Source organism: Photorhabdus australis DSM 17609 (genome assembly GCF_000711895.1).
Classification (GTDB): domain Bacteria; phylum Pseudomonadota; class Gammaproteobacteria; order Enterobacterales; family Enterobacteriaceae; genus Photorhabdus; species Photorhabdus australis.
The window spans coordinates 1-57671 of the sequence record NZ_JONO01000027.1 but is presented as its reverse complement, the minus strand read 5'-3'; the positions used below and the strand labels follow the sequence as shown (position 1 = coordinate 57671).

The window sequence follows — 57671 nt, the reverse complement described above, 5'->3', positions numbered from 1 at the left end:
CCTTTCATATAAGCAAAAGTAGTTTCATCTGGTGCAACTAAACCTGCTTTAGCACCCATTTCAATTGCCATATTACATAAGGTCATCCGGCCTTCCATGCTAAGTGCTTCAATTGCTTTGCCACAGAATTCAACAACATAACCTGTGCCACCTGCACTGCCTGTTTTGCCGATGATTGCCAAAACGATATCTTTGGCGGTAATAGCATTACCAACGTCACCAATAACTTCGATTTTCATGGTCTTAGCACGAGCTTGTTTCAGGGTTTGAGTTGCCAGTACATGCTCAACCTCAGAAGTTCCAATACCGAATGCTAATGAACCGAATGCTCCATGGGTTGCAGTATGTGAATCACCACATACGATAGTCATTCCGGGCAAGGTCATACCTTGTTCAGGTCCGATCACATGAACAATTCCCTGATAGGGGTGGTTTAGGTCATATAATGTGATACCGAATTCGGCGCAGTTTTTCATCAATTCCTGCATCTGAATACGTGCCATGTCACCACAGGCGTTAATATCTTTTGTTTGTGTGGAGACGTTATGATCCATTGTGGCGAACGTTTTACTTGGCTGATGCACCGGGCGACCTTTGGTGCGTAAGCCATCAAAAGCTTGTGGGGAAGTTACTTCATGAACCAGATGACGATCAATATAGAGTAATGGGGTTTCATCCGATACTTCCCGGACGATATGAGCATCGTATAATTTTTGATATAAAGTCTTAGCCATATTAAACCCCCTCGGCTATATAACGGGCAATAACGTTACCCATTTCAGCGGTACTGATTGCTTGACCATTTCCAGCTAAATCTGCGGTGCGATAACCTTGTTCCAGAGCATGGTTAACCGCTTGTTCAATCGCATTAGCTGCATCATTCTGGCCTAAGCTGTAACGCAACAGTAAAGCGACAGATAGAATTTGGGCTATCGGGTTAGCAATACCTTTCCCGGCAATATCTGGGGCAGAACCACCGGCTGGTTCATACAGACCAAAGCTTTTTTCGTTCAAGCTGGCAGAAGGTAACATGCCCATTGAACCGGTAATCATGGCGCACTCATCAGATAATATGTCACCGAAGATATTGGAGCACAACATGACATCAAACTGAGATGGATCTTTGATTAATTGCATGGTGGCATTGTCAATATACATGTGACCAATTTCTACATCGGGGTACTCTCTAGCTATTTCAGTGACAACTTCCCGCCATAACACGGAACTCTGCAACACGTTTGCTTTGTCAATAGAAGTAACTTTGTTACGGCGTTTGCGCGCAGATTCAAAAGCAATGCGGGCGATACGTTCAATCTCAAAGCGGTGATAAATCTCAGTATCAAATGCACGCTCAAATTTACCTTGGCCTTCACGCCCTTTTGGCTGACCAAAATAAATACCGCCTGTTAATTCACGAACACATAAAATATCAAAGCCTTTGGCGGTGATATCGCTGCGTAAAGGGCAAAATATTTCTAATCCGGCATATAAGCGAGCTGGGCGCAAGTTGCTGAATAGTTTGAAATGTTTGCGTAATGGTAACAGCGCACCACGCTCAGGTTGTTCTGCTGGTGGTAAATGTTCCCATTTAGGTCCCCCTACGGAGCCGAACAATATGGCATCAGCCTGTTCACAGCCTGCTATGGTTTCTGCCGGCAATGGACGGCCGTGACGATCGATAGCAACTCCACCTACATCATATTCGCTGGTAGTGATGCGGATATTGAAGCGCTTACGAACTGCGTCCAGTACCTTATGGGCCTGCGCCATAACTTCAGGGCCAATACCATCACCGGGTAAAACTGCAATATGATAATTGTTCGACATGTTGTTCACACCATTTCCTTTGTATTTTGCTGTATGCGTTGTTTCTCTTTCTTAACTTGCTCTGTGCGCCAAATGCAATTCAGAGCATGAATCATTGCCTTGGCAGAAGATTCAACAATATCTGTTTCCAGTCCCATGCCATGGAAACGGCGTCCAAAGCATTCGACAACAATACTGACCTGACCCAACGCATTTTTCCCTTGTCCTTTACCTGATAATTGATAAGAAACAAGTTCAATTGGGTATTCAGTTATTCGGCTGATTGCCTGGTAAATAGCATCTATCGGGCCATTACCTGTGGCAGCTTCTGATTTTATCTCTTTGCCACATACTAAACGTACCGCTGCCGTTGCTATCACACTTGAGCCGGATTGGATATTAAAATTGTCTAAATGAAAAAACTCTGGCTCTTGTTGTTGCAGGTTGATGAAAGCTAATGCTTCCAGGTCATAGTCAAATACTTGGCCTTTTTTATCCGCCAGCCGTAAAAAGGCTTCGTATAAATTATCCATATCGTAATCTTTGTCTTGATATCCCATTTCTTCCATTCGATGTTTCACCGCTGCGCGGCCAGAGCGGGAAGTCAGATTCAGTTGAATTTCTTTCAAGCCGATGGACTCTGGTGTCATGATCTCGTAAGTTTCACGATTTTTCAGTACTCCATCCTGATGAATACCAGATGAGTGGGAAAATGCATTGCTACCAACAATTGCTTTGTTAGCAGGGATCGGCATGTTACATAACTGGCTGACCAGCTGACTGGTACGGTAAATTTCCTGATGATTGATATTAGTATAGACGCCTAACATCTGATGACGTACTTTAATTGCCATGATGACTTCTTCCAGTGAACAGTTGCCAGCCCGTTCACCAAGACCATTCATCGTCCCTTCTACCTGACGGGCACCAGCTTGTACCGCTGTGATAGAGTTAGCAACAGACATCCCCAAATCGTCGTGACAATGGACGGATAATACAGCTTTATCAATATTAGGAACCCGTCCAATCAAATTGGTGATAATTCCACCGAATTGGTAGGGGGTCGTGTAACCGACGGTATCTGGAATATTGATGGTGGTTGCACCTGCTTTAATGGCATTTTCAACAATGCGGCACAGATTATCAATCGGCGTGCGGCCAGCATCTTCACAGGAGAATTCGACATCATCGGTATAACGACGTGCCCGTTTGATTGATTGAGCTGCCATTTCCATGACGCCTTCGAATGTTTTTTTCAGTTTGGATTCAATGTGTAAGTTGGAGGTAGCCAGGAAAACATGGATACGAAAGGCTTCCGCAACTTTTAAGGCTTCAGCGGCGACATCAATATCTTTTTCTACACAACGAGCTAAAGCGCACACACGGCTGTTTTTTATCTGTTGAGCAATTGTTTGTACAGATTCAAAGTCACCAGGAGATGAAACGGGGAAACCCACTTCCATGATATCAACTCCCATTCTTTCCAAAGCTAGTGCAATTTGGAGCTTTTCTTTCACACACAAACTCGCCTGTAATGCTTGTTCTCCATCCCGCAAAGTGGTATCGAAGATAATAACTTGCTGGTTCATATTGTATTCCTCTTGTGGTTGTTTTTTGCGCCCAGCAGGTAAAAAAAACCCGCGCATGGCGCGGGTTATTGTTAATGTCTGGTTTGGACCAACTCTGTTTTGAATCAACTCCGTTTTTTGTCCACCAGCATACCGCGCACATTAGATACGATTAGTAGTAGGTTTAATAGACAAATTGAGTGAATCATATTGATCCAACCTTTCAGTAGTATTAATGAGTGTTTATGATTCCGATACTTTTATTGATACGTTATCTTAAAAGTGATGTCAAGAATTCATTTAGGCATATGATTCTTGATTTTACTTTTTCAATGGTGATGATTTGAAGTGTTAACCTGTATTTATTTGAAAAGATTTTATTTTATTCTTTTGGGGCTGGCTTTGGCTTTAGTGATAAACTCATAATTATATAAAAAATAGCGTATTATACTTATTAATTAAAATTAAGTATTTTCATTGGGAGAGGTGGAAGTTGTTTTGTATTTTTCTAAAAAATACCATCTGTTATTGACAAAATAGATGTAAATAGGAAGTTATGTTATATATCTTTGAAAAAATAATTTTATAGTATAATAACTCTGATAAAATTGTTTAATAATAATAAATCAGTAATTTTATTATGAATTATGTCATTCTTTGATTTATTATCTTATCTAACAAACCGGAGTGAATGGGTTGTTAACATGATTGGACTTTTTTGTGAATAAATAATGAACGTCTACATTTTCTACTAATTGAGATTATATATTTTTAACACTAATAAGGGGATGCGCTGGTTAGCTATGCGTATTCAGATTTGTACAAGGACGAGTCTTAATTATTTACCATCAAAATGATTGAGATAATTGATCTCGTTAATAGTAAAAGTCATCGTAATATCTGAGTAATGAATGAAGGTATTTCCGATGTTTTGTTATTAGTTGGGGTCATCTGAATGAGTTTAGTGGAGTTAAACAATGGCTGAATACACCTCAGTAACGACAACCCAAAAAGGTCCAGGTGAAATTCATTTACGTAATGTAGATCTAAATCTGTTGACGGTTTTTGATGCAGTTATGCAAATGCAGAATGTAACACGTGCCGCGCAGATATTAGGGATGTCACAACCTGCTGTCAGTAATGCGGTTTCTCGTTTGAAGTTAATGTTCAATGACGAATTATTTGTACGTTATGGACGTGGAATACAACCGACAGCAAGAGCTCATCAATTATTTGGGCCTGTCCGCCAGGCATTACAATTGGTATATAATGAGTTACCTGGGGTTGGTTTTGAGCCTGAGGATAGTGATAGGGTTTTTAATCTTTCAATTTGTAGCCCTTTAGATATTAGATTGGCAGCAAAAATAGTTGAACAGGTAAAACAAAATACGCCGAATTTGGGTGTCACGATTAGATCATATCTGCATGATAATATTGAGCATCAACTCAGGTATCAGGAAACTGAGTTTGTCATTAGTTATACGCAGTTAGAGCGTATGGACTTTCATCATTATCCGTTATTCAACGATGAATTGGTTTTAGCTGTTTCCAGCAACCACCCAAGAATTGGAAATAGTATTAATCAGCAGCAGTTGTATAAGGAGCATCATGCAGTTGTATCTTTGGATAACGTAGGTTCATTCAGTATCCCTTATTATGATGATAGTGAATGTTTACGTTCCGTCGTTTATCAAGGAACTGACTTGAATAGCGTGTTGCATATTGTATCTCAAACTTACTTAGTTGCGATTGCTCCGAGATGGTTGGTTGAACACTACAGCGAACAATTAGCAATAAAGGCTGTTTCATTGCCGTGGGATAAAGTAAGCCGTCCGTGTTATTTGATTTGGCACGAATCTACAACAAAAGATAAAGGGCATCAGTGGATGAAATCGTTGCTGAGCCAACTTGGTGGAAACTAATTAGCCCGGAACTCACTATTAGATAACTGGTAGTGAGTTTTTTTTACCTTATCACAAATTCCTCAACTTTTGATAAATATTCTTTTCCTATTGTTCAGGAATAGGTAGACTGCGAGGAAATAGCTAACACCTGTAAGCTGAATAGCGAATAAGCCATGCAAACAGGTATTATTAGAGAATAAAACAGCTGTTTTTTCTCTGATAAGAAAATAGTTTTTCGAACAGGAAAAGAATTGTGATAGCTGAAAATTTACATCCTTATCACTTGATAAACCGGTTGCAACAGCAGATCAAACAACATCCAGAGAAAATAGCGTTTCGTCAATGGTCTCCGGATGGACAACTCGAATTGAGTTGGAGTGATATTGATAACAAGGTAAAAGCCATTAGCCGAGCATTGTTGGAGATTGGTGTTGATGTGCAGGAAAAAATTGGCCTTTTTGCAAATAATAGTATGGTGTGGTCACTGGCGGATATAGCGATATTACAGCTCAGGGCGGTCACTGTCCCTTTGTATGCAACTAGCAGTCAGGAGCAGGCTGGTTTTATTCTCAATGATGCTGGCGTACATATTCTATTTGTTGGTGGGCAGGCGCAGTACGATGTTGCTATCACATTGATAGAATGTTGTCCTCAGCTCAGTCACATCATTGTATTGGATGAATCAGTCGATTTGCACGATTGTTCATTAGCACAGTATTTATCTGACTTTATGACTGATAACAAATTACAGCATCAGTCTGAGTTGGAAACCCGTATTGTTAACCGCAATCTGGATGATCTTTTTACGCTTATATATACATCTGGTACAACCGGTGATCCTAAAGGTGTCATGCTTGATTACCGTAGTTTAGCATATCAGTTACATTCACATGACCATATACTGACATTAACTGATCAGGATGTTTCTTTGAGTTTCCTGCCGTTATCCCACGTATTTGAGCGCGCATGGAGCTTTTATGTCATGCATACTGGCGCGCAAAACGTTTATTTGACGGATACTAATTTTGTTCGTCAAGCTATGGCAGCTATTCGTCCAACAGTGATGTGTGCAGTGCCAAGATTTTATGAAAAAATTTATAGTGCGGTTTTTGAAAAGGTTTCTCAGGCGCCTTGGCATCGGAGGAAACTTTTTAATTGGGCGATTAAATGTGGAGAACGTCAGTTTTTACGTAAGCTGCAAGGTAAAAAAAATTGTCCCTGGTCAACGGCAATGCACCGACTAGCCGATAAATTGGTATTGAGCAAATTGCGTAATATATTGGGTGGTAGAGTCCGTTTTTTACCTGCTGCCGGAGCGCGTTTAGACGAAACCATTATCCTATTTTTCCTTGCTGTTGGTATAAATATCAAATATGGCTATGGCATGACAGAGACTTGTGCCACGGTTTCCTGTTGGGATGAGCAAGGTTACGTGCTTGGTTCTATTGGTACTCCACTGCCTGGTATTGACGTCCGTATCGGTGAAGAAAATGAGATACAGGTGCGCGGTCCAATTGTGATGAAAGGTTATTTCAATAATCAGGAAGAAACCGACAGGACATTTACTCAAGATGGTTGGTTGCGTACGGGTGATGCTGGTAAATTGGATGAGAATGGTTATTTGTTTATTACCGAGCGCTTAAAAGATTTGATGAAAACATCAAATGGTAAATATATTGCACCACAAATGATTGAAAGCATTTTGGGGCAAGATCGTTTTATTGAGCATGTTGCTGTTATTGCTGATGCCCGTAAATTTGTATCTGCCCTTATTGTGCCTTGTTATGATGCATTGGAAGAGTATGCGAAATCAGTTAATCTCAAATATTATGATCGAGTCGAATTGCTGCGTCATAGTCAAATTATCAATATGTTTGAGCAACGCTTGAAAGAGATGCAGAAAAACTTCGCTCACTTCGATCAGGTAAAGCGTTTCACATTATTGCCAAATCCATTTTCAATGGAAACAGGGGAATTAACGCCAACGCTAAAATTACGGAGGAAAATTATTATGCAGCGTTACCATAACGAAATTGAATCCATGTATCGAGATTAATTTCTGGAGCTTTATATAGCGCGCCCGGCTATTCAAGGGAAATTTAAGGTAGTATTGCATAATATTCTACTTTAAATTTATCTCAGGAGTATCCGGTTTTAAAAATTCAATATTAGATGAATAAGCTGTGGTTTAATTTTAAAAATTATAAATAAATTATATTCACGGGTATCATTCTATGCCTGGAATAGGGCACTTGTTATTTAATAGGTTAGGGCAAGGTATAATTATCTGACTTTAAACGGCATGATAAAAGAGATGGTTATAAAAATGGAATGATAGTATTTTATATTTGTGCGGTGCGTATGCATAGTAAATAAGACACATTATTGTATAATGAGGTGAATTGATGAATTTTGATAATATAGTTATTGTACATGGCCTTATGGCGACTCCTGATCATCATTGGTTTCCTTGGCTTAAAAGTCAATATGAAAGGTCAAATGTTCGGGTAATAGTGCCGGAAATGCCTGAATCTCACGCTCCTTCACCTCATTTATGGCAAGAAAAGTTGCAGGAGAATGTACCTCATCCTAATGAAAAAACGCTTTTTATTGGGCATAGCTTGGGTTGTATTGCCACACTCCGTTACATTTCATCTTTACCTGATAATGTAAATATTGGCGGGATTGTATTAATTGCAGGCTTTTATGAAAAATTACCGACTTTACCCGAATTAAGTATATTTACTGCGGAAAACTTGGATTTTCATCCCCTTATACACCGAATAAACCAACGAATAGTAATATTATCGCTTAATGATGAGATTGTATCTCCACAGTTTACATTAAATTTAAGTCAGCAGCTCCGAGCTGAATTATATGGTTTCCCTGATGGTGGGCATTTTTTAGATTGCGACGGTTTTACTGTTTTTCCTAGCCTAGAGAAGGTATTAAAAGACAATTCAATGTTGTAAATAAATGTCTTTGTTGTTCTGTAAATATGCCAAGTTTATTTATATTCATGACTTGGCTATTTTAATTAATATGGGTTTTAACTAATGATAAATAAATGCAGGATAGTGGGAATTAAAATTTAATTTAAATAAATGAAGTGGAATGGTTAGTGCGAAAATATATATTCTTCACTATGGATAATGAATTTATATTGAGGCTTTTTTGGTGTGATTTTATATTCTGAAAGAGTTAGTGATTTATTTGTTAAATTAATTTACTCTTAAGGGATTAATTTTCAATAATGTATTATATAGAGTTTTATTGAATATGGGAATATGCTTTTATGAGCTATTAAGATTGTTTCATGAGCCGTGTAAATAATTTTTTCTATTTTAAAATATCATTTGGTTGATTATTGTTTTTGGTTATTTAGTTATGAAAATGAATATTTATATATCCAAGTGAGTATTGAATGTATGGAATTACTATTCCAGGAATAAACGCTAGCTTCTATATATTCTCTAATTAAAATGGAGTAAAAAGATTTTACTCGAATGCATTATTTGCAATAGCTATCCAAAGATGAGGAAATGACGGTCAAATTATCTGAGGCGTTTGTCGGCATTTCCTTTATCAGCTTCACATTTCGATGACTTAAACGATTTTGAAAGCTACTTTTTAGTTTTTTATCGTATATATACCGGATAATACCTATATGTTGTTATTCTTTTCAGGTATAGCCACTCATATTCTACTTACTTTTGGCTTATTGATAGTAAGATAACGCTTGCAAGAGACATATTGAATTGTCAGAAAGTGGCTATTCTTCCTTGTACTTACATTGCTAACACCCGTTTCTAGCGTTATGTTAATTAACTCAGCATGAATATCCCGCTGAGGAGCTATTCGTCTTACTAAAATAAAAGTGGAAGTAACTTCCGATTTATTAACTTGCAAACAGAGCCTGGAGGAGAACCTATGGAGATGTTATCAGGAGCTGAAATGGTCGTCCGATCGTTAATTGATCAGGGCGTTAAACATGTATTCGGTTATCCGGGTGGGGCAGTACTGGATATTTACGATGCCTTGCATACGGTTGGGGGAATTGAGCATATCCTGGTACGTCATGAGCAAGGGGCAGTTCATATGGCTGATGGTTATGCCCGTGCTACAGGGAAAGTTGGTGTGGTATTGGTCACTTCTGGGCCAGGTGCGACTAACGCAATTACAGGTATTGCGACAGCTTATATGGACTCAATTCCAATGGTTGTATTGTCCGGTCAGGTAGCCAGCTCCTTGATTGGTAATGATGCATTCCAGGAATGTGACATGGTGGGGATCTCCCGTCCAATCGTAAAACACAGTTTTTTAGTGAAGAAAACGGAAGATATTCCAAAGGTACTGAAAAAAGCCTTCTATTTGGCTTCTAGTGGTCGTCCGGGGCCAGTCGTCATTGACTTACCGAAAGACACGGTAAATCCAGCAATAAAATTGCCATATATTTATCCTGAACAGATAAGCATGCGTTCTTATAGCCCGACGGTTCAAGGGCACAGAGGGCAGGTTAAACGAGCACTGAGAAAACTTCTGAATGCGAAAAAACCGATCATATATGTAGGTGGTGGGGCAATTAATGCAGATTGTTCGGCAGAATTATTGGTATTGGCAGAAAAATTTAATATTCCTGTTGTCAGCTCTATGATGGGATTAGGCAGTTTCCCGGCCACTCATCAGCAAAATCTAGGTATGCTTGGTATGCATGGCACATTTGAAGCTAACAAAGCAATGCATAATTCGGATGTGATTTTTGCTGTTGGTGTACGTTTTGATGATCGTACTACTAATAATCTGGAAAAATACTGTCCGGATGCAACTGTCTTACATATTGATATTGATCCAACATCAATTTCGAAAACTGTTTCTGCAGATGTACCTATTGTTGGTGATGCTAAGCAGGTTTTGGGGCAAATGCTGGGATTATTGGAAACAATGGAAGATACACAGGACCCGGATGCATTAAAAGATTGGTGGTTATCTATTCAGCAATGGCGTAGTCGTAAATGTCTCAATTTTGATCGCGGTGGCGAGAAAATTAAACCACAAGCTGCTATCGAAGTTCTCTATCGTCTGACGCAAGGTGAAGCTTATATCACTTCGGATGTTGGGCAGCACCAGATGTTTGTTGCACTACATTACCCATTTGATCAGCCAAGGCGCTGGATCAGTTCAGGAGGTTTGGGAACGATGGGGTTTGGCCTACCTGCTGCTTTAGGTGTCAAATTGGTGAAACCGGAAGCGATGGTAGTCTGTGTTACAGGGGATGGCAGTATTCAGATGAATATTCAGGAACTATCCACAGCATTGCAATATGGGTTACCAGTGCTGGTTCTGAACTTAAATAATCGTTTCCTGGGGATGATAAGACAGTGGCAAGACATGATTTATGCAGGCCGTCACTCTCAGTCCTATATGGAATCACTACCTGATTTTGTCAAACTGGCTGAAGCTTATGGTCATGTCGGTATTTCTATCCAACGTTATGATGAATTGGAAAGTAAATTGGCAGAAGCTTTGAAAGAGGTGACTGAAAATCAGCGACTAGTATTTGTTGATGTCACAGTTGATGAAACTGAACACGTATATCCTATGCAGATCCGTGGAGGGGCAATGGATGAGATGTGGTTAAGCAAAACGGAGAGAACCTGATTATGCGCCGGATTTTATCTGTATTACTTGAAAACGAATCGGGGGCTTTATCCCGTGTTGTCGGTCTGTTTTCCCAGCGTGGCTACAACATTGAAAGTTTGACTGTGGCTCCAACTGACGATCCAACATTGTCACGGATGACAATTCAGACTAAAGGTGATGCCAGGGTACTTGAGCAGATTGAAAAACAATTGCACAAACTGGTGGATGTGTTGCGGGTCAGCGAGTTGGTATCAGGTTCGCATGTGGAACGTGAAATTATGCTGGTGAAATTACAGGCTAGCGGATATGGCCGTGAAGAAATCAAACGCAGTACTGAAATTTTCCGTGGGCAGATCGTTGATGTAACTTCTACCTTATATACCGTACAGCTGGTAGGAACCAGCGATAAACTCGATGCGTTTCTCGATGCTGTTCGTGATGCTGCTGAAATTGTAGAAGTAGCTCGTTCCGGAGTTGTTGGTGTATCGCGCGGAGATAAAATTATGCGATGAAAAATCGCAAACTGCGGGACAATATACATACATTGGTGAGGCTCTGCGATAAAGTAGGGCCTTTTCTGGGTTTATGAGGAGTTAATGTGAAACTGGATGAAATCGCCCGCCTTGCAGGTGTTTCGCGCACAACGGCCAGTTATGTGATTAATGGTAAAGCCAAGCAATACCGTGTCAGTGATAAAACAGTAGAAAAAGTGATGGCCGTGGTTAGAGAGCATAACTACCATCCAAATGCTGTGGCAGCCGGCCTCCGTGCAGGACGCACTCGTTCTATTGGTTTGGTTATCCCAGATTTAGAAAATACCAGTTATACCCGTATTGCGAATTATCTAGAACGTCAAGCTCGTCAGCGTGGTTATCAATTATTGATAGCCTGCTCTGAAGATCAGCCTGATAATGAAATGCGCTGTGTTGAACACCTGTTACAGCGTCAGGTGGATGCAATTATTGTTTCTACTGCATTACCGCCGGAACATCCTTTTTATCAGCGCTGGGCAAACCGTGCTTTGCCTATTATTGCGTTTGACCGTGCATTGGAAAATGAACACTTTATCAGTGTAGTGGGCGATGATTTTGAAGATGCGAAGATGTTGGCACAAGAATTTCGTCAATTCCCTGCTGAATCTGTGCTTTATCTTGGTGCATTACCTGAACTGTCAGTTAGTTTTTTGCGTGAACAGGGATTCCGTGAGGCATGGAAAGATGACCCTCGCAAAGTTATGTACCTTTATTCAGACAGCTATGAGCGTGATGCGGCGGCTGAAGTGTTTGCCAGGTGGTTGGAAATTCATCCGATGCCCCAAGCGTTGTTTACTACCTCTTTTGCTTTGCTGCAGGGAATAATGGATGTCACGCTTAAACACGATGGTCGATTACCTAATCAATTAGTTATTGCGACTTTTGGTGATCATGAATTACTGGATTTCCTTGAATGTCCGGTACTCTCTGTCGTGCAGCGCCATCGTGAAGTAGCGGAGCGGGTATTAGAACTAGTGTTGGCAAGTCTGGATGAAAAGCAAAAACCAGATCCAGGTATTACACGGATACGCCGTGACTTATGTCGACGAGGAAGCTTGAGTCGAAAGTTATGATGAAGGCCCCTCATTGATTTTTTGATGAGGGGCTTTTGCTTCAGATTTATAAGAGAAAGAGTGGGAAGACAATTTTAAAGCAATTCTTAAATCATTTAGTAAAAAAACGGCATGAATAGGAATTTATTTAGGTTTGAAATTTTTTATACTTCATCCTATCTTATTGTTTTGTTTATATATTAAGTTGATTTTAATGATGTTATTTTTGATGATTTTATTATCATTATTGGTTTTAGTATCGAATGTACTTATTTAAATGATAAATATTATTGTATGATGGTTGGATGGTAATGAAATGTAAATTATGTAAATAAACTAATAACACAATTATTTTTTCATTATTTTGTAATGAACATTTATTCTCCTTATATTCGTAAAATTATTCAAAATTATCAAAGTGTTAATTATTATTGACATTGCTAAATTTAATCATTAATGCTCCCAACATCCAAAATCCTTTTACTAAATATAGCTAAAGCGCATCGGCTCTGGCTTGACAAGGTTTTCGTCCCATCCGTAAACTCCTTATTGTGGGGATTAGTGGGATAAAGTGGTAATTTGGGATCGCCTGAGGCAACTTTAGGATGTTTCGTGGAGCAACGTTAGTTAATCTCGATAGCAAGGGGCGGCTTGCCGTGCCTACCCGATATCGGGCGATGCTAAACGAGGAATCGCAAGGGCAAATGGTTTGTACTATTGACCTTCACCAGCCATGCTTGCTGCTTTATACGTTATCTGAATGGGAAATTATTGAAGAAAAACTTTCCCGCTTATCCAGCATGAATCCGGCAGAGCGTCGGGTGCAACGTTTGCTCTTAGGTCATGCCAGTGAATGCCAAATGGATAGTGCTGGACGTCTTTTGTTAGCCAATACACTGCGTCAGCACGCAGGGCTAGTTAAAGAGGTCATGCTGGTTGGTCAGTTCAACAAATTTGAACTGTGGGATGAGCAAGCTTGGTATCAACAGGTTAAGGATGACATTGCAGCTGAACAATCCACACAGCAACCTTTATCAGTACGGCTACAGGACTTATCACTATAAACATGGCAAACAGTCATTTTAAACATACCAGTGTATTGCTGGATGAAGCAGTCAATGGACTGAATATTCGTAAAGATGGAATCTATATTGATGGCACATTTGGCCGTGGCGGGCACTCACGTTTGATTTTGTCACAATTGGGAATGGAAGGTCGTTTAATTGCAATTGATCGTGATCCGCAAGCGATTGAAACCGCAAAATCGATCACAGATCCACGTTTTTCAATTATTCATGGACCGTTTTCTGAATTAGCACACTATGTAGAAAACGTTGGTCTGGCAGGCAAAATTGATGGGGTATTACTGGATTTAGGTGTTTCTTCACCTCAATTAGATGATCCGGAACGTGGTTTTTCTTTTATGCGTGATGGGCCGTTAGATATGCGGATGGACCCGACTCATGGGCAGTCAGCTGCAGAATGGCTGATGAAAGCAGAAGTGGATGATATTGCATGGGTGTTGAAAACATTTGGTGAGGAGCGTTTCGCCAAACGTATTGCCAAAGCAATTGTTACACGTAATCAGCAAGAACCGATTACCCGAACAAAAGTGTTGGCGGATTTGATTGCTCAGGCTAGTCCAGTGAAAGAGAAGTATAAGCATCCTGCAACAAGGAGCTTCCAGGCGATTAGGATTTATATCAACAGTGAATTAGAAGAGATTGAGCAAGCGCTGGATGGTGCATTACAGGTGCTTGCCCCACATGGGCGACTTTCAGTTATCAGTTTCCATTCACTGGAAGATCGCATTGTTAAGCGATTTATTCGTCATAACAGTCGTGGGCCACAGGTACCGGCAGGGTTACCTTTAACAGAAGAACAACTGAAAGCACAGGGTGGGCGTAGCCTGAAATCTATCGGCAAGATGAAACCTTCAGAGGACGAAGTGGCTGATAATCCACGGGCTCGTAGTTCGGTTTTGCGTTTTGCTGAAAAAGTTAGTGAATAATGGCCGGTGAACGTCACGGATTAGCCGGTATTATCGGCAGCGATTTTCTCAGGAATGCCAAAATACCATTGATTCTTCTAGTGGCTGTAGTGGTTTCAGCCATATTTGTTGTGACCACAACACATGAAACACGTTTGTTGATTGCTGAGAAAGAGCATTTGGCGCTGGAACGTAATGCATTAGAAATTGAGTGGCGTAATTTGATTCTTGAAGAAAATTCTCTTGGTGATCAGAGTCGGGTTGAGCGAATAGCAATTGAAAAAATGCATATGCAACATGTTAATCCAGCACAGGAAAATATTGTTGTTTCACAGTGAGTTAGTTTGATTAATTAATAAGGTAAGTAATGAAAGCAGCTCGTTTCGCGAAATCAAAACGGCAAGAAGATAAAGCCAGCTTTGTCAGCTGGCGCTTTGCCTTGCTGTGCGGGGGAATTATCCTTGCTTTGGTTGGCTTGTTACTGAGAGTGACTTACCTGCAAGTTATCAATCCGGATCAATTGGTTAAAGAAGGGGATTTACGTTCTCTGCGTGTGCAGTCAATTCCTACTGCCCGCGGTATGATCAGCGATCGCATGGGGCGGCCTTTGGCTGTTAGTGTTCCGGTAAATGCTGTATGGGCAGATCCGAAAGAGGTGTTTGAAAAAGGAGGGATTACTGATGATACCCGCTGGAGAGCTTTGTCTGATGCCATTAACCTACCTGTTGAGCAACTTACTAACAAAATTAGCGCGAATCCTAAAGGTCGTTTTGTTTATCTGGCACGACAGGTCAATTCATCGGTTGGCGATTATATTGGTAAATTGAAACTGCCGGGAATTTATTTACGTCAGGAATCTCGGCGTTATTACCCATCAGGCCAGGTAACAGCCCATATTATTGGTGTGACTAACGTTGATGGCCAGGGTATGGAAGGTGTGGAAAAAAGTTTTGATCGCTGGCTGACTGGTCAGCCAGGCGAACGGATTGTACGTAAAGACCGTTTTGGTCGTGTCATTGAAGATATCTCATCTGTTGATAGTCTGGCAGCACACAATTTGGTATTGAGTATCGATGAACGCTTGCAGGCACTGGTTTACCGTGAACTGACCAACGCGGTAGCTTTTAATAAAGCAGAATCCGGTACAGCAGTACTAGTAGATGTTAATACCGGCGAAGTGCTGGCAATGGCCAATAGCCCATCTTATAACCCAAATAATTTCCTCAACACACCAAAAGACGCAATGCGCAACCGTGCGATTACCGATATTTTCGAACCAGGTTCCACTGTCAAGCCGATGGTGGTAATGGCTGCGTTGAATAATGGTATCATCAAAGAAAATACGGTTATTAATACAGTACCTTTTAGGATAAGCGGTAAGGAAATTAAGGACGTATCCCGGTATCCAGAATTATCTATCACTGGTATTTTACAAAAATCGAGCAACGTCGGTGTTTCTAAGCTAGCGTTAGCGATGCCCGCGACAGAATTAGTGAATGTCTATTCACGCTTTGGATTGGGAAAAGCGACTAATCTGGGATTAGTCGGAGAAAGCAGTGGCTTATATCCAACAGGAAAACAGCGGTGGTCAGATCTTGAGAGAGCGACCTTTTCTTACGGTTATGGGCTGATGGTAACACCATTACAGTTAGCGCGAGTCTATGCAACGATTGGTAGCCTGGGTATCTATCGTCCTCTGTCAATTACCAAAGTTGATCCACCTGTGCCAGGTACAAGAGTATTTCCTGAACCCATCATGCGAACAGTCGTTCATATGATGGAAAGTGTGGCTTTGCCTGGTGGTGGTGGTGTGCGGGCTGCGGTAAAAGGTTATCGGATTGCAATCAAGACGGGGACTGCAAAGAAAGTCGGGCCGGATGGCCAATACGTTAATCGATATATCTCTTACGCCGCAGGTGTTGCCCCTGCAAGTAACCCAAGGTTTGCTCTAGTTGTGGTCATTAATGAGCCACAGGCAGGTAAATATTATGGTGGTGCGGTTTCTGCGCCGGTATTTGGTGCCATTATGGGCGGTGTTCTGCGCATTATGAATGTGGAGCCGGATGCTTTGGCAGCAGGTGATAAAAACGAATTTGTGATTAATAAGAAAGAGGATACAGGTGGCAGATCGTAATCTACGCGGTTTACTCGCTCCGTTGGGGATTGATGCTCCAGAACGTGCATTACGCGAAATGACATTGGATAGCCGTAAGTCGGCTGCCGGAGATTTGTTTGTTGCTATTAAAGGGCATCAGGCAGATGGTCGACACTATATTCCTCAAGCCATCGCGCAAGGCGTCGCGGCGGTTATTGCAGAAGCCCAGGGAGAGGCCGATAGCGGTACTGTGCAGATTATGCACGGTGTTCCGGTTGTTTATGTGAGCGATTTGAATAATAAGTTGTCACAATTAGCGGGTCAGTTTTATCACCATCCTGGTGGTAAACTGCGCCTGATTGGTGTAACCGGAACCAATGGTAAAACGACAACGACTCAATTACTTGCACAGTGGACTCACGGATTGGGTGAAACCAGCGCGGTGATGGGAACAGTAGGTAATGGTTTATTAGGGCATGTGGCGCCAAGTGAAAACACCACCGGCTCAGCTGTTGATATCCAACTGGATCTGCAACAGCTTGTTCAACAAGGGGCTACCTTTGCGGCTATGGAAGTCTCTTCCCATGGGCTGGTTCAAGGGCGTGTGGCCGCATTACCATTTCAGGCGGCGGTATTTACCAATCTGAGTCGTGATCATCTTGATTACCATGGTGACATGGAACACTATGAAGCAGCGAAATGGCTGCTATTTTCCTCTCATGATGTGAAACAGCAAATCATTAACGCTGACGATGATGTTGGTCAGAAATGGTTATCCCGTCTACCGCAAGCGGTTGCCGTGACGATGGAAAATCGGCTGCCGGAAAATTGGCAAGGGCGTTGGTTGTCTGCCAGTGAAATAAAATATCACGATAAAGGCGTATCTGTTACTTTTGAGTCCAGTTGGGGAGGCGGTACAATTGACAGTCCTCTGATGGGGGCATTCAACGTCAGCAACCTGCTGTTAGCACTTTCTACCTTATTAGCGTTGGGTTATCCATTGGAAAAACTGCTTGAAACTGCTTCCTGCTTGGAACCTGTCTGCGGGAGAATGGAAGTATTCAATGCACCGGATAAACCAACTGTCGTTGTTGATTATGCTCATACACCTGATGCACTAGAGAAAGCTTTGTTGGCTGCACGTCTGCATTGTAAAGGTAGGCTTTGGTGCGTTTTTGGTTGTGGTGGTGATCGAGATAAAGGCAAGCGTTCTTTAATGGGCAGTGTGGCAGAACAGTGGGCCGACTATGTGATTACTACCGACGATAACCCGAGAAGTGAAGAACCGCAGGCAATTGTTGCTGATATTTTGACTGGTTTTATTGATCCGGGGCGAGCGATAGTCATTCATGGACGTGTTGAAGCGGTGACTAGTGCCATTATGCAAGCAAAAGAAGATGATGTTGTATTGGTGGCGGGTAAAGGCCATGAAGATTATCAGTTGGTAGGCCATCGCCGTCTGGATTATTCAGACCGCTTGACTGTTGCCCGGTTACTGGGGGTAATTGCATGATATCCCTCACATTGCAACAATTGGCTCAGGTTACTAATGGGGTACTAAATCAGGTAACTGAGCGACAGGCAGTAGATATCTATATCCATGATGTTACTACTGATAGCCGTAAGGTTGAAAACGGGAGTTTATTTATTGCATTGAAAGGTGAACGCTTTGACGCTCATGATTTTTCTGTTGATGTAGTAAAAGCGGGTGCTGGTGCTTTGTTGGTCAGCCGTGTATTAGCAGTTAGTTGTCCTCAGGTTGTGGTTGCAGATACTCGTTTGGCAATGGGTAAACTGGCTGGTTGGGTTCGCCAACAGAGTAAAGCCAGGGTTGTTGCGCTAACGGGGTCGTCTGGTAAAACATCGGTGAAAGAGATGACCGCAGCGATTTTGCGCCAGTGTGGTAGCACGCTTTATACTGCGGGTAATCTGAATAACGATATTGGTGTACCGTTAACGTTGTTTAGATTGACAGAACAGCATGAGTTTGCCGTGATTGAATTGGGTGCAAGCCATATTGGAGAGATTGCTTATACCGCAGGAATAACTCAACCAGAAACAGCTCTGATCAATAACTTATCCACTGCACATTTAGACGACTTTGGTTCTTTGACGGGTATTGCAAAAGCTAAAAGCGAGATTTTCTCTGGTCTTTCAGCAGACGGTACCGCCATTATCAATGTAGAAAGCAATGATTGGGTGAATTGGCAGCAGATTATTGGCGATAAAACGGTATGGCGTTTTTCCATACAACAGATATCAGATGCCGATTTTTATGCTACAGATATTCAGGTTAAACAATTGGCCACTCATTTTCGACTGCATACTCCTGCCGGCAGCACAGAAGTTATTTTGCCATTACCTGGGAAACACAATGTTACCAATGCCTTGGCTGCTAGTGCGTTGGCAATTTCTGTGGGGGCGACGCTAAAAGATGTCCGTGTTGGATTATCTGGGGTAAAGGCTGTTCCGGGTCGGTTATTTCCAATCAATTTGGCAGAAGGAAAATTGCTGCTTGATGATACTTATAACGCCAATGTCGGTTCGATGACTGTTGCAGCTCAGGTGTTATCACAGATGCCTGGATATCGAGTCATGGTGGTTGGCGACATGGGAGCGTTGGGTGATCAGTCAGAAAATTACCATCGCCAAGTGGGTGAAGTCGCAGCTGTCAGTGGTATTGACAAAGTATTCAGTGTGGGCACTTCAAGTATGTACATTAGCGAAGCGAGTGGTTGTGGTCAGCATTTTGCGGATAAAGACGCGTTGGTTACAGCATTGGTTCCATTATTACAGCAACACAAAATCATTTCAGTTTTAGTTAAAGGTTCGCGCAGTACTACGATGGAAGACGTCGTAAGTGCATTACAGGGGAGCTTCACATGTTAGTTTGGCTGGCCGAATATTTGGTCAAATATCATACCGGCTTTAACGTCTTTTCTTACTTGACTTTTAGGGCTATCGTCAGCTTGCTGACTGCTTTGGCTATCGCATTATGGATGGGGCCGCGTATGATCGCCTTCCTGCAAAGGTTACAAATTGGGCAGGTTGTTCGTAATGATGGGCCAGAATCTCATTTCAGTAAACGTGGAACACCGACCATGGGTGGTTTGTTGATCCTGTTCTCAATCACGATTTCGGTACTGCTATGGGGGCGGTTGAATAACCCTTATGTTTGGTGTGTGCTGATTGTGCTGATTGGTTACGGCATTGTTGGTTTCGTGGATGATTACCGTAAAGTCGTGCGCAAAGATACTAAAGGGTTGATTGCTCGTTGGAAGTATTTTTGGCAGTCAGTCTTGGCATTGGGTGTAGCATTCGCCATGTACAGCGTCGGTAAAGATACCGCGGCAACACAATTAGTTGTGCCATTCTTTAAAGATGTGATGCCACAATTAGGTGTGCTTTACATTCTGTTGTCTTATTTTGTGATTGTTGGAACCAGCAACGCAGTGAATCTGACTGATGGGTTGGATGGTTTGGCTATTATGCCGACGGTTTTTGTTGCAGCTGGTTTTGCACTGGTGGCGTGGGCAACAGGTAACGTCAATTTTGCCAACTACTTGCATATTCCTTACTTGAGTCATGCGGGTGAATTGGTCATCGTCTGTACTGCAATTGTTGGTGCTGGATTGGGTTTCCTGTGGTTCAACACTTATCCGGCTCAGGTTTTTATGGGAGATGTTGGTTCTTTGGCATTGGGTGGGGCACTTGGGACCATTGCTGTGTTGCTGCGTCAGGAGTTCTTACTGGTGATTATGGGAGGGGTATTCGTGATAGAAACCTTGTCAGTTATCTTGCAGGTAGGTTCTTTTAAATTGCGAGGACAGCGTATTTTCCGTATGGCACCTATTCACCACCATTATGAATTGAAAGGCTGGCCAGAACCGCGCGTTATCGTGCGCTTTTGGATTATTTCTCTGATGTTAGTGCTGATTGGCTTAGCAACATTAAAGGTACGGTAATCATGACGGATTATTTGGGTAAAAAAGTCATCATTATTGGATTGGGGCTGACGGGTCTCTCCTGTGTTGACTTTTTTTTGGCTCGAGGAGTGATTCCTCGCGTGATAGATACCCGTGTAATGCCGCCCGGTAGGGATAAATTGCCTGATGATATTGAATGCCATTGCGGAAGCTTGAATACCAACTGGTTGATGGATGCTGACTTGATTGTTGCAAGCCCGGGCATTGCTTTGGCAACAGCTGAATTACAAGCCGCAGCTAATGCTGGCATAGAAATCGTTGGCGATATCGAATTATTTTGCCGCGAGGCAACTACCCCGATAATCGCAATTACGGGTTCTAATGGTAAAAGTACCGTGGCGAGTCTTGTCGGAGAAATGGCTAAAGCTGCAGGTTGGCAAGTGGGGGTTGGCGGTAATATTGGTCTTCCTGCATTAGAACTATTGAAACAATCTTGTCAGCTTTATGTTTTAGAACTTTCCAGTTTCCAGTTGGAAACTACATATAGCCTAAAGGCAGCGGCGGCAACTGTACTGAATGTAACTGAAGACCATATGGATCGTTATCCTCAAGGCTTGTCTCAGTATCGGGCGGCTAAATTGAGGGTTTATCGTCAGGCAAAAAGATGCATTGTGAATGACCAGGATCCTCTGACACTGCCTGAAACGGGTATGGATGGCCGTTGTGTCAGTTTTGGTGTTGATTGTGGTGATTACCAGCTTGATAGTGAAAATGCCTTTTTGAAAGTTCATAACCAGTCATTGCTGGCGACGAATGAAATTAAGCTGACTGGACGACATAACTACGTCAATGGATTGGTTGCATTAGCTTTAGCTGATGCGGTTGGTATTCCTCGTGAAGCCAGTTTGGCAACATTGATGGTTTATCCGGGGCTTAACCATCGTTTCCAACTTGTTCATCTGAACAATGGGGTACGTTGGATTAACGATTCTAAGGCGACCAATGTTGGCAGTACGGAGGCGGCGCTTAATGGCCTTAACCTGGAGGGCACGCTTTATTTGCTGCTAGGCGGCGATGGTAAATCAGCCGACTTTTCTCCGCTTAAGCCTTTCCTTTGTGGGGATAAAATTCGGCTTTACTGCTTTGGCCGGGATGGAAAACGACTGGCGCAACTACGTCCAGAAATAGCGACATTAACTGAAACCATGGAACAGGCGATACGTGATATTGCACCGAGGCTGGTGGTGGGTGACATGGTGTTGTTATCTCCTGCTTGTGCGAGCCTTGACCAGTTCCGTAATTTTGAACAGCGTGGTCATGAGTTTGCTCGTTTGGCTGAGGAGTTGGGTTGATGTCTATTCCCGGGTTCAGTGGATTAAAAGACTGGATTATTGGTGGCCGTGAAACCGATGCTACTAATATGGTGTTGTACGATCGCACACTGGTTTGGCTGGCATTTGGGTTAGGCATTATCGGCTTTGTTATGGTGACATCAGCATCAATGCCGGTTGGGCAGCGTCTTGCTGAAGATCCGTTTCTGTTTGCTAAGCGTGATGCGATTTATCTCTTGCTGGCCTTCGGATTGTCATTGATTACACTGCGTATCCCGATGGATTTCTGGCAGCGTTATAGCAACCTGATGTTGCTTATCTCCGTTATCCTGTTGCTGATTGTATTGGTAGTGGGAAGTTCGGTGAATGGTGCATCGCGTTGGATTGCCCTTGGACCTTTGAGAATTCAGCCAGCTGAGTTATCCAAACTTTCTCTATTTTGTTATCTCGCCAGTTATCTGGTGCGTAAAGTAGAAGAAGTACGGAATAACTTCTGGGGATTTTGTAAGCCAATGAGTGTCATGGTGGTGTTGGCTGTATTACTTTTAGCTCAGCCTGACTTGGGAACTGTGGTAGTGCTGTTTGTAACAACATTGGCTATGTTATTTCTAGCGGGAGCAAAATTGTGGCAGTTTCTGGCAATTATTGGTTCGGGGATATTTGCAGTAGTTCTATTAATTATTGCTGAACCTTATCGTATACGCCGTGTAACTTCTTTTCTGGACCCTTGGGAAGATCCGTATGGCAAAGGTTATCAATTAACACAATCTTTGATGGCTTTCGGTCGAGGGGAATTTTCAGGGCAAGGATTGGGAAATTCAGTACTGAAGCTGGCATACCTACCCGAAGCGCATACTGACTTTATTTTCTCTGTTTTGGCAGAAGAATTAGGTTACATAGGTGTGGTTTTTGTATTGTTAATGATATTCTTCGTCGCTTTTCGCGCGATGACGATAGGTCGTCGTGCATTGCAGATGGATCAGCGTTTTTCTGGTTTTCTGGCTTGTTCAGTCGGTATTTGGTTCAGTTTTCAAACCTTGGTTAATGTTGGGGCTGCCGCAGGTATGTTACCGACCAAAGGTCTGACTTTACCTTTGATTAGTTACGGTGGTTCAAGTTTGTTGATTATGTCGACAGCTATCGTATTGCTATTAAGAATTGATTTTGAAACACGCTTGGCAAAAGCACAGGCGTTTGTAAGGAGCTCTCGATGAGTAGCAAAACCCGGCGTTTGATGGTGATGGCAGGCGGAACTGGAGGACACGTTTTCCCAGGTTTGGCTGTAGCTCATCATTTAAAAAACCAAGGCTGGGAAGTTCGCTGGTTGGGAACAGTGGATCGGATGGAAGCTGATTTAGTGCCGAAACATGGCATTGAGATTGATTTTATTCAGATTTCGGGTTTGCGAGGTAAGGGGATCAAAGCATTGTTAGTTTCCCCAGTGCGAATTTTCAAAGCAATTCGTCAGGCAAAAGCAATTATGCGTCGCTATCAGCCAGATGTAGTGCTCGGAATGGGAGGGTATGTTTCCGGCCCTGGCGGTATTGCTGCGTGGATGTGTGGTATTCCGGTTGTCCTGCATGAACAGAATGGTATTGCAGGGCTGACAAATCGTTGGCTGGCAAAAATTGCTACAACTGTTTTACAGGCATTTCCCGGTGCATTCCCGCAAGCACCTATTGTTGGGAACCCTGTCCGCGAAGATGTGTTGGCATTACCTCTACCTGAGCAGCGTTTGGCAGGGCGTGAAGGCCCGATTCGGGTTCTGGTTGTTGGTGGTAGTCAGGGGGCCAGAGTTCTCAACCAGACAATGCCTGAAATTGCTGCCCGTATGGGTGATAAAATTACCCTTTGGCATCAGACAGGCAAAGGGGCTAAAGAGAGAGTTCAGAATGCCTATAACAATTTAGTTAAATGCGAACACAAGGTTACTGAATTTATTGAGGATATGGCACAAGCTTATGCCTGGGCTGATGTGGTGATTTGCCGTTCTGGTGCGTTGACAGTCAGCGAAGTGGCAGCAGCCGGGTTACCTGGAATTTTTGTACCATTTCAGCATAAAGATCGTCAGCAATATTGGAACGCACTACCACTGGAGAGAGTTGGTGCAGCAAAAATACTGGAACAACCGCAATTTACGGTTGATGCAGTAATACAATTATTAACTCAGTGGCAACGCCCACAATTGTTGGAAATGGCAAAAATAGCTCGTTCAGCAGCAATTACTGATGCAACTGAGCAAGTATCAGCGGCATTAATTGATGCAGCAAAAAAATAATTCAGGCCACCTGAAACAGGGTGATGAAGTAAACATATACAGTGAAGAAGAAAACGTGAATACACAACAACTGGCGAAATTAAGAGCTTTCGTGCCTGAAATGAGAAAAGTCAGGCATATCCACTTTGTCGGCATTGGCGGTGCTGGCATGGGGGGGATCGCCGAAGTGTTGGCCAATGAAGGTTACCAGATTAGTGGATCCGATTTGGCGCCAAACCCGGTAACTCGGCAACTAACTAAATTGGGTGCTCAGATTTATTTTAACCATCGTCCTGAAAATGTACTGGATGCTAGTGTTGTTGTGGCTTCAACGGCAATCTTAGCAGATAACCCAGAAATTATTGCTGCTCGTGAAGCTCGGATTCCGGTTATTCGCAGAGCAGAGATGTTGGCAGAACTGATGCGTTACCGCCATGGTATTGCTATTGCGGGTACTCATGGCAAAACAACTACCACGGCGATGATTTCCAGCATTTATGCACAGGCTGGTTTAGACCCAACGTTTGTTAATGGTGGTTTAGTCAAAGCGGCAGGAACACATGCTCGTCTTGGTAGCAGCCGCTATTTAATTGCGGAAGCCGACGAAAGCGATGCTTCTTTCCTGCATTTGCAGCCCATGGTGGCAGTAGTTACTAATATCGAAGCAGACCACATGGATACCTATCATGGTGACTTTGAAAAGCTGAAACAGACGTTTATCAACTTTCTGCACAACTTACCTTTCTATGGGCGTGCAGTCATGTGCATTGATGATCCAGTGGTCAAAGAGTTAATCCCTCATGTGGGACGCTATATCACGACTTATGGATTTAGTGAGGAAGCTGATGTGCGTATCACCCATTATGAGCAAAAAGGTGCTCAAGGGTATTTTACTGTTAGTCGTCAAGATATGGTTGATTTGAAAGTCGTATTGAATGCACCGGGTCGCCATAATGCGCTAAATGCGGCGGCAGCAGTCGCTGTTGCAACTGAAGAAGGTATTTCTGGCCGTGATATTCTGGCAGCGTTAGCAGGTTTTCAGGGAACCGGACGCCGTTTTGATTTTCTGGGGAATTTCTCTCTGGAGCATGTTAACGGCAAAAGTGGTAGTGCAATGTTGGTTGATGATTATGGTCATCATCCAACGGAAGTGGATGCAACCATTAAAGCCGCTCGTGCTGGCTGGCCGGATAAGCGTATTGTGATGATATTTCAGCCTCATCGTTATACTCGGACACGTGATCTGTACGATGACTTTGCCAATGTATTGAATCAGGTGGATGTATTGCTGATGCTGGATGTTTATTCTGCTGGAGAAGCGGTTATTCCGGGGGCGGATAGCCGTTCGCTGTGCCGTACTATCCGTAGCCGCGGTAACTTAGAGCCAATTCTGGTATCTGAGCCAGAAAAAGTGGCTTCTGTGTTGGCGCAGGTACTAGACGGTAATGATTTAGTTCTGGTTCAAGGGGCCGGGAATATAGGCAAAATAGCGCGCAATTTGGCTGAAACAAAATTGCAGCCATCTTTGAATGAGGAAAAACACCATGGCTGAGAAAGTCGCGGTATTGTTGGGAGGAACTTCTGCTGAGCGTGAAGTTTCACTGTTATCGGGACATGCCGTGCTGGCAGGATTGAAAGAAGCAGGTATTGATGCTCATCCAGTTGATACAAAAGATTTTCCTGTAACGCAACTTAAAGAGGCAGGATTTGAGAAAGTCTTTATCGCGCTTCATGGTCGTGGCGGGGAAGATGGTACGTTGCAGGGCGTATTAGAATTTTTGCAGCTGCCTTATACCGGTAGTGGCGTGATGGCCTCTGCATTGTCAATGGATAAATTGCGGACAAAGCAGTTATGGCAAGGGATAGGATTGACTGTCTCGCCATATGTTGCAATTAATTTTCAGCAGTTTGAACAATTTACTGATTTGCAACTCCAAGAACATGTAGCAGATTTAGGTCTGCCATTAATTGTTAAGCCAAGTCTGGAAGGCTCCAGTGTGGGTATGACTAAAGTTAATGAGATTTCAGAGTTGCGTGGTGCACTGGAGATAGCATTTCGTTATGACGCTGACTTGCTGATAGAAAAATGGCTGTACGGTCCAGAATACACTGTAGCTATTCTCGATGATGCGGCTTTACCTTCTATTCGTATTCAGCCCGCTGCTATTTTTTATGACTATGATGCAAAATATTGGTCTGAAGAAACAAAGTATTTTTGTCCGAGTGGTTTAAGTGATGAAAAAGAACAACAATTGGCAGAATTAGCATTGAAAGCTTATAAATCAGTTGGATGCTGTGGCTGGGGTCGGGTCGATGTGATGATGGACTCCGATGGTGTTTTCTATCTGTTGGAGGTGAATACATCTCCTGGGATGACTAGTCATAGCTTAGTGCCAATGGCAGCACGTCAAGCAGGGTTAAATTTCTCACAGTTGGTAGTAAAGATTTTGGAGTTGGCTGATTGATATGTCTCAAGCGGCCCTGAAAGTAAAGGGGCGGGATAGTGAAAATAGTCGTTCCCGCCCTAGTAACGGCTCTTATCTGGCAGGGCTTATCTTCTTCCTTATGGTACTTGGAACCATTATTTGGAGTGGTTGGGCAGTTCTTAACTGGATGAAAGATGCTGACAGATTGCCTATTTCGAAGCTGGTGGTAACGGGTGAACGACATTACACCACCAACGATGATATTCGGCAGGCAATATTGTCATTAGGGCAGCCGGGAACTTTCATGACGCAGGATGTGAATATCATTCAGCAACAGATTGAACGAATGCCATGGATAAGGCAAGTCACTGTCCGTAAACAGTGGCCTGATGAACTGAGAATTCATTTGGTAGAATATGTTCCTTATGTGCGTTGGAATGATACACAAATGCTGGATGCAGAAGGGCTGGTGTTTAGTATACCAGCTGAATGGGAAGCTAAGGGGCATTTCCCGATGCTTTATGGCCCACAAGGTAGTGAAAAAGAGGTGCTTGGTGGCTACCGGGCAATGGCTAAACTCCTTGCTGCTAACAAATTGAAATTAAAAGTGGCGGCAATGACTGAACGTCGTTCCTGGCAACTGACATTGGATAATGATATCCGACTAAAGCTGGGAAGAATGGATACAACAGGTCGTATTAAACGTTTTATCGAGCTTTATCCACTATTACAGCAGAACACAGAGAAAAGAGTGGATTATGTGGATTTACGTTATGACAGCGGCGCCGCGGTAGGTTGGGCACCTTTACTAATTGGTGTCCCTGATGCTCCGGTCAATGGGTAATAAATAGTTACTGGCAATAATATAGAGGCAGGCAGAATAACAATGATCAAATCGACGGACAGAAAATTAGTAGTTGGCCTTGAGATTGGCACAGCAAAGGTGTCTGCCCTTGTTGGTGAAATTCTGCCCGATGGTATGGTTAATATTATCGGGGTGGGAAGCTGTCCATCCCGCGGCATGGATAAAGGTGGCGTAAACGATCTGGAGTCGGTTGTTAAATGTGTACAGCGGGCTATCGATCAGGCTGAATTGATGGCAGATTGTCAAATTTCTTCTGTTTATCTGGCGTTATCTGGAAAACATATCAGTTGTCAGAATGAAATTGGGATGGTTCCCATTTCTGAAGAGGAAGTCACCCAAGAAGATGTAGATAATGTCGTTCATACCGCCAAATCGGTTCGAGTACGCGATGAATACCGGATACTCCATGTTATTCCTCAAGAGTATGCGATCGATTATCAAGAAGGCATCAAAAATCCAGTAGGGCTTTCCGGTGTGCGTATGCAGGCGAAAGTTCATCTGATTACCTGCCATAACGATATGGCGAAAAATATCGCAAAAGCAGTTGAACGTTGTGGTTTGAAAGTCGATCAGCTTATTTTTTCCGGTTTGGCTGCCAGTTATGCGGTTTTAACTGAGGATGAGCGTGAACTGGGCGTTTGTGTGGTAGATATTGGCGGTGGGACGATGGATATCGCGGTGTATACCGGCGGAGCGCTACGTCATACCAAAGTAATTCCTTACGCTGGGAACGTCGTCACCAGCGATATTGCTTATGCCTTTGGTACTCCACCAAGTGATGCCGAAACGATAAAAGTACGTCACGGTTGTGCGCTGGGTTCGTTGGTTAGCAAGGATGAAAGTGTGGAGGTACCGAGTGTCGGTGGGCGCCCACCACGTAGCTTACAGCGCCAGACGCTGGCTGAAGTGATTGAGCCACGTTACATCGAATTACTAAATTTAGTGAATGATGAAATCCTGAGATTGCAGGAACAGTTACGTCAGCAAGGTGTTAAACACCATTTGGCTGCGGGTATTGTTTTAACCGGTGGTGGTGCCCAGATTGATGGTTTGGCTGAGTGTGCACAGCGTGTATTCCACGCTCAGGTGCGTATTGGTCAACCTCTTAATATTACTGGTCTGACGGACTATGCGCAGGAACCCTATTATTCAACAGCAGTAGGGTTGTTGCATTACGGGAAAGCCTCTCACCTTAATGGTGATGCGGATATTGAAAAACATGCTTCAGTGAGTCGCTGGTTTAAGAAAGTCAGTAGCTGGCTGAAAAAAGAGTTTTAATTTTATACAGAGACTGCACCTATTTTTTGGTCTCGATATAAAGGCACAAAGCGGAGAGAAACTATGTTTGAACCAATAGAATTAACCAATGACGCGGTGATTAAAGTCATCGGCGTCGGCGGTGGCGGCGGTAACGCTGTTGAGCACATGGTGCGTGAGCGTATCGAAGGTGTTGAATTCTTCGCAGTTAATACGGATGCTCAGGCATTACGTAAAACTGCTGTCGGCCAAACTATTCAGATTGGTAATGGTATTACTAAGGGCTTGGGGGCTGGTGCAAATCCAGAAGTTGGCCGTACTGCTGCACAAGAAGATCGTGATTCATTGCGTACAGCTCTTGATGGCGCGGATATGGTATTTATCGCTGCCGGTATGGGAGGGGGTACTGGTACTGGTGCAGCACCTGTGGTCGCTGAAATTGCAAAAGAACTTGGGATTTTGACAGTGGCTGTCGTGACTAAACCTTTTAATTTCGAAGGTAAGAAACGTATGGCATTTGCTGAACAAGGGATCACTGAACTGTCTAAACATGTAGATTCATTGATTACTATCCCTAACGACAAGTTGTTGAAAGTGCTTGGTCGAGGCATTTCACTATTGGATGCTTTTGGGGCAGCTAATGACGTATTGAAAGGTGCGGTTCAGGGTATCGCCGAATTGATAACTCGTCCGGGCTTGATGAATGTTGACTTTGCTGACGTGCGCACTGTGATGTCCGAAATGGGCTACGCGATGATGGGTTCCGGTATTGCTCAGGGGGAGGATCGGGCAGAAGAGGCCGCTGAAATGGCAATTTCCAGCCCGTTACTAGAAGATATCGATTTGTCTGGTGCTCGTGGTGTTTTGGTTAACATTACTGCTGGATTTGATCTGCGTTTGGATGAGTTCGAAACCGTGGGTAATACTATTCGGGCATTCGCGTCTGATAATGCAACTGTCGTTATCGGTACTTCCCTGGACCCAGATATGAATGATGAGTTGCGTGTGACTGTAGTTGCTACCGGCATTGGTATGGACAAGCGTCCTGAAATTACGTTAGTTACCAACAAGGCATCTCAATCAAGTGTAATGGAGCATCGTCATCAGCAGATGTCTGGTGGTATGTCCTCATTGTCGGAAGAAAATAAACCCGCGGCAAAAGTGGTTAATGACCAAAATGCACAAACAAACAAGGAACCAGATTATCTGGATATTCCTGCATTTTTGCGTAAACAGGCCGATTAATAGCTAAAAGATTGGATTCTCCGCTTTTTGTGCTAAACTTCCCCGCCAACCATAGTGTATAGTGGTTGGCAGGATGGATAACATTGCGAGATAAAACGATGATCAAACAAAGGACACTTAAACGTATTGTTCAGGCGACTGGCGTCGGTTTGCACACCGGTAAGAAGGTCACGCTGACAATGCGCCCAGCACCGGCGAATACCGGGGTCATCTATCGTCGCACTGACTTGAATCCACCGGTTGATTTTCCGGCAGATGCAAAATCTGTGCGTGATACTATGCTCTGTACTTGTTTGGTAAATGAGCAAGATGTGCGAATCTCAACAGTTGAGCACCTGAATGCAGCACTTGCAGGGTTGGGTATCGATAACATTGTTATCGAAGTTGATGCGCCAGAAATTCCTATTATGGATGGTAGTGCCAGCCCGTTTGTCTTCCTGTTGCTGGATGCTGGTATTGAAGAATTGAGCACATCTAAAAAATTCCTGCGTATTAAAGAAGCTGTTCGAGTGGAAGATGGTGATAAGTGGGCAGAGATGACACCTTATAATGGTTTCAGTCTGGATTTCACTATTGATTTCAATCATCCTGCGATTGATTCAAGTTCTCAGCGTTACAGCCTGGATTTCTCAGCAGATGCGTTTGTTCGTCAAATCAGTCGTGCACGTACCTTTGGTTTTATGCGTGATATTGAGTACTTACAATCTAAAGGCTTGTGTTTAGGTGGTAGTTTTGATTGTGCGATTGTTATTGATGATTATCGCGTGCTTAATGAAGATGGTTTGCGTTTTGAAGACGAATTTGTTCGCCACAAAATGTTAGATGCAATTGGTGATTTATTTATGTGTGGCTATAACATCATTGGCGCGTTTACTGCGTTCAAATCTGGTCATGCATTGAACAACAAGCTGTTGCAGGCAGTTCTGGCGCAAGAGAGCGCGTGGGAATTGATCACTTTCGAAGATGAAGCTGAAATGCCTCTGGCTTTTCGTGCTCCATCAACTGTAATGGCATAATTCTTTAGAGAATAGCTCAATTATACATCAGTGGGTTTGTTTTCATTGATGTTTTTTACTCAGCGTTAACGTTTCTTGTTGGCTGTGCTGGCACTCTCTCCGGCCAGTGCAGCCAATCGCTCTAATCTTTCCTTCAATTTTTTCGGACTGCGGTTTGCTAATACTATTAATTCCTTAGCACTTTCTTGACTTAACCGACGTACCGGTGAGTTTTTGTGACTGTTATTCATTGTTTTTGCGAAACTCTGCGCACTATTATCATGTTTCACCATTAATGATGGGTTAATCCTGATGTCGATCGATGACAAGGATGGTAGAATTTCACTTCTCAATGCAGAGAGTAGTGTTGGCAATTCGTAACGCAATCTGGTCATCCAGCTGGCGTTTCCTGCTTCCAGTACCAGAATTTGTTTGCGATAATTGGCGACTCTGCACCACGGATGTAGTTGTGCAGGGAGTAAGCTGATGATTGCACGATTAAGCTTTAATAAAGCGACAGCACGTTGTTGGACAACATGAAGCGGGCTTTTCTCAATGGCAGCGGCGTCTTCAAAAAGAACATCTAATGATTGTGGGCGGCTATCACGCATATAAAAAGTAGCTCCGGTATAACGAAGGGTTAATGAGTATTCTAAATCTTTGGCGACAATTTGGCAGACGTTATTTCTGGCCGCATCTGTTATTAGGGATGGTTGCGGCAGGTATTGGTGTTCCTACCATCTTAGTGGGTGTTACGGATAATATCTTACAAGCCAATGTATCATCCAGTCAGCGTTGGCAAAATCAGGCTTTATCGGCTTTTGATAACCTATTCTCACAGCAAAATGTTCAGCGTCAGCCTGCCAATAATGGTGCTAATTACTGGCAACAACATGCTGTACGTAATATGATCCGGCAGCTTTCTTTTGCTTTTTTTGTTTCCCAACCTCTGAACGATGAAACAGCAAAACAAAGTATCCGGTTAAGCTCTTCCAATATTCAGCAGCTTGTGCTGGAAACGCTGAATGGATTGTTAACTCGGGAGCCTCAGCTTTCTGAGCTGGTTTCAAATACACAATTCCCGACTACCGCATCACAATCTTCTCATACTCCGGTGTTTTGGATTGCAAAAGCCCAGGGTATCCGTGCAGGTCCTTTTGCCTACCTCTGAGTTTCGTTTCTTTATAAATTTTGAATAAATAACTATTTGCTGGCTGCGAGATAACAGCCTTATCTGAGATGTAATTAACTATGCTAATTAAATTATTAACTAAGGTTTTTGGTAGTCGTAATGATCGTACATTGCGTCGTATGCGTAAAGTAGTTGATGTAATCAACCGTATGGAGCCAGAATTCGAAAAGTTGTCTGATGACGAATTAAAAGGCAAAACAATTGAATTCCGTGCCCGTTTGGAAAAAGGTGAATCGCTGGAGAATCTGTTACCTGAAGCATTTGCGACAGTACGTGAGGCAAGTAAACGTGTGTTTGCTATGCGTCATTTTGATGTTCAGTTACTGGGCGGTATGGTTCTGAATGAGCGCTGTATTGCAGAGATGCGCACCGGTGAAGGTAAAACACTGACAGCGACTTTACCTGCTTATTTGAACGCATTGACTGGCCGTGGTGTTCACGTAGTTACAGTGAATGATTATTTGGCACAACGTGATGCTGAAAATAACCGCCCATTGTTTGAATTTCTGGGGTTGAGTGTTGGTATCAACCTGCCAGGTATGCCTGCACCCGCTAAACGACAGGCATATGCAGCGGATATTACCTATGGAACTAACAATGAATATGGTTTTGACTATCTTCGTGACAACATGGCATTTAGCCCAGAAGAGCGTGTTCAACGTAAACTGCATTATGCGCTGGTGGATGAAGTTGACTCTATTCTGATCGATGAAGCTCGTACTCCATTGATTATTTCTGGCCCTGCTGAAGACAGCTCTGAACTTTATATCAAAGTGAATAAGCTGATTCCTAGATTGATCCGTCAGGAAAAAGAAGATTCAGATACTTTTCAGGGGGAAGGGCACTTTTCTGTTGACGAGAAGTCGCGTCAGGTTAACTTGACGGAACGTGGTTTGGTTTTGATTGAGCAATTACTGTCGGAAGCTAAATTGATGGAGGATGGTGAGTCTTTGTATTCACCAACCAATATCATGTTGATGCACCATGTTACCGCTGCGCTCCGTGCCCATGTTTTATTTACTCGAGATGTTGATTACATTGTAAAAGATGGTGAAGTCATTATTGTTGATGAGCATACTGGCCGTACTATGCAGGGGCGTCGTTGGTCTGATGGGCTGCATCAGGCTGTTGAAGCAAAAGAGGGCGTAGAGATTCAGAATGAAAACCAAACATTGGCTTCGATTACTTTCCAAAATTACTTCCGTCTGTATGAAAAACTGGCTGGTATGACTGGTACAGCAGATACAGAAGCGTTTGAATTCAGTTCTATTTACAAGCTCGATACCATTGTGGTGCCGACAAATCGTCCGATGATTCGTAGTGATTTGCCGGATTTGGTTTATATGACTGAAGCTGAAAAAATTGAAGCTATCATTGAAGATATCCGCGAACGTACTGGTAAAGGGCAGCCAGTATTGGTGGGGACTATTTCTATTGAAAAATCTGAATTGGTTTCCCGTGAGTTGACTAAAGCAGGTATTGAACACAACGTACTTAATGCCAAATTTCACGCAATGGAAGCTGATATTATTGCTCAGGCTGGCCAGGTGAGTGCAGTAACTATTGCGACGAATATGGCTGGTCGTGGTACTGATATTGTGTTGGGCGGTAGTTGGCAGGCAGAAGTTGCTAAATTAGAAGATCCAACAGAAGTTCAGATTGAAAAGATTAAAGCGGCATGGCAGGAGCGCCATGATATTGTTCTGACTGCGGGTGGGTTACATATTATTGGCACAGAGCGCCATGAATCCCGCCGTATTGATAATCAGTTACGTGGGCGTTCTGGTCGCCAGGGGGATGCGGGATCATCCCGTTTCTATTTATCAATGGAAGACTCACTGATGCGTATTTTTGCATCTGATCGTGTTACGGGTATGATGCGTAAACTTGGTATGAAACCTGGTGAGGCGATTGAACATCCGTGGGTAACTAAGGCTATTGCCAATGCTCAGCGCAAAGTAGAAAGCCGTAACTTCGATATACGTAAGCAATTACTGGAATACGATGATGTTGCTAACGATCAGCGCCGCGCTATCTATGCTCAGCGTAACGATTTGCTGGATGTCAGTGATGTTAGCGAAACTATCAGTAGTATCCGTGAAGATGTATTTAAAGCAACCATTGATGCTTATATTCCCCCGCAATCTCTGGAAGAGATGTGGGATATAGAAGGTTTGCAGCAGCGTTTATTGACTGATTTTGATTTGGAGTTACCGATCAAAGAGTGGTTGGATAAAGAGCCTGAATTGCATGAAGAAACTTTGCGTGAGCGTATTCTTGAACAGGCTGTTGAAATTTACAAACGTAAAGAAGAGATTGTCAGCACTGACATGATGCGTAATTTTGAAAAAGGTATCATGTTGCAGACTCTGGATATGTTGTGGAAAGAACATTTGGCTGCAATGGATTACTTGCGTCAGGGTATCCACTTACGTGGTTATGCTCAGAAAGATCCAAAACAAGAGTACAAACGTGAATCTTTCGCGATGTTTGCAAATATGTTGGAATCGCTGAAATATGAAGTGATTAGTACATTGAGCAAAGTTCAGGTAAGAATGCCAGAAGAGGTAGAGGCACTAGAACAGCAACGTCGTGTGGAAGCTGAACGTTTGGCAAGACAACAGCAATTAAGCCATGAAGTTGAAAAAGGTGCTTTGATGTCTGAAATAGAAGCTCAGATCGCCAGTGGTACTCGTAAAGTAGGCCGTAATGATCCTTGCCCTTGCGGATCGGGTAAAAAATATAAACATTGTCATGGGCGCTTGCAGTAATGATGAAAAGGCGGGAAACCGCCTTTTTACTGTCAGCTTTAATTTGTCTTTTTCGGAAGTAGCATCTGAATATTGGTTGTTCGGCAACTAAAAGAATGAATGAAGATAATAGTAATATGGAAAAGAAACACCTGCATATAGCCGCTGGAATTATTAGAAACTCACAGCATGAAATTTTTATTACTCAGCGTCATGCTGACACTCATATGGGAGGGTTCTGGGAATTTCCTGGCGGGAAGATCGAAAAAGGAGAAACTCCTGAACAGGCTTTGATTCGTGAGCTACAGGAAGAAATTGGTATTACTGTTACTCATTATGAGTTGGTAAAAACGGTTGAACATGATTTTCCTGATAGGCTGATTACCCTTTATTTTTTCCTGGTAAGTGGGTGGGAAAATGAGCCTTTTGGCAAAGAAGGTCAGCTTTTCCGGTGGATATTGCAGAAAGATTTAATTGCAGACGAATTCCCACCCGCTAACCGCAGCATTGTCGCTTTGTTGACTGCTTGAATTCTAAATAGCCGCATTATAATTAACGCGGCTACTTATTATTGTTCAGGTCCTTCACTCCATTCATCACTATCGGAATTTTCACCTTGGCTTGGTATCCGTTTCTCTTCATTTGCCCATTCACCTAAGTCAATTAATTGACAGCGTTTACTGCAAAATGGTCGGTATGGGCTTATTTCTCCCCAAACCACACTTTTACCACATATTGGACATTCAATAGTTAATAACTCAGACATGATTTCTCTCCGGATAACTAGCTTGTAATCTTAGCAGCATGCCAATTCAAATGGCAAATGAGTAGGCACGCAGCCTTTTTCACTATCCAGTGGTAAAAAACGGATAGCAAAGCGGGTCTTATGACCAGAGATTTGAGGGAATAATAAAGGCTTTAATGGTAATCGTAATCTTAGTAAATCTGAACCTTCTGCTGTATCTTGGTGAAAACCGTTTTTGCTAATTTCTGAACGGAAGATAGCAGACTGGCGTATTAGCTCTAAAATACTTTCCAGTGCTTGCTGGAGCGGCAACAAACTATCAATCCAGAATGAAACCATTTTATCTCTTTCTGATTGTGGCAAATGAAGCCATAAATGCAGGGTAGGTAGATCAAAACCACAACAGCCACTTGGAATACTGAGGCGCTGGCGCACCATACTAATGATTTTATCTTCTTTTAGGGATTGTCCTAATCGTGGCGCTTTGCTGAGTGCAATAGCCCGTTCTTTTAATCTTAATCTGAAATTATTGACGATATTAATATCAACATCAGGTATTTCGGCCCATTGTTTTAATTTCGCCTGTTGGCGTTCTAATTCTTTTAGTAGTTCTGAACGTACTTCACCTCGTTCTAAAACTTCAAGTAGTTCAGCAACAGTACGAAAAAAAGCAAGGCTACTTGCTAATGAGTCTAAATGGCATTGGCTGGTGAGTTGTTGCAGAGAGGATTCAATCCGCAGCCATGATCGCATTTTTTCATTCAGTGGGTGCTCAAAAATAATTGTATAAGTTGTATCACTCATCATGATTATCCTGTCAAGCTGATTCAGCTAATCTTAAATATTGTTGATGTAGTTCGGCAACACGAGGAGTAATTGCCTGTATGTTATCATGATTTGAGATAACATCATTGGCATAAGCCAGTCTCTCGCTACGGGATGCCTGTGCAGCTAAAATATTTTCGACTTGTTGGCAACTAATACCGTCACGAGTAGCTACCCGGCTGATTTGTATTTCAGGTAAAACATCAACGACTAGAATCCGATCTGCCAGATGTCCCAAATTATTTTCGACTAACAATGGAATAACCCAAATCACATAAGGAGCATTTATCTGTTCTAGTTGGCGTTTGGTTTCTTTATGTATTAGAGGATGAAGGAGTTGGTTAATCCATTGTTTTTCTTGTCGGTTTGTGAAAATTTGCTGGCGCAACAATGTTCGGTTAAGGCTACCATCTGGCGTTAGTATTTCATGTCCAAAGTGCTCTTTGATGGCTTGTAAAGCAGGAGTTCCAGGAGCCACGACTTCTCTGGCGATAATATCTGCATCAACAAGAGGAACACCAAGAGCTGCAAAAGCATTGGCGATAGTGGTTTTACCGCTGCCAATCCCACCTGTGAGTGCAATAATATAAGTCATCCTATCCCTTAATATTACTTGATAGTATTTTGGGATTGTAACCGAAAGGGAGGCAGATGACCTAGAGCAAAACCATGGAATTGTTTTTATTTCAAGTGAGTATTGTACCTAGCTGAAAAATTGGCAAATACATTGCGAGTAATAGTATGCCGACAATAGTAGCTATTATAACCATAAGTATTGGTTCCAGTAACTGAGCCAGATTATCAGAAATTTCTAATGCTTGTTGTTGATACCAGTTAGCGAGATTCTCCAATAGTAGTTCTAGATTGCCAGACTCTTCGCCAACACTGACGAACTGTTGACATAGTGCAGGAAAGCAAGATTGTTGTTTTAGTGCCTCGCTCATTGGTATCCCTTGATTAATTTGGGCATGTAAGAATTTAGTCGCTTTCAGAAATACTGGATGATTTATTGATGCAATAGCACTGTTTAACCCTGCAGTGAGGGTTAAGCCGGCTTTTTGTGTCATGAATAGGATATGGAAGAGTTGCCCTAATTGCTGATAACTGATTAATTTTGCAATAATGGGTAAACGTAATATCAGATTTTTTTCACGGACAACCCATATTGTATGGCGCTGGCGTAATTGTAGGTAAAATAGGGACAGCAGTATTAATCCAATAGCGCTATAACCACCATATTGAATAATCCAGTTGGAGGCTATTAATAAACTACGTGTCAGTAAAGGAAGTTGTGTGTTAAATGAATGATAAATATGCTCAAATTCAGGCAAGACAAAAATTAGCAGTAATAAAATAATGATACTGGCAACAAAAGTAATGATCAGAGGGTAGCGCAGTGCTTTTGCTATTTTCTTCTGTAACTTATCTTGTTGTTCCTGTTGTTTAACTAATAATTGGCAGCAAGTCTCTAGTTGCCCGGTTAACTCACCAACAGCAATCAGTTGATAAAATAAAGGCGGAAATAGAAATGGATAATTTTTTAGTGAAGTGGAGAGTGATTCTCCTCGGGTAATTCTTTTGCTAATATCTGATAATACGCAATGCCATAATGAATTACTACATTCACGGATAAGAATGTTCAGACAATTAAGTAAAGGCATTCCTGCTGATAATAATGTTGCCAATTGACGAATTAAATTCAGACGGTAGGAAACTTGTTGATGGTGATAAAATATCCATTTATCACATTTTATATTATAAGGTTGCAATCCAATATGGACAAGTTGTTGGTATAAAACTTTGCGGTTATCACATAGTGATTTTCCTTTTGATATTTCACCTTTGTTATTAACTGCTTGCCAATGATAAATATAATGAATTTTCATTGTTCTTCTTGTCCTGTAACTTGATAAATTTCTTCTAGTGTAGTTATCCCTTGTTCTACTAATAGAATACTGGATGAAAACAAGGTTTCTTTTCTTTGATCTATAATAGTTTTTTGTAAGTTTTGAGGATCTTGTTGTGATAAGATTTGTTGGAATTCATGTGTTATTTCCAAAAACTCATAAATAGCAGTCCTGCCATAATAACCGGAGAAACAATGCTTGCAACCAACCGCTATCCATTGTCTGATAAATACAGGGTTATTTCCAATATTAATAACTGTTTCATCTGCTTGCTGATTACGGCAATGCAGACATAATTTCCTGACAAGTCGTTGGGCGATAATTAATTTGATACAAGAAGCCGCCATATAGCCTGAAACACCTAAATTTTGTAGGCGAGATAATGTATCTACAGTAGAATTAGTATGTAATGTTGAAAGAACCAGATGGCCTGTTTGTGCTGCTTTTACTGATATTTCGGCTGTTTCGCTATCACGTATTTCTCCCACCATGATAACATCGGGATCTTGCCGTAATAATGCTCGTAATACTTTGGCAAAATTGAGATCAATTTTACTGTTAATTTGTGTCTGATTAATGCCATTGAGTGGAATTTCAACAGGGTCTTCTACACTGCAAATATTCTTTTTATTTTGATTCAGATATTGCAAGCAGCTATATAAAGTCACCGTTTTTCCGCTCCCCGTAGGGCCTGTCACTAAAATCATCCCTTGTGGTAATGTTAATTTTTGTTGTAGTTGATTTAATAACTGCTCAGGGATACCTAGCTGATCAAGTGACAGTTGCCGCATTGTATTTAATATTCTGAGTACGATTTTTTCTCCGTGTATTGTTGGTAAGGTAGCCATACGGATAGCATAATTATGTCGAGTGTCATACCAATCAAATTGTCCATCCTGAGGTAACCGTTTTTCGGCAATATTCAATTTCGCCATTATCTTAAGGCGTGCGGCAATGCTGGCGTTCATTTGAGGAGATGGAGATGACAAGAGATGTAATGCGCCATCAACCCGGATACGAATACGATAACCTTGTTGGAATGGTTCAAAATGGATATCAGATGCACGTCGTTGAATTGCAGTTAATAAAGTTTGATTAATAAGCTGAATGACGGGTGCATCATTTTCATCTGCATGAATATCGGTTGTGGGTGGTAATGAAGGTAATTCTTCCTCAGGTAAATGGTGCAGTGAAATATTTTGGTGTAATACTGATTCAATTCGTGCCAGCGGCCAAATTTCTACATTAACGATCCGCCCGGAAATAAAGCGTAATGCGGCTAATAGATCATCATTGGGTAATTCGCTGCTGGCAATTGTTATCGTATTATCATCTTTTTTTATAACCACAGATTGGTAACGATGACAAATATCATGGATTTCTCTTTCCATTAAAGCGCTTTCTGCTGCTGAAAGTGAGTTCATTGTTGTTTCCTATATATACCTGTTATCTTTCAAGTTGCCTCTTTGTTGACTGCACTCACTCATCCCGGTCACATAGTTATCTATGCTCCCGGGGATTCGCTCCCTTGCCGTCGCGATGCATCTTGAAATTTATTAGGTGTAAATATATATTCATGATAGTAATTAATTAAAACTCAAATATTTCCTGGCAACGGCTCTTTAATGAGTTATTTGCCGATTCGCATTTGTTATTCCATTTAATTGTACCTGTCTGTATATTTTGTGTTGGTTTTAATGTAACGCTGAGGTTTTTAAGGCTCTGTTGCCCTTTAACGGTAATCTCTCCATCTTTAACTAAAATGCTCTCGATATATCTACTGTTATGGCCTTTGGGAATTGATGTTGTTCCTGTATTACAACCTTTGAAATCTTCAGTTTCAAAACTGCAAAGTTCTATTCCTGATTTATAAGGCACAATAGTTTGTAGTATATCTGTTAAAGCTGCTTTTTGAATATATCCTTGATAACTTGGAATACCAATAGCACTTAAGATGGAAATTATGGCAATAGCCACCATAATTTCCATTAAAGTAAACCCTTGTTGTTTGCTCATGTTTTTACTCCGCGTTGTGGTATTTCGATATAGAGAATGAAGGAAAAAGAAAAAAATAAAATAGGCTATATAGAGGTTATGGAGTTGACTCGAAGAAAAATTTCTGGATTGCAATGTTTGCAAAAATATTTACGGTGGTGTTCGCAAATCTGTTGGTTATGGATTGCTGATTTACACCACCATCAATATTATTGTTGTTAACTACTGAAAGCGCATTGATAGATCTAATGATTTGATATGTTTGGTTAATGCTCCAACGGAAATGAAGTCAATACCTGTTTCAGCATAGCTGCGCAGGGTATTTAGGGTGATATTACCTGATACTTCTAAAGCCACTCTACCTGATATAATAGCAACGGCTTCTTTCATCATTGGAATAGTAAAATTATCCAGCATAATAATATCGACATTAGCTTTCAGAGCCAGGATCAACTCATCCAGGGTTTCTACTTCGATTTCAACAGGGATATCAGGGTGGGAATGACGGGCTTTATCTACGGCCTGTTTAATTGAGCCATTGGCAATAATGTGATTTTCTTTAATAAGGAAAGCATCAAATAGTCCAAGGCGGTGATTATTACCACCACCACAAAGTACGGCATATTTTAGGGCAGTACGTAATCCTGGTAGCGTTTTACGAGTATCAAGTAACTGGGTTTTTAAGCCGGTAAGAAGGCGGACATAATGACTGACTTCTGTTGCAACGCCGGAGAGTGTTTGAATAAAGTTAAGAGCAGTGCGTTCACCGGTCAATAATACAGATGCTGGGCCTTGTAGTACACAGAGTTTTTGATTGGCTGTAATTGAATCGCCATCTTTTACTAGCCATTCAATGGAGGTTTGGTTACCCAATTGAGTAAAGACTTCGTTTAGCCATTGCTGGCCGCAGAAAATGCCATCTTCTCGAGTAATAATTACTGCGGTGGCTTGTTTATCTGCTGGAATTAACTGACCAGTAATGTCAGATGCTAAATCTGTGTTTCCACCTAAATCTTCTTTTAAGGCAAGGGTTACACTGGCAGGAATGTCATTCTGCAAGCGTTCTATCAGAATAGCGCGGCGCTGATTTGCATCGTAATTTCGTGTCGTCATTGAAAAGCTCCAGAAATGATTGATAACAAGATTGATGGTCTTAACATGCTACCCTGTTGTGCAGTGAACGACTACTATCTTGATTTTGTCATCAGATTTAAGGGTGACAATAGTGGTTAAATGAGAGCTGGATTGATGGGGGCAGGAAGATGCTTTCATCTCATCATGATTTATGCCTTCAAGGTGAGTAATCACTACTCGCCATTCATAATATTAGTGTGTCTCCAGAAAAGTTTGGTAGCTCTTACATTGAATTGTTCTTTACTGGGACATGGAACGTAGTAGAAGATGATGTTTTTTTCAAAAAAATGGCTGGATTGGGTGTTTCTGTTTATTGCTTTCTCCGGCGTGATGGGAAATTGTCTATTATGTTCCATTTAGTAAGGGCTCGTGGCATGCTGGCGTGTCCTGCTATATAGGGCAGGAAGAATGTAATGATTTCTCAATGAGGATAGAACTGGTGGGAACAGATACTCAGTCATTTTCTGATAGCTGATTGAAATATTTGATTTTTTATGCAATGTCTTATGCAGGAATATCCGGATATAACAAGCATATCACTGGTCACAATGATATTGCTCTGGGAAGAAAAACAGATTCAGAACTTTGTTTTGGTTAGACACATTATCAACAATTGTTGCAGGAGTAGAAAGAATGACCCTCTTTATACTGTTGTTAGTGCTAGCGTGGGAACGAGTATTTAAATTTAGCGATCATTGGCAATTGGATCACCGTCTTGAACCACTTTTTACCAACATGAAGACTTTTTCCTTATGGAGAAGCTTGTTGATGACGTTAGCTGCTATGCTGCTTACATGGTTGTTCATTTTAATACTTAATAATTTTATGTTTGGAATTATTGAGCTAATTTTATGGGTGCTCATTTGTTTGCTGTGTATAGGTGCGGGAAGTTTACGGAACGATTATCGTGAATATTTTCGTGCTGTTCATCAAGATGACAGGGAGCAACGAAGAGAATATCTTGCTCGTCTCGTAATCATTCATGGCTTACCCGTTGATGTTAGTAAAGAAAATAAGTTACGAGAGATGCAAAATGCTCTTTTATGGATAAATTTTCGTTATTACTTGGCTCCTATTTTTTGGTTAATCGTTGCTGGTAAATTAGGGCCAGTTGCTTTGGTGGGATATTGCTTTTTAAGGGCTTATCAGGGTTGGTTAGCGCAATATGGTACGCCGCTTCAGCGTGCACAGTCTGGTGTTGATAGCCTGTTGCACTGGCTGGATTGGATTCCGGCTCGTCTGGCTGGCGTTGCTTATGCTTTATTGGGGCACGGTGAGCGGGCTTTGCCAGCGTGGGTTGCTTCTCTTAGTGATTTGAGAACGACACAATATAAAGTAGTGTGTCAGCTTGCTCAGTTTTCATTAAGCCGTGAACCACATCTTGATTCAATTCAAACACCTATTGCTGCGGTGACACTGGCGAAAAAGGTAACTTTTTCTATCATTGTGGTTGTTGCCTTACTGACAATTTATGGGGCATTGGTTTGACTACTCTGATTTGTTCGGCGCTTCAATAGCTTAACTCTCCATAAGGGGCTATGTAAGTAGCTCCTTTTTTCTTTTTTATCAATAAATTAATGACAGTTTTCAATGATTATCACTATGATTTATTTATTACATTGAATCGTGTTCTGTCTATTTAGTGATAAAAAATTATTGTAATACGATAATTTTTGAAGTACTTTAACGAAAGTTTAGTTGGGCGTGTAATGGAATAACATAAGATGTGTGATAAGCAGGAGTTTATGACTAATCCCAAAATCAGGCTTCTTAGCTTTCTGGCTATTATTATTGCTTCCGTTATGGCGGTTGCTGATATGGGGTTCCATATTGTTTCCTGGTCGTTATGGCATGATACCACTCACCGGGCTGTTCTTCAGGCGTATAGTGATCTTATGCCTGCATTGACTGCAGAAGGATTTAAGCAGTCTTTATTAAGCCAGATACTTTACGTATTTCTGGATACGATACCTCGAATCATATCAACCTCTTCCTATGTATTAATCGGAATTTTGTTTTTCCGGTTTGCTAAAGGTGAAATATGGAGTGATCGTAATATCTTCGGTTCATTTATTATTGGTTTTCTGATGATTCTGGAACAGCTTCTTTATCCGGTGATTAATACATTACAGGGAATGGTTTTATCTATAGACCTGGAAAAGGGGCAACGTGTATTCAGTTTCTCTCTCGGTGTTAACTCAGAATCTTTATTTATTATTATGTTTGGTGTATTCCTTCTAATATTTAGTTTGATTATGCGTGAATCAAAGAAAATAAGTGATGAACAGCGTTATTTTGTCTGAGAACCGTCATGAGCATTATAATAAGACTGGATGTGATTTTAGCGAAAAGGAAAGTAAAGTCTAAAGAATTGGCGGTAATTATTGGTATTACTGAGCAAAATTTATCGTTGCTGAAAAATGGTAAGATAAAAGGTATTCGTATTGAGACATTGGAAAAAATTTGTAAATATTTGCAATGCCAGCCTGGAGATATACTGGAATATGTAGAAGATAAAGAGGATAACAGTTAATGAAGTCACTATGTGTCTTTTGATATCTTGTAAGGTGTAATTTAACATTAATTAACTTATTTTAAGTGCATGAAAATATCACTTATTTCATGTTTTTTATCTGGTTTGCTATTTCTGAGTGTTAATGGAATACTAATAAAAAAGATTTTTCCCAGTGATGAAGGTATGTCTTTTTCCATGGGAAGAGATTGTTCTGATATTCCATGGGGTGCCAGAAAGATAAAATGCATATGTAGATATTATTTAATAGAACGTAAAAAATAGCATTTATTTATATATGGTTATTTTTTGTTTTCATGGATTTGTTTTTTTAACGTATACAGCAATTCAAGGATATTAACAATGAATAAATTGTTCATCATTTCATTATCGGTTTTTATTGTTACCGGATGTTCTACGCCAAAGATTAATAGTAGCTATATTTCAGCATGTGGTTACTCCGAATGTAGTGTTAAAGATATAATTTCAGGAACCAAAGTCAAAGTAAATACCATGAATGCTACACCTAATTTTGATAAATACACACCAATACAGGATAGGCAAGTTATACAATCCGGTGGGAGACCCTCTTTTGAAAAAGAAAGTTATAGTGTTGGAATGTCTTTTGGCTTTTAACTTTCTTGATTATTTTGTTTGGTTTTAGGAATTTTTGTATGAATTTTATAAAAAGAATGGTTATTATTCCTTTATTTCTATTATTTACTTTATTGATTGGTTGTACATCGTGGGAAAAACCAGGAGCAACTCAGCTTGATAGAGATGTAGATTATGCTGAATGTAAGGAGCAGGGTTATTTTCGTTTTCCACCAGACTGGGACAGCAAAGTTGTTCATTCTTATGAAACGAAACATTTCCCCTGTGAAGATAAGGATGGGAAAAAAGACAAATCCTGTGGGCATTACATCACTGTGCCAAAAGCTGAAGTTGAACGTTGGGATAAAAATGAATCTGCAAGGCGTTGGGTGATTTCCTCCTGTATGTATAAAAAAGGGTGGCATGAAAAAACACGTTATTGGTTTTAGTATCGTGCATTTTTCCCATCAGCGAGAGTTCTGTTGAGCTGTTGCTGGTGGGTTCCTCACATATTTGTCATTATTCCTTCCTGATCGCAATTTTTAGCCGCTCAGTTTTACTGATTTGAGCTACATTTATAACCTAATGAGATAACAGCTGTGTTTGAAGTTAATAGTTGATGATTGAATATTTAAATTTTTAGCATGAGTATTCTATTATTTCCTTGCTGTAACGATTCAATATGTCTATTTATACCTTTAAAGGAGGTTAAATCAAAATATTGTCGTAGAGGATTTATTAGCCTATTAGTTATCAATTTTTGCTAATTTTTAAAAAAATTTGTTAAAATTTACAGGTTTTTATGATTTAGCTCAAGGTCTTTATGGACAGTTGGTGAATACTTTGTTACTTTTAGGGGCCTGTGGTTTAAATTGGTATTACCAATTGACTCCAGCATAGACCGAAGCAATGTTTACCCATTAATTGCCTATCTTGATAGTGGGAATTATGCGGGCAGTTTGGACATGGATAGTGCACACAAACCCGGAGCGTATAAAAGGTAGTGCGTAAGGATGACTCGCTTCATTCGTCCTTCGGGTTGGACTAAAGCGCATTTAAAAGCTTGTGCTTTTGTGTGAGCATCAGCCTAGGTTCAAATTTGACAAATAAAATAGCCTAATGAGATAGGTTCGAACTGGCTACAGTAAATATGGCTTATAGTAAAATCCGCCAACCAAAATTATCAGATGTCATTGAGCAACGTATTGAACATCTTATCCTCGAAGGATCTTTGCGTCCCGGAGAGAAGTTGCCACCTGAGCGTGAGTTGGCGAAACAATTTGATGTGTCACGGCCTTCATTGCGTGAAGCTATTCAACGGTTGGAAGCTAAGGGCTTTCTCTTTCGCCGTCAAGGTGGCGGAACATTTGTTCAGAGTAATCTCTGGCAAAGTTTTAGTGATCCGTTGGCACAATTATTGGCTGGCCATCCAGAATCTCAGTTTGATCTCCTTGAAACTCGCCATGCTTTGGAAGGTATTGCTGCCTATTATGCGGCATTACGTGGAACTGACGAAGATTTTGAACGTATTCGGGAACATCACCTTGTTATCCAACAAGCTCAACAAAGTGGTGATGTTAATGCTGAATCCGATGCGGTTCTACAATATCAACTCGTTGTCACTGAAGCTGCCCATAATGTGGTTCTCCTTCATTTATTGCGTTGTATGGCACCTATGCTGGAACAAAATATCCGGCAGAATTTTGAGTTCCTTTATACCCGTCGAGAAATGCTGACGGCTGTCAGTGATCATCGGGCAAAAATTTTTGAGGCTATAATGGCAAGACAACCGGAGAAAGCCCGTGAAGCTTCCCATCGTCATTTAGCTTTTATTGAAGATGTTTTATTGGATCTCAGCCGTGAGCATACCCGCCGCGAGCGATCATTAAGGCGTCTTCAACAACATCCAGAATAAAATTAGCTATGCAGATCCTGAAGTTTGCTGCGTCTGCATGGCTAGTCGAGTCCCTTAACTGAGGGCGCTAGCGGCAACAACAGTGAGGGCCTATCTTCCGGTCATGACCGGCGGAATATCAAAAGGTATGACCGGAAGATAGGCTCCAAAATAACCATTAGAAACAGATAACAGATAAGGAATACACCATGTCAGACATTTTGAAAAATGACGTGGACCCGATCGAAACTCGCGACTGGTTACAGGCGATCGAATCGGTCATCCGTGAAGAGGGTGTTGATCGTGCCCAGTTCTTGATTGATCAGGTACTGAACGAAGCACGTAAAGGTGGCGTGAATGTTGCGGCAGGTGCTGCTAACCGCGATTATATCAATACCATTGCTGTTGAGGATGAGCCCGCTTACCCTGGCAATCTGGATTTGGAGCGTCGTATTCGCTCTGCTATTCGTTGGAACGCTGTGATGACTGTTTTACGGGCATCTAAAAAAGATCTGGAATTAGGTGGCCACATGGCTTCATTCCAGTCTTCAGCAACCATGTATGAAGTTTGTTTTAACCACTTCTTCCGTGCCCGTAATGAAAATGATGGTGGTGACTTGGTGTATTTCCAGGGCCACATTTCTCCGGGTGTTTATGCTCGTGCTTTCCTTGAAGGTCGTCTGACTGAAGAGCAAATGAATAATTTCCGTCAGGAAATTCATGGCAACGGTCTGTCTTCTTATCCGCATCCAAAATTGATGCCTGAATTCTGGCAATTCCCAACGGTTTCAATGGGGCTGGGGCCAATTGGTGCTATCTATCAGGCCAAATTCCTGAAATATCTGGAACATCGTGGTTTGAAAGATACATCTAAACAAACCGTTTACGCATTCTTGGGTGATGGGGAGATGGATGAACCAGAATCTAAAGGTGCAATCACGATAGCAACTCGTGAAAAACTGGATAACCTGGTATTTGTTATCAACTGTAACTTGCAACGTCTGGATGGTCCGGTTACGGGCAATGGCAAAATCGTTAACGAGCTGGAAGGCATTTTTGATGGTGCAGGCTGGCAGGTTATTAAAGTGCTTTGGGGGGAGCGTTGGGATGAGTTGCTGCGTAAAGATACCAGCGGCAAATTGATCCAACTGATGAACGAGACACTGGATGGCGATTACCAGACGTTCAAATCCAAAGATGGTGCTTATGTCCGTCAGCATTTCTTTGGCCGTTACCCAGAGACCGCTGAATTAGTCAAAGATATGACAGATGACCAAATTTGGGCGCTGAATCGTGGTGGTCATGATCCTAAGAAAGTCTTTGCTGCTTTGAAAAAAGCGCAGGAAACTACGGGCAAACCAACGGTTATCCTGGCTCAGACGATCAAAGGTTACGGTATGGGTGATACAGCGGAAGGGAAAAACATCGCTCATCAGGTTAAGAAGATGAATATGGAAGGCGTTCGCCATTTCCGTGATCGTTTCAATGTGCCTGTGGCTGATGATCAACTCGAAAATCTGCCGTATGTGACTTTCGATAAAGATTCCGACGAGTACAAATATTTGCATGAGCGTCGTGCGGCATTGGGTGGTTATCTGCCAAGTCGTCGTACTCATTTTGAAGAGAAGCTGGAACTGCCGACGCTAGAAGATTTTGGTGCGTTGCTGGAAGAACAAAACAAAGAAATTTCTACCACTATTGCTTTTGTTCGTGCTTTGAATGTTATGTTGAAGAACAAATCAATCAAAGATCGTCTGGTTCCAATCATTGCTGATGAAGCGCGTACTTTTGGTATGGAAGGTCTGTTCCGTCAGATCGGTATCTACAGCCCTAACGGCCAGCAGTATACTCCGCAGGACCGTGAGCAGGTTGCTTACTATAAAGAGGACGCCAAAGGTCAGATCCTGCAAGAAGGTATCAATGAACTGGGTGCTGGTTCATCATGGTTGGCGGCAGCAACGTCTTACAGCACTAATAACCTGCCAATGATTCCGTTCTACATTTACTACTCTATGTTCGGGTTCCAGCGTATCGGTGACCTGTGCTGGGCAGCAGGTGACCAACAGGCTCGTGGCTTTTTGATTGGTGGTACTTCAGGTCGTACTACCCTGAATGGTGAAGGTTTGCAACACGAAGATGGTCACAGTCACATTCAGTCTCTGACTATTCCTAACTGCATCTCTTACGATCCAGCATTTGCCTATGAAGTCGCTGTGATTATGCATGATGGTCTGGAGCGTATGTATGGTGAGAAACAAGAAAACATTTACTACTACATCACTACGCTGAACGAAAACTACCACATGCCAGCGATGCCACAAGGTGCAGAAGAAGGTATCCGTAAGGGTATCTATAAACTGGAAAGCCTGGAAGGTAGCAAAGGTAAAGTTCAGTTGTTAGGTTCTGGTTCTATCTTGCGTCATGTTCGTGAAGCAGCGCAGATTCTGGCTAACGATTATGGTGTGGGTTCTGATGTATACAGCGTAACTTCATTCACTGAATTGGCTCGTGATGGTCAGGATTGTGAGCGCTGGAATATGTTGCATCCAACAGAGACGCCACGTGTGCCTTATGTTGCTCAGATCATGAATGAAGCACCAGCAGTTGCTTCTACTGACTATATGAAACTGTTCGCAGAACAAATTCGTAACTTCATCCCTGCAAGCGAATTCCGTGTATTGGGTACTGACGGTTTTGGTCGTTCCGACAGCCGTGAAAACCTGCGTCATCACTTTGAAGTTGATGCTTCCTACGTGGTAATTGCTGCTCTGGGTGAATTGGCTAAACGCGGTGAAATCGACGTGAATGTTGTGGAAGAAGCAATTAAGAAATACAACATTAACCCAGAAAAAGTTAACCCGCGTCTGGCATAAGAGGTAAAGAACCAATGGCTATCGAAATTAAGGTACCGGATATCGGTGCAGATGAAGTTGAAGTCACAGAAATCATGGTGAAAGTTGGCGATACAGTGGAAGCTGAACAATCGCTGATCACCGTGGAAGGTGATAAGGCTTCGATGGAAGTTCCATCCCCACAGGCGGGTGTTGTTAAAGAGATCATCATTGCAGTTGGCGATAAAGTTGAAACTGACAAACTGATTATGATTTTTGATTCCGCAGAAAGTGCTGTGGAAGCAGTGCCAGCGGAAGAGCCGGCGGCAATAGCATTGTCTTCGCGTATGGCAGAATCAGAACCAATAGCTTCTGCGGCTATGAATGTTCATGTACCGGATATCGGCGGTGATGAAGTCGAAGTTACCGAAGTGATGGTGAAAGTTGGCGATGCAGTGGCAGCTGAACAATCGCTGATCACCGTAGAGGGCGATAAAGCCTCTATGGAAGTACCCGCGCCATTCGCAGGTATCGTTAAAGACATTCAAATCAAGGTCGGTGATAAAGTGAAAACCGATTCTATGATTATGGTATTTGAAGTCGCGGGTGCAGCACCTGCTCCGGTTGCTTTTGCTTCAGCACCAGCGGCTGAACCAGAGAAAGCGGCAGCACCGGTTATTGCTAGCAGGAGCTTCGCAGAAGAAGACAAGAATGATTTCGCTGAAAATAGCGCTTATGTTCATGCAACGCCGGTGATCCGTCGTCTGGCGCGTGAATTCGGCGTTAACCTGGCTAAAGTGAAAGGTACAGGGCGTAAAGGCCGTGTTCTGCGTGAAGACGTTCAGGCTTATGTGAAAGACGCGGTTAAACGTGCTGAATCGGCTCCTGCATCCGCCGGAGGTGGTCTGTCGGGTATGTTGCCTTGGCCGAAAGTTGATTTCAGCAAATTTGGTGAAATTGAAGAAGTTGAACTGGGCCGTATTCAGAAAATCTCTGGTGCTAACCTGAGCCGTAACTGGGTGATGATCCCACATGTTACTCAGTTCGACGAAACGGATATCACTGAAGTTGAAAACTTCCGCAAACAGCAGAATCAGGAAGCTGAGAAGAAACAGCTTGGCGTGAAGATTACTCCGTTGGTATTCATCATGAAAGCGGTAGCAAAAGCGCTGGAAGAGATGCCGCGCTTTAACAGCTCTATCTCGGAAGATGGCCAGAAACTGACGCTGAAAAAATATATCAATATTGGTGTGGCGGTTGATACACCTAATGGTCTGGTGGTTCCAGTGTTCCGTGACGTTAATAAGAAAGGCATCATTGAATTGTCCCGCGAGCTGACTGAGATATCTAAGAAAGCGCGTGCAGGCAAACTGACTGCATCTGATATGCAGGGTGGATGCTTCACTATCTCAAGTTTGGGTGGTATTGGTGGTACCTCATTTACGCCAATCGTTAATGCGCCAGAAGTGGCTATCCTGGGTGTATCTCGCTCATCGATGAAGCCAGTCTGGAATGGTAAAGAATTTGTACCACGCCTGATGCTACCTCTGTCACTTTCCTTCGACCATCGAGTGATTGATGGGGCTGATGGTGCACGTTTCATTACATTTATTAATCATGCGATGAGCGATATCCGCCGTCTGGTGATGTAATATCAAAGGCCGGCCGTATGCCGGCCTGATTGTTATTGCTGTGGAAGGAAACGGTTGGTTTGTTGCGAGTTCTGTCACGTTAACGCGCTTTTCAGGTTATTAACAATTCTGTAAACTGCTCGCGGTGTGTAGGTCCCGGTGGAATATATCGTTTTTTGGCGTCTGACCCGCCGGACAAACAATTAAGAGGTCATGATGAGTACTGAAATTAAAACCCAGGTTGTGGTACTTGGGGCAGGTCCAGCAGGGTATTCTGCTGCTTTTCGTTGCGCGGATTTAGGTTTGGAAACCGTCCTGGTGGAACGTTACTCTACCTTGGGTGGTGTTTGTCTTAACGTTGGTTGTATCCCTTCTAAGGCATTGCTTCACGTAGCAAAAGTTATTGAAGAAGCTAAAGCTCTGGCAAATCACGGTATCGTTTTTGGTGAGCCAAAGACTGATATTGAAAAAGTCCGTGTTTGGAAAGAAAAAGTTATCAATCAGCTGACCGGTGGTCTGGCTGGTATGGCTAAAGGCCGAAAAGTTAAAGTTGTTAATGGTGTTGGTAAATTTACGGGTGCTAACACGCTGGTTGTTGAAGGTGAAGGTGGCGCAACAACGATTAATTTTGATAACGCCATTATTGCCGCTGGCTCCCGTCCTATCCAATTGCCATTCATCCCTCATGATGATCCTCGCGTATGGGATTCTACAGATGCACTGGCTCTGACAACGGTCCCAGGGCGTATGCTGGTGATGGGCGGCGGTATTATCGGTCTGGAAATGGGAACCGTTTACCACGCTTTGGGTTCTCAGATCGATGTTGTTGAAATGTTGGATCAGGTTATTCCTGCGGCTGATAAAGATGTGGTGAAAGCATTTACCAAACGTATCAGCAAGCAATTCAATCTGATGCTGGAAACGAAAGTGACTGTAGTAGAAGCCAAAGAAGATGGTATCTACGTCACGATGGAAGGCAAAAATGCACCGGCAGAACCACAGCGTTATGACGCGGTTCTGGTTGCCATTGGCCGTGTACCTAACGGTAAACTGCTGGATGCAGGTAAAGCGGGTATTGAGGTTGATGACCGAGGCTTTATCCATGTTGATAAGCAAATGCGTACTAATGTACCGCACATCTTTGCTATTGGTGACATCGTTGGTCAGCCAATGCTGGCACATAAAGGGGTTCATGAAGGTCACGTTGCGGCTGAAGTTATTTCTGGTAAGAAACACTACTTTGATCCAAAAGTTATTCCATCCATTGCTTACACTGAACCAGAAGTTGCATGGGTTGGTTTGACTGAGAAAGAAGCGAAAGAAAAAGGCATCAGCTATGAAATAGCAACTTTCCCATGGGCTGCTTCTGGTCGTGCTATCGCTTCTGATTGTGCTGACGGTATGACCAAACTGATTTTCGATAAAGAAAGTAATCGTATTATCGGTGGCGCCATTGTTGGTACTAACGGTGGTGAACTGCTGGGTGAAATCGGTCTGGCAATTGAAATGGGTTGTGATGCAGAAGATATTGCGTTGACTATCCATGCTCACCCAACGCTGCATGAATCTGTAGGTTTGGCTGCTGAAATCTTTGAAGGCAGCATTACTGATTTGCCGAATGCTAAGGCTAAGAAAAAGAAATAATTCCTTAAATCGATCAGTTTAATTTACCGAAACGGCTTTCATTTATATATATGAAAGCCGTTTTCTATTCTGGTATGACCTGTTTGAAGAAATGCGGTATAAAAAGTATGGTTTTTGTGGGTATTATTGGTAAAAATCAGAGGAATAATCTGTTTTGATAGCTTTGTCTGCTGTTAATTCAGAATATTACTATCAGTTAATGTTACTTTTATGTGAACGAATTAACATCGCATTCAAATTTTGGTATGCTGAGCGCCCGAAGCTGGGCATAACTTAATTTGCACTTGCTAAGTTATGCTGGCAATCCTCTGACCTGGCACCCGGAACCATAACTCATAACCTGTCCCAGGAGGGATTATTGTTGCGAAAATACATATTATTGCGCAAAGACGATAGCTTGATGAGACAGGTTCTAAGGTGGGTGCAGAGCCGGGTAGATAAAATGACAATGAGAGCGAGGAGAAAGTCGTGCTAGAAGAATACCGCAAGCACGTGGCTGAGCGTGCAGCCCAAGGCGTTGTCCCTAAGCCATTGGACGCGACACAAGCGGCGGCGCTGGTTGAGTTACTGAAGAGTCCACCAAAAGGTGAAGAAGATTTCCTGTTAGATCTGCTGATTAACCGTGTTCCCCCTGGCGTTGATGAAGCGGCATATGTAAAAGCCGGTTTTCTGGCAGCCATTGCGAAAGGCGAAACAGTTTCACCGCTAATCACGCAAGAGAAGGCGGTTGAACTGCTTGGAACGATGCAGGGTGGTTATAATATTCATCCTTTGATTGATGCTCTGGATAATGAAAAACTGGCTCCAATTGCAGCTAAAGCGCTCTCTCATACTTTGTTGATGTTTGACAACTTCTATGATGTAGAAGAAAAAGCAAAAGCAGGTAATCCACAAGCCAAACAAATTATGCAGTCTTGGGCTGATGCGCAGTGGTATCTGGAACGCCCCGAACTGGCAGAAAAAATCACCGTCACCGTATTTAAAGTGACGGGTGAAACAAACACTGACGATTTATCTCCTGCGCAGGATGCGTGGTCGCGTCCTGATATCCCATTGCATGCTCTGGCTATGTTAAAAAATGCCCGTGAAGGGATTGCACCTGATCAATCTGGTGTTGTTGGACCAATTAAACAGATTGAAGAATTGAATAAGAAAGGCTACCCGCTGGCTTATGTTGGTGACGTTGTGGGTACAGGATCTTCTCGTAAATCAGCGACTAACTCAGTGCTGTGGTTTATGGGAGAAGACATTCCTTTTGTGCCAAATAAACGTGGTGGTGGCGTTGTTTTGGGCGGTAAAATTGCGCCAATCTTCTTTAATACAATGGAAGATGCTGGTGCACTGCCAATAGAGCTGGATGTTACTAAGTTGAATATGGGTGATGTGATTGATATTTATCCATATAAAGGTGAAGTGCGTAGCCACGAAACCAATGAACTACTGGCTGAATTTGAATTAAAAACAGATGTATTACTGGATGAAGTTCGTGCTGGTGGCCGTATTCCACTGATTATTGGTCGCGGTTTGACTAGTAAGGCGCGTGAGTCCCTTGGTTTACCGCAAAGTGATGTATTCCGTCAGGCGAAAGCGATTGAGAAAAGCAGCCGTGGTTTCTCTTTGGCTCAGAAAATGGTTGGGCGGGCATGCGGCGCTGTGGGTATTCGCCCAGGTGAATATTGCGAACCTAAAATGACTTCTGTTGGTTCTCAGGATACCACGGGTCCAATGACCCGTGATGAACTGAAAGATCTGGCGTGTTTGGGCTTCTCTGCGGATCTGGTGATGCAGTCATTCTGCCATACAGCTGCTTACCCTAAGCCAGTTGACGTTACTACTCACCATACTTTGCCTGACTTCATTATGAACCGTGGAGGTGTTTCTCTGCGTCCAGGGGACGGTATCATTCACTCATGGCTTAACCGTATGTTGTTGCCTGATACCGTAGGTACTGGCGGTGACTCTCATACTCGTTTCCCTATAGGGATTTCTTTTCCGGCTGGTTCTGGTCTAGTGGCGTTTGCTGCTGCGACAGGTGTCATGCCTTTAGATATGCCTGAATCTGTTCTGGTTCGTTTTAAAGGTCAGATGCAGCCTGGTATTACTCTGCGTGATTTGGTTCATGCAATTCCTTATTATGCGATTCAGCAAGGCCTTCTGACGGTTGAGAAGAAAGGTAAGAAAAACATTTTCTCTGGTCGCATCCTTGAAATCGAAGGTTTGCCAGATCTAAAAGTTGAACAGGCATTTGAATTGGCGGATGCGTCTGCGGAACGTTCTGCGGCGGGTTGCACCATTAAACTGGATAAAGCGCCTATTATCGAATACTTGCAGTCAAATATTGTATTGCTGAAATGGATGATTGCTGAAGGTTATGGTGACCGTCGTACACTAGAACGTCGTGTAACGGGTATGGAAAACTGGTTGAAAGATCCTCAACTGCTGGAAGCTGATGCCGATGCAGAATACGCAGCGGTTATCGAGATCGATCTGGCCGAAATTAAAGAACCAATTTTGTGTGCACCGAATGATCCCGATGATGCGCGTTTACTGTCTGATGTAGCTAACAGTAAAATTGATGAAGTTTTTATCGGTTCTTGTATGACTAACATTGGTCATTTCCGTGCAGCCGGTAAATTATTGGATCAGCATAAAGGTCAATTACCAACTCGTTTGTGGGTTGCTCCGCCAACGAAAATGGATGCGGCTCAACTCACAGAGGAAGGTTATTACAGCATCTTTGGTAAAAGTGGTGCGCGGATTGAAATTCCTGGTTGTTCCTTGTGTATGGGGAACCAGGCGCGTGTTGCTGACGGTGTAACTGTGGTTTCCACATCGACCCGTAACTTCCCGAACCGTTTGGGGACGGGGGCGAATGTCTATCTGGCATCGGCTGAACTGGCTGCTGTAGCTTCTTTGTTGGGGCGTTTACCTACACCGGAAGAATATCAGCAATTTATGGATAAAGTTGATGAAACCGCAGAAGATACTTATCGTTATCTTAACTTTGATCAACTGAATCAATACACCGAAAAAGCAGATGATGTGATTTTCCAAACCGCGGTGTAATTCTAATATATTGTAATACGAACGAATGGGAGGTAAAAACCTCCCATTTTAGATTGTTGGCTTTTAGCGTCTCGACTATCATTGCCGAGTTTTTACTTACTCCGTCGTTCCCGACCTATTCAGGTTAAATTATGTGAATTATTGGTTTCCGTGCTATTTAAAAGCAAGGGATTGTAGAAATCTTTACTTATTAAAGTAAGATCAAATACGTTTTATACCCGTTATCTTTCAAGTTGCCTCTTTGTTGGCTTCACTCACTCACCCCGGTCATATCGTTATCTATGCTCCCGGGGATTCGCTCCCTTGCCGTTGCGATGCATCTTGAAATCCATAGGGTATATTTTAATGTGGTAAAACAAGTGTTAAAGAAATCGTTTTTTGTCTGTCAATATGGTTTTAAAATCTGGAAAAAATGGTAAGAAAATCATGAAAAAAAGTAAAAACTTTAATTCTAAAAAGTGAAAAATTGTGATTAAAGATTTTTTAAAGTGGTTAATAAATTTTATTTTAAAGGCAAAGTTATAAATTTTCTTATATAGTATTAAGTGTTTAAATTTTCAATGGAAATCTACGTAAGCCTAATTTCTTCCGATAATTAGCGCGTCTAATTACTCTTAGGCGCGCCAGCATGAACATTGATTAGCTGAGAATTGTTATCCAGAAATGAAAATTACACTTCATAATCAAAGACAATGATATCGTTGACAGAATCTATAAGGAGATCTTTTAATTCGTCATGCTCTGGGTGAGATAAATAGTTTGAAATCGCGTTATGATCATCAAATGTCATGATGATAGCATGTGTAAAACCTTTATTTTTATTTTCACTACTGACATTGTCACCCCACTCAACGGAAGAAATACCACTGATTCGATGCTGCATAGAAATAGCGGTATCTCTTATCGTTGTTAATTGTTGCTCTTTTATTTCGGGTGTGAATTTTAACAAAAGAATATGACGTATCATAATGGCTCCTGAAAAGTGTCTTTGTTTTTCCAGACAAGATAGAAAATAAATGGTTATATTGCAAGATTCTTGAATATATCTCATCAATTAGTGAATGTGTGTTCGATTTTGCTGTTTTCGTTTCTCTGAGATATTATTAATTGTAGTGTATTTGTCTATATTTGCACTAAGGTTGAATTTTCCTCTGATGAAAGCCATAGCGGATACAAACTTCAAGAATAGCTTGGGGTGGACATTTCGGTTATCCAGGTACAAACCATATCGTTGTGTCAGCATAAAGGCATCTCACACTTCTTGTCAGTTTGTGGGCTGATTCTGGGGTGGAATTGCCAGAAAATATTAGAATGAAAAGAACGCACCGGAGGTTAATGATGGACTACGAATTTTTACTGGATGTTACCGGGAAGGTGACTAGCCGATTCTCAATGGATCATGAAGCTATTGGTCAGTGGTTGAATGAAGAAGTTAAAGGTGATTTAACGGTGATAGATAAGATTGCCGCAGCGTTGGCTGAGATTAAAGGTAGTGAACGTCAATGGCAACTTGTGGGTCATGAATATACGCTGTTAATGGATGATGAAGAGGTTATGATTCGTGCTAATCAACTTGAGTTTGAAACTGATTCGGTAGAGGAGGGAATGAGTTATTATGATAATGAGAGCCTGGCCTTTTGCGGCACCAGGGATTTTATTGATATGTTGTCCAATTATCGGGATTTTATTTTGCAAAAAAACTATTGATAAGAATTTGTGTATATACCCGTAATCATTGAAGATGCTTGATTTTATCCGAAATGGAGATCATTATCCTCGCTATGAAAATATTTATTACATCAGAACAAAAAATCAAACTTGAACGTCTTCACGACACCACTCGCGATGGTCAAGTACGAGACAGAATAAAAGCCATCCTTCTGGCTTCTGAAGGGTGGAGTTCTGTGATGATCGCCCAGGCATTGCGACTCCATCAGACCACCGTTGACCGCCATATCAGTGATTACCTCAATCAAGGTAAACTGAAATCGGATAATGGGGGGTCTGACAGTTTGCTTTCCCGAGAACAAACTGATTTTTTAATCAACCACTTATCTCAAC

50 protein-coding genes (1 of these 50 running past the window's edge) are annotated in these 57671 nt (G+C 42.2%); 38 read left to right on the top strand and 12 right to left on the bottom strand.

What is annotated here, in order from left to right; translation table 11 throughout:
- The 3 genes in view from leuC to leuA are tightly spaced (at most 5 nt apart) and all read right to left on the bottom strand, a layout consistent with a single transcriptional unit that may run on beyond the window.
- Window positions 1-734, bottom strand: the 5' portion of a protein-coding gene (gene leuC / locus BO26_RS09290) for a 3-isopropylmalate dehydratase large subunit (protein WP_036770991.1). It extends 676 nt beyond the left edge of the window; 734 of the gene's 1410 nt are visible here — the first part of the coding sequence; the start codon lies at window positions 732-734; the stop codon falls past the left edge of the window.
- Between the two features lies 1 nt (window position 735).
- Entirely contained in the window at window positions 736-1827 is a 1092-nt protein-coding gene (gene leuB / locus BO26_RS09285; protein ID WP_036771009.1) for a 3-isopropylmalate dehydrogenase, read from the bottom strand.
- A gap of 5 nt (window positions 1828-1832) precedes the next feature.
- Complete coding sequence (gene leuA / locus BO26_RS09280) at window positions 1833-3395, bottom strand: 2-isopropylmalate synthase (RefSeq protein ID WP_036770990.1); 1563 nt, start codon at window positions 3393-3395, stop codon at window positions 1833-1835.
- A gap of 956 nt (window positions 3396-4351) precedes the next feature.
- Here leuA and leuO point away from each other — a divergent pair.
- The 22 genes from leuO (at window position 4352) to lpxC (ending at window position 30911) form a co-directional block, all read left to right on the top strand.
- Window positions 4352-5296, top strand: a complete 945-nt coding sequence (leuO, locus tag BO26_RS09275) for a transcriptional regulator LeuO (protein ID WP_036770989.1) — start codon at window positions 4352-4354, stop codon at window positions 5294-5296.
- Between the two features lie 238 nt (window positions 5297-5534).
- Window positions 5535-7334, top strand: coding sequence for an AMP-dependent synthetase/ligase (locus tag BO26_RS09270; protein ID WP_201771258.1), 1800 nt, complete (start codon window positions 5535-5537; stop codon window positions 7332-7334).
- Window positions 7335-7683: 349 nt separating this feature from the next.
- Window positions 7684-8250: an RBBP9/YdeN family alpha/beta hydrolase gene (locus BO26_RS09265; RefSeq protein ID WP_036770987.1), complete on the top strand. Its 567-nt coding sequence runs from the start codon at window positions 7684-7686 to the stop codon at window positions 8248-8250.
- A gap of 958 nt (window positions 8251-9208) precedes the next feature.
- The gene (gene ilvI, locus BO26_RS09260; protein WP_036770986.1) at window positions 9209-10936 is read left to right on the top strand and encodes an acetolactate synthase 3 large subunit; all 1728 of its coding nucleotides are present in this window, start codon (window positions 9209-9211) and stop codon (window positions 10934-10936) included.
- Window positions 10937-10938: 2 nt separating this feature from the next.
- Complete coding sequence (gene ilvN, locus BO26_RS09255; RefSeq protein WP_036770985.1) at window positions 10939-11430, top strand: acetolactate synthase small subunit; 492 nt, start codon at window positions 10939-10941, stop codon at window positions 11428-11430.
- 86 nt (window positions 11431-11516) lie between these two features.
- Complete coding sequence (cra, locus tag BO26_RS09250; RefSeq protein WP_036770984.1) at window positions 11517-12524, top strand: catabolite repressor/activator; 1008 nt, start codon at window positions 11517-11519, stop codon at window positions 12522-12524.
- A 584-nt stretch (window positions 12525-13108) separates the two neighbouring features.
- Window positions 13109-13567 carry a division/cell wall cluster transcriptional repressor MraZ gene (gene mraZ / locus BO26_RS09245; RefSeq protein ID WP_012777277.1) on the top strand — a complete coding sequence of 153 codons (459 nt, stop codon included), beginning with the start codon at window positions 13109-13111 and terminating at the stop codon, window positions 13565-13567.
- Between the two features lie 2 nt (window positions 13568-13569).
- Complete coding sequence (gene rsmH / locus BO26_RS09240; protein ID WP_036770983.1) at window positions 13570-14514, top strand: 16S rRNA (cytosine(1402)-N(4))-methyltransferase RsmH; 945 nt, start codon at window positions 13570-13572, stop codon at window positions 14512-14514.
- Entirely contained in the window at window positions 14511-14831 is a 321-nt protein-coding gene (ftsL, locus tag BO26_RS09235; RefSeq protein WP_036770982.1) for a cell division protein FtsL, read from the top strand. Before rsmH ends, ftsL begins: the two co-directional genes overlap by 4 nt.
- Before the next feature lie 29 nt (window positions 14832-14860).
- Entirely contained in the window at window positions 14861-16627 is a 1767-nt protein-coding gene (locus BO26_RS09230; RefSeq protein WP_036770981.1) for a peptidoglycan glycosyltransferase FtsI, read from the top strand.
- Window positions 16614-18101 (top strand): UDP-N-acetylmuramoyl-L-alanyl-D-glutamate--2,6-diaminopimelate ligase, encoded by a 1488-nt coding sequence (gene murE, locus BO26_RS09225; RefSeq protein ID WP_036770980.1) that lies wholly within the window; start codon window positions 16614-16616, stop codon window positions 18099-18101. The genes BO26_RS09230 and murE overlap by 14 nt, the downstream gene beginning before the upstream one ends.
- Complete coding sequence (gene murF, locus BO26_RS09220; protein ID WP_036770979.1) at window positions 18098-19477, top strand: UDP-N-acetylmuramoyl-tripeptide--D-alanyl-D-alanine ligase; 1380 nt, start codon at window positions 18098-18100, stop codon at window positions 19475-19477. The genes murE and murF overlap by 4 nt, the downstream gene beginning before the upstream one ends.
- Window positions 19471-20553 carry a phospho-N-acetylmuramoyl-pentapeptide-transferase gene (gene mraY / locus BO26_RS09215; protein ID WP_036770978.1) on the top strand — a complete coding sequence of 361 codons (1083 nt, stop codon included), beginning with the start codon at window positions 19471-19473 and terminating at the stop codon, window positions 20551-20553. Before murF ends, mraY begins: the two co-directional genes overlap by 7 nt.
- Window positions 20554-20555: 2 nt before the next feature.
- Entirely contained in the window at window positions 20556-21866 is a 1311-nt protein-coding gene (murD, locus tag BO26_RS09210) for a UDP-N-acetylmuramoyl-L-alanine--D-glutamate ligase (protein ID WP_036770977.1), read from the top strand.
- A complete protein-coding gene (ftsW, locus tag BO26_RS09205; protein ID WP_036770976.1) occupies window positions 21866-23059 on the top strand; it encodes a cell division protein FtsW in 1194 nt (397 codons plus the stop codon). Before murD ends, ftsW begins: the two co-directional genes overlap by 1 nt.
- Window positions 23056-24123, top strand: a complete 1068-nt coding sequence (gene murG / locus BO26_RS09200) for an undecaprenyldiphospho-muramoylpentapeptide beta-N-acetylglucosaminyltransferase (protein ID WP_036770975.1) — start codon at window positions 23056-23058, stop codon at window positions 24121-24123. Before ftsW ends, murG begins: the two co-directional genes overlap by 4 nt.
- A gap of 55 nt (window positions 24124-24178) precedes the next feature.
- Window positions 24179-25654, top strand: a complete 1476-nt coding sequence (murC, locus tag BO26_RS09195; protein WP_036771008.1) for a UDP-N-acetylmuramate--L-alanine ligase — start codon at window positions 24179-24181, stop codon at window positions 25652-25654.
- Window positions 25647-26567 carry a D-alanine--D-alanine ligase gene (locus BO26_RS09190; RefSeq protein ID WP_036770974.1) on the top strand — a complete coding sequence of 307 codons (921 nt, stop codon included), beginning with the start codon at window positions 25647-25649 and terminating at the stop codon, window positions 26565-26567. Before murC ends, BO26_RS09190 begins: the two co-directional genes overlap by 8 nt.
- Before the next feature lies 1 nt (window position 26568).
- Complete coding sequence (gene ftsQ, locus BO26_RS09185; RefSeq protein WP_036770973.1) at window positions 26569-27372, top strand: cell division protein FtsQ; 804 nt, start codon at window positions 26569-26571, stop codon at window positions 27370-27372.
- 42 nt (window positions 27373-27414) lie between these two features.
- Window positions 27415-28671 carry a cell division protein FtsA gene (gene ftsA, locus BO26_RS09180; protein ID WP_012777290.1) on the top strand — a complete coding sequence of 419 codons (1257 nt, stop codon included), beginning with the start codon at window positions 27415-27417 and terminating at the stop codon, window positions 28669-28671.
- A 63-nt stretch (window positions 28672-28734) separates the two neighbouring features.
- Window positions 28735-29895: a cell division protein FtsZ gene (gene ftsZ, locus BO26_RS09175; protein ID WP_036770972.1), complete on the top strand. Its 1161-nt coding sequence runs from the start codon at window positions 28735-28737 to the stop codon at window positions 29893-29895.
- Window positions 29896-29993: 98 nt separating this feature from the next.
- Window positions 29994-30911, top strand: a complete 918-nt coding sequence (gene lpxC, locus BO26_RS09170) for a UDP-3-O-acyl-N-acetylglucosamine deacetylase (RefSeq protein WP_036770971.1) — start codon at window positions 29994-29996, stop codon at window positions 30909-30911.
- 65 nt (window positions 30912-30976) lie between these two features.
- On the opposite strand, the gene BO26_RS09165 is transcribed toward lpxC, so the two are convergent.
- A complete protein-coding gene (locus tag BO26_RS09165) occupies window positions 30977-31501 on the bottom strand; it encodes a DUF721 domain-containing protein (RefSeq protein WP_036770970.1) in 525 nt (174 codons plus the stop codon).
- 32 nt (window positions 31502-31533) lie between these two features.
- On the opposite strand from BO26_RS09165, the gene secM reads away from it, so the two are divergent.
- From secM to mutT, 3 genes are all read left to right on the top strand, one after another.
- Window positions 31534-32061, top strand: coding sequence for a secA translation cis-regulator SecM (secM, locus tag BO26_RS09160; protein ID WP_036770969.1), 528 nt, complete (start codon window positions 31534-31536; stop codon window positions 32059-32061).
- Between the two features lie 80 nt (window positions 32062-32141).
- Window positions 32142-34853, top strand: a complete 2712-nt coding sequence (secA, locus tag BO26_RS09155) for a preprotein translocase subunit SecA (protein WP_036770968.1) — start codon at window positions 32142-32144, stop codon at window positions 34851-34853.
- Window positions 34854-34969: 116 nt separating this feature from the next.
- Window positions 34970-35362: an 8-oxo-dGTP diphosphatase MutT gene (gene mutT, locus BO26_RS09150; protein WP_036771007.1), complete on the top strand. Its 393-nt coding sequence runs from the start codon at window positions 34970-34972 to the stop codon at window positions 35360-35362.
- A gap of 38 nt (window positions 35363-35400) precedes the next feature.
- Here the strand turns inward: mutT and yacG are convergent, their stop codons facing one another.
- From yacG to nadC, 7 genes are all read right to left on the bottom strand, one after another.
- Window positions 35401-35598, bottom strand: coding sequence for a DNA gyrase inhibitor YacG (gene yacG, locus BO26_RS09145; protein ID WP_036770967.1), 198 nt, complete (start codon window positions 35596-35598; stop codon window positions 35401-35403).
- A gap of 30 nt (window positions 35599-35628) precedes the next feature.
- Window positions 35629-36381, bottom strand: a complete 753-nt coding sequence (gene zapD, locus BO26_RS09140) for a cell division protein ZapD (RefSeq protein ID WP_036770966.1) — start codon at window positions 36379-36381, stop codon at window positions 35629-35631.
- A gap of 13 nt (window positions 36382-36394) precedes the next feature.
- Window positions 36395-36997 carry a dephospho-CoA kinase gene (coaE, locus tag BO26_RS09135; protein WP_036770965.1) on the bottom strand — a complete coding sequence of 201 codons (603 nt, stop codon included), beginning with the start codon at window positions 36995-36997 and terminating at the stop codon, window positions 36395-36397.
- Between the two features lie 91 nt (window positions 36998-37088).
- Window positions 37089-38288: a protein transport protein HofC gene (gene hofC / locus BO26_RS09130; RefSeq protein WP_036770964.1), complete on the bottom strand. Its 1200-nt coding sequence runs from the start codon at window positions 38286-38288 to the stop codon at window positions 37089-37091.
- Window positions 38285-39733, bottom strand: coding sequence for a type II secretion system protein GspE (gspE, locus tag BO26_RS09125; protein ID WP_036770963.1), 1449 nt, complete (start codon window positions 39731-39733; stop codon window positions 38285-38287). The genes hofC and gspE overlap by 4 nt, the downstream gene beginning before the upstream one ends.
- 166 nt (window positions 39734-39899) lie before the next feature.
- Window positions 39900-40325: a prepilin peptidase-dependent pilin gene (gene ppdD, locus BO26_RS09120; protein ID WP_036770962.1), complete on the bottom strand. Its 426-nt coding sequence runs from the start codon at window positions 40323-40325 to the stop codon at window positions 39900-39902.
- Window positions 40326-40526: 201 nt separating this feature from the next.
- Window positions 40527-41417: a carboxylating nicotinate-nucleotide diphosphorylase gene (nadC, locus tag BO26_RS09115; protein ID WP_036770961.1), complete on the bottom strand. Its 891-nt coding sequence runs from the start codon at window positions 41415-41417 to the stop codon at window positions 40527-40529.
- Window positions 41418-41775: 358 nt separating this feature from the next.
- Between nadC and BO26_RS24015 the strand changes: the two genes are divergently transcribed.
- The 11 genes from BO26_RS24015 (at window position 41776) to acnB (ending at window position 55610) form a co-directional block, all read left to right on the top strand.
- Window positions 41776-41913 (top strand): N-acetylmuramoyl-L-alanine amidase, encoded by a 138-nt coding sequence (locus tag BO26_RS24015; protein WP_420864697.1) that lies wholly within the window; start codon window positions 41776-41778, stop codon window positions 41911-41913.
- A gap of 158 nt (window positions 41914-42071) precedes the next feature.
- Window positions 42072-42926, top strand: a complete 855-nt coding sequence (gene ampE, locus BO26_RS09110) for a beta-lactamase regulator AmpE (RefSeq protein WP_036770960.1) — start codon at window positions 42072-42074, stop codon at window positions 42924-42926.
- Window positions 42927-43183: 257 nt separating this feature from the next.
- The gene (locus tag BO26_RS09105; RefSeq protein WP_236637414.1) at window positions 43184-43741 is read left to right on the top strand and encodes a hypothetical protein; all 558 of its coding nucleotides are present in this window, start codon (window positions 43184-43186) and stop codon (window positions 43739-43741) included.
- 8 nt (window positions 43742-43749) lie between these two features.
- A complete protein-coding gene (locus BO26_RS09100) occupies window positions 43750-43971 on the top strand; it encodes a helix-turn-helix domain-containing protein (protein WP_036770958.1) in 222 nt (73 codons plus the stop codon).
- A 342-nt stretch (window positions 43972-44313) separates the two neighbouring features.
- On the top strand, window positions 44314-44586 hold the full coding sequence (locus tag BO26_RS09095; RefSeq protein ID WP_236637413.1) for a hypothetical protein: 273 nt from the start codon (window positions 44314-44316) through the stop codon (window positions 44584-44586).
- Window positions 44587-44624: 38 nt separating this feature from the next.
- The gene (locus BO26_RS09090) at window positions 44625-44993 is read left to right on the top strand and encodes a hypothetical protein (protein WP_036770957.1); all 369 of its coding nucleotides are present in this window, start codon (window positions 44625-44627) and stop codon (window positions 44991-44993) included.
- Window positions 44994-45694: 701 nt separating this feature from the next.
- Complete coding sequence (gene pdhR / locus BO26_RS09085; RefSeq protein WP_036770956.1) at window positions 45695-46459, top strand: pyruvate dehydrogenase complex transcriptional repressor PdhR; 765 nt, start codon at window positions 45695-45697, stop codon at window positions 46457-46459.
- Window positions 46460-46647: 188 nt separating this feature from the next.
- On the top strand, window positions 46648-49311 hold the full coding sequence (gene aceE / locus BO26_RS09080) for a pyruvate dehydrogenase (acetyl-transferring), homodimeric type (protein ID WP_036770955.1): 2664 nt from the start codon (window positions 46648-46650) through the stop codon (window positions 49309-49311).
- A gap of 14 nt (window positions 49312-49325) precedes the next feature.
- Window positions 49326-50921 carry a pyruvate dehydrogenase complex dihydrolipoyllysine-residue acetyltransferase gene (gene aceF, locus BO26_RS09075; protein WP_036770954.1) on the top strand — a complete coding sequence of 532 codons (1596 nt, stop codon included), beginning with the start codon at window positions 49326-49328 and terminating at the stop codon, window positions 50919-50921.
- A 195-nt stretch (window positions 50922-51116) separates the two neighbouring features.
- Entirely contained in the window at window positions 51117-52544 is a 1428-nt protein-coding gene (lpdA, locus tag BO26_RS09070) for a dihydrolipoyl dehydrogenase (protein ID WP_036770953.1), read from the top strand.
- Between the two features lie 468 nt (window positions 52545-53012).
- On the top strand, window positions 53013-55610 hold the full coding sequence (gene acnB, locus BO26_RS09065; RefSeq protein WP_036770952.1) for a bifunctional aconitate hydratase 2/2-methylisocitrate dehydratase: 2598 nt from the start codon (window positions 53013-53015) through the stop codon (window positions 55608-55610).
- Between the two features lie 670 nt (window positions 55611-56280).
- Here acnB and BO26_RS09060 read toward each other — a convergent pair.
- Window positions 56281-56577, bottom strand: coding sequence for a Dabb family protein (locus BO26_RS09060; RefSeq protein ID WP_036770951.1), 297 nt, complete (start codon window positions 56575-56577; stop codon window positions 56281-56283).
- 371 nt (window positions 56578-56948) lie between these two features.
- On the opposite strand from BO26_RS09060, the gene BO26_RS09055 reads away from it, so the two are divergent.
- Window positions 56949-57317, top strand: a complete 369-nt coding sequence (locus tag BO26_RS09055) for a YacL family protein (protein WP_036770950.1) — start codon at window positions 56949-56951, stop codon at window positions 57315-57317.
- A 74-nt stretch (window positions 57318-57391) separates the two neighbouring features.
- Window positions 57392-57671 (top strand): helix-turn-helix domain-containing protein (locus BO26_RS09050; RefSeq protein ID WP_036770949.1); only part of this gene is annotated, 280 nt, incomplete at its 3' end.

Bases quoted from the DNA above. Each gene is read 5' to 3' on its own strand.
- leuB (WP_036771009.1), bottom strand. From the start codon at position 1,827: ATGTCGAACAATTATCATATTGCAGTTTTACCCGGTGATGGTATTGGC.
- leuA (WP_036770990.1), bottom strand. From the start codon at position 3,395: ATGAACCAGCAAGTTATTATCTTCGATACCACTTTGCGGGATGGAGAA.
- leuO (WP_036770989.1), top strand. From the start codon at position 4,352: ATGGCTGAATACACCTCAGTAACGACAACCCAAAAAGGTCCAGGTGAA.
- BO26_RS09265 (WP_036770987.1), top strand. From the start codon at position 7,684: ATGAATTTTGATAATATAGTTATTGTACATGGCCTTATGGCGACTCCT.
- ilvI (WP_036770986.1), top strand. From the start codon at position 9,209: ATGGAGATGTTATCAGGAGCTGAAATGGTCGTCCGATCGTTAATTGAT.
- ilvN (WP_036770985.1), top strand. From the start codon at position 10,939: ATGCGCCGGATTTTATCTGTATTACTTGAAAACGAATCGGGGGCTTTA.
- mraZ (WP_012777277.1), top strand. From the start codon at position 13,109: ATGTTTCGTGGAGCAACGTTAGTTAATCTCGATAGCAAGGGGCGGCTT.
- rsmH (WP_036770983.1), top strand. From the start codon at position 13,570: ATGGCAAACAGTCATTTTAAACATACCAGTGTATTGCTGGATGAAGCA.
- BO26_RS09230 (WP_036770981.1), top strand. From the start codon at position 14,861: ATGAAAGCAGCTCGTTTCGCGAAATCAAAACGGCAAGAAGATAAAGCC.
- murF (WP_036770979.1), top strand. From the start codon at position 18,098: ATGATATCCCTCACATTGCAACAATTGGCTCAGGTTACTAATGGGGTA.
- mraY (WP_036770978.1), top strand. From the start codon at position 19,471: ATGTTAGTTTGGCTGGCCGAATATTTGGTCAAATATCATACCGGCTTT.
- murD (WP_036770977.1), top strand. From the start codon at position 20,556: ATGACGGATTATTTGGGTAAAAAAGTCATCATTATTGGATTGGGGCTG.
- ftsW (WP_036770976.1), top strand. From the start codon at position 21,866: ATGTCTATTCCCGGGTTCAGTGGATTAAAAGACTGGATTATTGGTGGC.
- murG (WP_036770975.1), top strand. From the start codon at position 23,056: ATGAGTAGCAAAACCCGGCGTTTGATGGTGATGGCAGGCGGAACTGGA.
- BO26_RS09190 (WP_036770974.1), top strand. From the start codon at position 25,647: ATGGCTGAGAAAGTCGCGGTATTGTTGGGAGGAACTTCTGCTGAGCGT.
- ftsQ (WP_036770973.1), top strand. From the start codon at position 26,569: ATGTCTCAAGCGGCCCTGAAAGTAAAGGGGCGGGATAGTGAAAATAGT.
- ftsA (WP_012777290.1), top strand. From the start codon at position 27,415: ATGATCAAATCGACGGACAGAAAATTAGTAGTTGGCCTTGAGATTGGC.
- ftsZ (WP_036770972.1), top strand. From the start codon at position 28,735: ATGTTTGAACCAATAGAATTAACCAATGACGCGGTGATTAAAGTCATC.
- lpxC (WP_036770971.1), top strand. From the start codon at position 29,994: ATGATCAAACAAAGGACACTTAAACGTATTGTTCAGGCGACTGGCGTC.
- BO26_RS09165 (WP_036770970.1), bottom strand. From the start codon at position 31,501: ATGCGTGATAGCCGCCCACAATCATTAGATGTTCTTTTTGAAGACGCC.
- secM (WP_036770969.1), top strand. From the start codon at position 31,534: ATGAGTATTCTAAATCTTTGGCGACAATTTGGCAGACGTTATTTCTGG.
- secA (WP_036770968.1), top strand. From the start codon at position 32,142: ATGCTAATTAAATTATTAACTAAGGTTTTTGGTAGTCGTAATGATCGT.
- mutT (WP_036771007.1), top strand. From the start codon at position 34,970: ATGGAAAAGAAACACCTGCATATAGCCGCTGGAATTATTAGAAACTCA.
- yacG (WP_036770967.1), bottom strand. From the start codon at position 35,598: ATGTCTGAGTTATTAACTATTGAATGTCCAATATGTGGTAAAAGTGTG.
- zapD (WP_036770966.1), bottom strand. From the start codon at position 36,381: ATGAGTGATACAACTTATACAATTATTTTTGAGCACCCACTGAATGAA.
- coaE (WP_036770965.1), bottom strand. From the start codon at position 36,997: ATGACTTATATTATTGCACTCACAGGTGGGATTGGCAGCGGTAAAACC.
- hofC (WP_036770964.1), bottom strand. From the start codon at position 38,288: ATGAAAATTCATTATATTTATCATTGGCAAGCAGTTAATAACAAAGGT.
- gspE (WP_036770963.1), bottom strand. From the start codon at position 39,733: ATGAACTCACTTTCAGCAGCAGAAAGCGCTTTAATGGAAAGAGAAATC.
- ppdD (WP_036770962.1), bottom strand. From the start codon at position 40,325: ATGAGCAAACAACAAGGGTTTACTTTAATGGAAATTATGGTGGCTATT.
- nadC (WP_036770961.1), bottom strand. From the start codon at position 41,417: ATGACGACACGAAATTACGATGCAAATCAGCGCCGCGCTATTCTGATA.
- ampE (WP_036770960.1), top strand. From the start codon at position 42,072: ATGACCCTCTTTATACTGTTGTTAGTGCTAGCGTGGGAACGAGTATTT.
- BO26_RS09105 (WP_236637414.1), top strand. From the start codon at position 43,184: ATGACTAATCCCAAAATCAGGCTTCTTAGCTTTCTGGCTATTATTATT.
- BO26_RS09100 (WP_036770958.1), top strand. From the start codon at position 43,750: ATGAGCATTATAATAAGACTGGATGTGATTTTAGCGAAAAGGAAAGTA.
- BO26_RS09095 (WP_236637413.1), top strand. From the start codon at position 44,314: ATGAATAAATTGTTCATCATTTCATTATCGGTTTTTATTGTTACCGGA.
- BO26_RS09090 (WP_036770957.1), top strand. From the start codon at position 44,625: ATGAATTTTATAAAAAGAATGGTTATTATTCCTTTATTTCTATTATTT.
- pdhR (WP_036770956.1), top strand. From the start codon at position 45,695: ATGGCTTATAGTAAAATCCGCCAACCAAAATTATCAGATGTCATTGAG.
- aceE (WP_036770955.1), top strand. From the start codon at position 46,648: ATGTCAGACATTTTGAAAAATGACGTGGACCCGATCGAAACTCGCGAC.
- aceF (WP_036770954.1), top strand. From the start codon at position 49,326: ATGGCTATCGAAATTAAGGTACCGGATATCGGTGCAGATGAAGTTGAA.
- lpdA (WP_036770953.1), top strand. From the start codon at position 51,117: ATGAGTACTGAAATTAAAACCCAGGTTGTGGTACTTGGGGCAGGTCCA.
- BO26_RS09060 (WP_036770951.1), bottom strand. From the start codon at position 56,577: ATGATACGTCATATTCTTTTGTTAAAATTCACACCCGAAATAAAAGAG.
- BO26_RS09055 (WP_036770950.1), top strand. From the start codon at position 56,949: ATGGACTACGAATTTTTACTGGATGTTACCGGGAAGGTGACTAGCCGA.